At 37.1% G+C, this 57,671-nt stretch carries 38 protein-coding genes and 3 tRNA genes (2 of these 41 running past the window's edge); 27 read left to right on the forward strand and 14 right to left on the reverse strand.

Going from position 1 to position 57,671, the window contains the following annotated elements; genetic code table 11:
- The 11 genes from E4O01_RS10500 to E4O01_RS10550 form a co-directional block, all read left to right on the forward strand.
- Positions 1–1,153, forward strand: partial view of an MFS transporter gene (locus tag E4O01_RS10500; RefSeq protein ID WP_253692140.1) — the 3' portion only. Its footprint begins 32 nt before the window's first position; the window shows 1,153 of its 1,185 coding nt (coding positions 33–1,185); the start codon falls outside the window, past its left edge; it ends in the stop codon at positions 1,151–1,153.
- Between the two features lie 19 nt (positions 1,154–1,172).
- On the forward strand, positions 1,173–2,324 hold the full coding sequence (locus E4O01_RS10505) for an alpha/beta hydrolase family protein (RefSeq protein ID WP_253692141.1): 1,152 nt from the start codon (positions 1,173–1,175) through the stop codon (positions 2,322–2,324).
- Between the two features lie 23 nt (positions 2,325–2,347).
- Entirely contained in the window at positions 2,348–2,980 is a 633-nt protein-coding gene (nth, locus tag E4O01_RS10510) for an endonuclease III (RefSeq protein ID WP_253692142.1), read from the forward strand.
- 104 nt (positions 2,981–3,084) lie between these two features.
- A complete protein-coding gene (pyk, locus tag E4O01_RS10515) occupies positions 3,085–4,500 on the forward strand; it encodes a pyruvate kinase (RefSeq protein ID WP_253692143.1) in 1,416 nt (471 codons plus the stop codon).
- A gap of 12 nt (positions 4,501–4,512) precedes the next feature.
- Complete coding sequence (locus E4O01_RS10520) at positions 4,513–5,454, forward strand: NYN domain-containing protein (protein WP_253692144.1); 942 nt, start codon at positions 4,513–4,515, stop codon at positions 5,452–5,454.
- A gap of 4 nt (positions 5,455–5,458) precedes the next feature.
- A complete protein-coding gene (locus E4O01_RS10525; protein WP_253692145.1) occupies positions 5,459–5,977 on the forward strand; it encodes a YdbT family protein in 519 nt (172 codons plus the stop codon).
- Positions 5,978–5,982: 5 nt separating this feature from the next.
- The gene (locus tag E4O01_RS10530; RefSeq protein ID WP_253692146.1) at positions 5,983–6,390 is read left to right on the forward strand and encodes a DUF3887 domain-containing protein; all 408 of its coding nucleotides are present in this window, start codon (positions 5,983–5,985) and stop codon (positions 6,388–6,390) included.
- A 67-nt stretch (positions 6,391–6,457) separates the two neighbouring features.
- Positions 6,458–8,044 (forward strand): glucose-6-phosphate isomerase, encoded by a 1,587-nt coding sequence (locus E4O01_RS10535; protein WP_253692147.1) that lies wholly within the window; start codon positions 6,458–6,460, stop codon positions 8,042–8,044.
- Positions 8,041–8,679, forward strand: a complete 639-nt coding sequence (locus E4O01_RS10540) for a GTP-binding protein (protein WP_253692148.1) — start codon at positions 8,041–8,043, stop codon at positions 8,677–8,679. Before E4O01_RS10535 ends, E4O01_RS10540 begins: the two co-directional genes overlap by 4 nt.
- A gap of 3 nt (positions 8,680–8,682) precedes the next feature.
- Positions 8,683–9,285 carry a HutD family protein gene (locus tag E4O01_RS10545; RefSeq protein ID WP_253692149.1) on the forward strand — a complete coding sequence of 201 codons (603 nt, stop codon included), beginning with the start codon at positions 8,683–8,685 and terminating at the stop codon, positions 9,283–9,285.
- Between the two features lie 53 nt (positions 9,286–9,338).
- Entirely contained in the window at positions 9,339–10,076 is a 738-nt protein-coding gene (locus E4O01_RS10550) for an RluA family pseudouridine synthase (RefSeq protein WP_253692150.1), read from the forward strand.
- A gap of 160 nt (positions 10,077–10,236) precedes the next feature.
- Here the strand turns inward: E4O01_RS10550 and recG are convergent, their stop codons facing one another.
- Positions 10,237–12,294, reverse strand: a complete 2,058-nt coding sequence (recG, locus tag E4O01_RS10555; protein WP_253692151.1) for an ATP-dependent DNA helicase RecG — start codon at positions 12,292–12,294, stop codon at positions 10,237–10,239.
- A gap of 155 nt (positions 12,295–12,449) precedes the next feature.
- Here recG and E4O01_RS10560 point away from each other — a divergent pair, with 155 nt between their 5' ends.
- Both E4O01_RS10560 and E4O01_RS10565 read left to right on the forward strand, forming a co-directional pair.
- Positions 12,450–17,780 carry a diguanylate cyclase gene (locus E4O01_RS10560; RefSeq protein ID WP_253692152.1) on the forward strand — a complete coding sequence of 1,777 codons (5,331 nt, stop codon included), beginning with the start codon at positions 12,450–12,452 and terminating at the stop codon, positions 17,778–17,780.
- Between the two features lie 10 nt (positions 17,781–17,790).
- Positions 17,791–23,097 carry a diguanylate cyclase gene (locus E4O01_RS10565; RefSeq protein WP_253692153.1) on the forward strand — a complete coding sequence of 1,769 codons (5,307 nt, stop codon included), beginning with the start codon at positions 17,791–17,793 and terminating at the stop codon, positions 23,095–23,097.
- Here E4O01_RS10565 and E4O01_RS10570 read toward each other — a convergent pair.
- Positions 23,098–23,169, reverse strand: a tRNA-Pro gene (locus E4O01_RS10570).
- Positions 23,170–23,222: 53 nt separating this feature from the next.
- Positions 23,223–23,297: transfer RNA gene (locus E4O01_RS10575), tRNA-Asp, on the reverse strand.
- 126 nt (positions 23,298–23,423) lie between these two features.
- Here E4O01_RS10575 and E4O01_RS10580 point away from each other — a divergent pair.
- Positions 23,424–24,875: a C69 family dipeptidase gene (locus E4O01_RS10580; protein WP_253692154.1), complete on the forward strand. Its 1,452-nt coding sequence runs from the start codon at positions 23,424–23,426 to the stop codon at positions 24,873–24,875.
- A 51-nt stretch (positions 24,876–24,926) separates the two neighbouring features.
- Here the strand turns inward: E4O01_RS10580 and E4O01_RS10585 are convergent, their stop codons facing one another.
- Complete coding sequence (locus E4O01_RS10585; RefSeq protein ID WP_253692155.1) at positions 24,927–27,260, reverse strand: methyl-accepting chemotaxis protein; 2,334 nt, start codon at positions 27,258–27,260, stop codon at positions 24,927–24,929.
- Complete coding sequence (dnaX, locus tag E4O01_RS10590) at positions 27,208–29,049, reverse strand: DNA polymerase III subunit gamma/tau (protein WP_253692156.1); 1,842 nt, start codon at positions 29,047–29,049, stop codon at positions 27,208–27,210. Before dnaX ends, E4O01_RS10585 begins: the two co-directional genes overlap by 53 nt.
- A gap of 150 nt (positions 29,050–29,199) precedes the next feature.
- On the opposite strand from dnaX, the gene E4O01_RS10595 reads away from it, so the two are divergent.
- Positions 29,200–30,219, forward strand: a complete 1,020-nt coding sequence (locus tag E4O01_RS10595; protein WP_253692157.1) for an endonuclease/exonuclease/phosphatase family protein — start codon at positions 29,200–29,202, stop codon at positions 30,217–30,219.
- 38 nt (positions 30,220–30,257) lie between these two features.
- On the opposite strand, the gene E4O01_RS10600 is transcribed toward E4O01_RS10595, so the two are convergent.
- A tRNA-Leu gene (locus tag E4O01_RS10600) sits at positions 30,258–30,340 on the reverse strand.
- Between the two features lie 198 nt (positions 30,341–30,538).
- A complete protein-coding gene (locus tag E4O01_RS10605; protein WP_253692158.1) occupies positions 30,539–31,951 on the reverse strand; it encodes an aminopeptidase in 1,413 nt (470 codons plus the stop codon).
- A gap of 164 nt (positions 31,952–32,115) precedes the next feature.
- On the opposite strand from E4O01_RS10605, the gene E4O01_RS10610 reads away from it, so the two are divergent.
- On the forward strand, positions 32,116–32,523 hold the full coding sequence (locus E4O01_RS10610) for a rhodanese-like domain-containing protein (protein WP_253692159.1): 408 nt from the start codon (positions 32,116–32,118) through the stop codon (positions 32,521–32,523).
- A 32-nt stretch (positions 32,524–32,555) separates the two neighbouring features.
- Here the strand turns inward: E4O01_RS10610 and mutS are convergent, their stop codons facing one another.
- The 4 genes from mutS to E4O01_RS10630 are packed head-to-tail and all read right to left on the reverse strand — an operon-like array spanning position 32,556 to position 42,797.
- The gene (mutS, locus tag E4O01_RS10615) at positions 32,556–35,219 is read right to left on the reverse strand and encodes a DNA mismatch repair protein MutS (protein WP_253695213.1); all 2,664 of its coding nucleotides are present in this window, start codon (positions 35,217–35,219) and stop codon (positions 32,556–32,558) included.
- 13 nt (positions 35,220–35,232) lie between these two features.
- Complete coding sequence (locus E4O01_RS10620; RefSeq protein WP_253692160.1) at positions 35,233–35,760, reverse strand: OmpH/Skp family outer membrane protein; 528 nt, start codon at positions 35,758–35,760, stop codon at positions 35,233–35,235.
- A gap of 44 nt (positions 35,761–35,804) precedes the next feature.
- Positions 35,805–38,255, reverse strand: a complete 2,451-nt coding sequence (gene bamA, locus E4O01_RS10625; protein ID WP_253692161.1) for an outer membrane protein assembly factor BamA — start codon at positions 38,253–38,255, stop codon at positions 35,805–35,807.
- 15 nt (positions 38,256–38,270) lie between these two features.
- Positions 38,271–42,797, reverse strand: coding sequence for a translocation/assembly module TamB domain-containing protein (locus E4O01_RS10630; RefSeq protein ID WP_253692162.1), 4,527 nt, complete (start codon positions 42,795–42,797; stop codon positions 38,271–38,273).
- 32 nt (positions 42,798–42,829) lie between these two features.
- Here E4O01_RS10630 and tmk point away from each other — a divergent pair, with 32 nt between their 5' ends.
- The 6 genes from tmk to E4O01_RS10660 all read left to right on the forward strand — a co-directional run bounded on the left by tmk (position 42,830) and on the right by E4O01_RS10660 (position 47,909).
- Positions 42,830–43,471 (forward strand): dTMP kinase, encoded by a 642-nt coding sequence (gene tmk / locus E4O01_RS10635; RefSeq protein WP_371819565.1) that lies wholly within the window; start codon positions 42,830–42,832, stop codon positions 43,469–43,471.
- A gap of 3 nt (positions 43,472–43,474) precedes the next feature.
- The gene (locus tag E4O01_RS10640; RefSeq protein ID WP_253692164.1) at positions 43,475–44,089 is read left to right on the forward strand and encodes a hypothetical protein; all 615 of its coding nucleotides are present in this window, start codon (positions 43,475–43,477) and stop codon (positions 44,087–44,089) included.
- Between the two features lie 54 nt (positions 44,090–44,143).
- The gene (rpe, locus tag E4O01_RS10645) at positions 44,144–44,773 is read left to right on the forward strand and encodes a ribulose-phosphate 3-epimerase (protein ID WP_253692165.1); all 630 of its coding nucleotides are present in this window, start codon (positions 44,144–44,146) and stop codon (positions 44,771–44,773) included.
- Positions 44,770–45,726, forward strand: coding sequence for a tetratricopeptide repeat protein (locus E4O01_RS10650; protein WP_253692166.1), 957 nt, complete (start codon positions 44,770–44,772; stop codon positions 45,724–45,726). Before rpe ends, E4O01_RS10650 begins: the two co-directional genes overlap by 4 nt.
- Positions 45,727–45,797: 71 nt before the next feature.
- Positions 45,798–46,805 (forward strand): hypothetical protein, encoded by a 1,008-nt coding sequence (locus E4O01_RS10655; RefSeq protein WP_253692167.1) that lies wholly within the window; start codon positions 45,798–45,800, stop codon positions 46,803–46,805.
- Between the two features lie 3 nt (positions 46,806–46,808).
- The gene (locus E4O01_RS10660; RefSeq protein WP_253692168.1) at positions 46,809–47,909 is read left to right on the forward strand and encodes a tetratricopeptide repeat protein; all 1,101 of its coding nucleotides are present in this window, start codon (positions 46,809–46,811) and stop codon (positions 47,907–47,909) included.
- Here E4O01_RS10660 and E4O01_RS10665 read toward each other — a convergent pair.
- Together E4O01_RS10665 and E4O01_RS10670 are read right to left on the reverse strand one after the other, a co-directional pair.
- Complete coding sequence (locus tag E4O01_RS10665; RefSeq protein WP_253692169.1) at positions 47,906–49,039, reverse strand: sigma 54-interacting transcriptional regulator; 1,134 nt, start codon at positions 49,037–49,039, stop codon at positions 47,906–47,908. The two genes, E4O01_RS10660 and E4O01_RS10665, sit on opposite strands and share 4 nt — an antisense overlap.
- 98 nt (positions 49,040–49,137) lie before the next feature.
- Positions 49,138–49,776: a DbpA RNA binding domain-containing protein gene (locus E4O01_RS10670; protein WP_253692170.1), complete on the reverse strand. Its 639-nt coding sequence runs from the start codon at positions 49,774–49,776 to the stop codon at positions 49,138–49,140.
- 488 nt (positions 49,777–50,264) lie between these two features.
- Here E4O01_RS10670 and E4O01_RS10675 point away from each other — a divergent pair, with 488 nt between their 5' ends.
- The 5 genes from E4O01_RS10675 to E4O01_RS10695 all read left to right on the forward strand — a co-directional run bounded on the left by E4O01_RS10675 (position 50,265) and on the right by E4O01_RS10695 (position 55,650).
- Positions 50,265–50,939, forward strand: a complete 675-nt coding sequence (locus E4O01_RS10675; protein WP_253692171.1) for a class I SAM-dependent methyltransferase — start codon at positions 50,265–50,267, stop codon at positions 50,937–50,939.
- Between the two features lie 169 nt (positions 50,940–51,108).
- Positions 51,109–52,458, forward strand: coding sequence for a YjiH family protein (locus tag E4O01_RS10680; RefSeq protein ID WP_253692172.1), 1,350 nt, complete (start codon positions 51,109–51,111; stop codon positions 52,456–52,458).
- A gap of 124 nt (positions 52,459–52,582) precedes the next feature.
- Positions 52,583–52,894 (forward strand): YbjQ family protein, encoded by a 312-nt coding sequence (locus E4O01_RS10685; RefSeq protein ID WP_253685371.1) that lies wholly within the window; start codon positions 52,583–52,585, stop codon positions 52,892–52,894.
- Positions 52,895–52,930: 36 nt separating this feature from the next.
- Positions 52,931–54,955, forward strand: a complete 2,025-nt coding sequence (locus E4O01_RS10690; protein ID WP_253692173.1) for a urocanate hydratase — start codon at positions 52,931–52,933, stop codon at positions 54,953–54,955.
- Between the two features lie 92 nt (positions 54,956–55,047).
- Positions 55,048–55,650, forward strand: coding sequence for a class I SAM-dependent methyltransferase (locus tag E4O01_RS10695; protein WP_253692174.1), 603 nt, complete (start codon positions 55,048–55,050; stop codon positions 55,648–55,650).
- Positions 55,651–55,675: 25 nt separating this feature from the next.
- Here E4O01_RS10695 and E4O01_RS10700 read toward each other — a convergent pair whose 3' ends face one another.
- Positions 55,676–57,671 carry the 3' portion of a methyl-accepting chemotaxis protein gene (locus tag E4O01_RS10700; protein ID WP_253692175.1) on the reverse strand. Its footprint extends 167 nt past the window's final position, so only the last 1,996 of its 2,163 coding nucleotides appear in the window; its start codon lies beyond the right edge, outside the window; its stop codon occupies positions 55,676–55,678.

A 57,671-nucleotide genomic window follows, 5' to 3' on the forward strand; every position in this document is an offset into this window, starting at 1 on the left:
TTCAGGTCTTAGTTTTTTGGTTTATTCTCTTTCTTCTATTGCAATCTCGATATGCCTTGTAAATATTAAAAGAGACTTAAATTTTTCGCTGACACAAGCGGGCTTATTCGGAATGCTTTGTGCTATCGAGCAGATGATAATTCTTTTTATAAGCCCGATATTTGCCGCAAAATTCGGCAAGATAAAGGTACTAAGAGTTTCACTTTTGATATTAACCGCAGGGCTTTTTTTCTTTTCAAAAAGCATCAATTTTGTTACGGCTCTTTTAAGCGCCCTCTGTATGGGCTTGGGTGTTGCAAATATGGAAGCCCTGCTGACTCCCATAGTAAACGATTTATACCCGAACGATACGGGAGCAAAGATGAATATGATGCATGCCTTCTGGCCCTTAGGAACTTGTTCCGGGCTGATAGGTTTCGGCTACATACTTTCAATAGGAATAAACTGGAGATACATTTATATAGGCCTATCTATCTTTGCTCTCTTGATTTGCCTTTCCTATCCTTCATCAAAAAAAATAAAACTTCCGCCCTCGGACGGAAGCAAGGCAGCCTTTAAAGAAATATTTTCTCTGCTCTCCTTTTGGCTTTTCGGCCTTGCTCTCTTTTTTGCAGGAGGAGCTGAAGGAGCCTTTGCCTTTTGGTCGGCTACTTTAATTCAGCTTTATCTAAAAGCCTCTGCCTTTTATGCAGGAATTGTAACAGCGAGCTTTGCTCTCGGAATGTTTATCGGAAGATCCTTAAACAGCAAGGTCTTAAAAAAAGTTTCTATTCAAAAAGCAATTATAGTTTCTTCGATTGCTTCATTTATAGTCAGCCTCTTGTTTATTTTTGTAAACTCTCTTTTCGGTTTGGCAGCTTTTTTATTTTGCATGGGGCTTTGCCTTGCATGTCTTTGGCCGACAATTCAATCCTTTGCCGCCGCCATCCTTCCTGTAGATGCGACAGCTCTTATGATTTTTTTATCATGCTTCGGCGTGCCCGGCTACAGCACTGCAAGTTTTATAATGGGAATAGTAGGCGATAAATACGATTTATTCATTGCCTTTATTACGGTAGTGCCCGTATTTTTAATTTTGGTTCCGATTCTTTTTATCATGGGCTGTAAATTTTCAAATTCGCCTAAACTACGGCCGATGAAAAGAAAAGTATGATTGGAAATTGGAGGAGTGTATGATTAATTTTAAAAAGGGAATGTATGAGTTAAATGATGAAAAGAATTTCAACTTTCAGCTAAACCGTTTAATTAATTGGGACGGAGGGAATTTAGAAGAAGTTAAAAAGGTTTCATCATCGATTAAAACTTGTGAAGACTGGCAGAACGTTCTAATAGGCTTAGGAGACAAGGCCTTAAATGAAGGAAGAATGGAAGAGAGCATTGCTTATTACCGCATGAGTGAATTCTTTATGAGCGATGATAATCCGAACAAATTAAAATATTACAGTCTTGCAGTAGATCTTTTTTATAAGCACTATCAAAAATATTTCGATGAAGGAATTGTAGAAAAACTATCCGTTCCGTATAAAAACATAAATCTTCCTGTGCTGCATGTTCAAGCTAAGGGTGAAAAATTGGGAACCATATTACTCCATGGAGGAAATGACAGCTATATGGAAGAATTCCTTTTTCCTATTCTGTACCTTTCGGAAAACGGCTATGAGGTTTTTCTTCTTGAAGGTCCCGGACAGGGAGGCGTACTGCGTGTACAAAAAATGGGATTCACCTATAAATGGGAAGAACCTGTTTCTGCAATCTTAGATGCCTTCAACTTGGATGATGTAATAATAATAGGAGTATCTCTGGGAGGAATGTTGGCCCCGCGTGCTGCCGCCTTTGAAAAAAGAATAAAGAAAATTATAGCATGGTCGGTATTTCCGAATTTTATGTCGGTCGCCCTCTATCATCTTCCATGCGGTTTAAAAACCTTCCTCATTCTTTTATTGAAGTTTGGCTGTAAGCATATAGTCAATTTTATTGCAAGACAAAAAATGAAAAAAGATCCTATGATGGAGTGGGTTTTTAAACATGGTATGCATGCTTATTCGATGCCGAGTCCCTATCATTATTTAAAAAACTTAAATAATTTTCAGATCCTTAATATTGCCGATAAAATAACTCAGGACATTTTAATCTTGCACGGAAAGACCGATCACTTTATCGATTGGCGTTTATACAAGCCCGAAATCGATTCTCTTGTAAACGCCCATTCCGTTTCTCTTCGTCTTTTTACAAAGGAAGAAGAAGCCTCGGATCACTGCCAATGCGGAGACACAAAGCTTGCCCTTGATACCATCCTTTGCTGGCTTAAAAGTTTTAACTCATAATAAATTTTATATAATGGTAAAAAATGAATTTATTGGATAAAGACAAAATCGAAGAAGTATACCGCCGCTTAAAAAAGAATAACCCTAACCCGAAAGGCGAATTACATTCTGCAAATATTTTCACTCTTTTGGTGGCAGTGGTTCTCTCGGCTCAGGCTACTGATGTCGGTGTAAACAAGGCAACAGACCCTTTGTTTAAGGCAGCCGGCACGCCTCAAAAAATGATAGAACTGGGCGAAGAAAAAATTCGCGAGTACATAAAAACAATAAATTTATATCCGACAAAGGCAAAGCGCATTTTTGAATTAAGCCGCATAATCCAAAACGAGTATGCAGGAAAAGTACCCGATACTATGGAAGAACTTATAAAACTTCCCGGAGTCGGCCGCAAAACGGCAAACGTGGTTTTAAACATGGGCTTCGGAAAACCTGCAATCGCAGTTGATACGCACATTCTCCGAACAGCTCCGCGCATAGGTCTTTCATCGGGAAAAACCCCCATTCAAGTTGAAGAAGATTTACTTAAAGTCACTCCAAAAAAATATTTACTCAATGCTCATCACTGGATTCTCCTCCACGGCAGATATATCTGTAAGGCCAGAAAGCCCGAATGTGAAACCTGCTTTTTATCGGATATCTGCATGAAAAATCTATAAACAGCTCTCACCTTCTCCGATTTGCAGACATTTGCATTATCCTAGGCATTTGAATTTTTTTACGATTTATAGTATTATACTAAGATAATTTTTGGAGGAATCCTATGAAGAAAACAAAAATAGTATGCACAATAGGCCCCGCTTCAGAATCCGAAAGGGTTATGACCGAAATGTTTAAGGCCGGCTTAAATGTCTGCCGCCTTAACTTTTCGCACGGAAGCCATGAAGAACATAAAGTTAAAATAGATCGAATAAAAAAAATCAGGGAAGAGCTGAAAATGCCCGTTGCAATCTTATTGGATACAAAGGGCCCCGAAATCAGATTAGGTGTTTTTGAAAAACCTACTCAAATTGTACAGGGACAGGAATTTATTATCACAACAAGAGATGTTGTAGGCACAAACCAGATATGCAGCATTTCTTACAAAAATATCGCAGCCGAAGTTAAACCTAAAAGCAGAATTCTTATAAACGATGGAATGCTCGAATTACAAGTTATAGATATTTTAAATGAAACCGACATAGAATGTGTTGCCGTAAATTCGGGAACCCTAACAAGCCGGAAGGGCGTTAACATTCCGGGATTAAGAGTAAACCTTCCATACATGAGCGAAAAAGATGTTTCCGATATCGAATTCGGAATTCAAAATGATGTCGATTTTATTGCGGCTTCCTTTACCCAAAGAGCCGACGATATTCTGCAAATAAGAAAACTTTTAGAAAAGCATAAAAGTAAAATCGGCATAATCGCAAAAATAGAAAATCAAGAAGGCTTGGATAATATCGATGAAATCTTAGAGGCAGCGGACGGAATCATGGTTGCCCGTGGAGACCTCGGGGTCGAAATAGAACCGGAAAAAATTCCCCATCTTCAAAAGCGCCTGATAAAAAAAGCAAACCTTGCAGGAAAGCCCGTTATAACCGCTACGCAAATGCTCGAATCGATGACCCACAATCTGCGTCCGACACGGGCAGAAGTAACCGACGTTGCAAATGCAATATTGGACGGAACCTCGGCAGTAATGCTTTCGGGAGAAACTGCAGCAGGAGAATATCCGGTAGAAACCGTAGCCATGATGAACTCCATAGCCCGTTCTATCGAAGAAACTTTAGACTATGAAAAGCTATTTCTCGAAAACGTCTCACTCCATGAAACTACAATAACAAACGCCATCGCAAGAGCTACCTGTTCTACAGCCCTAGCCCTTGATGCAAATGTAATCATAACGGCCTCAGCTTCGGGAATAACCCCCAGGGCTCTTTCAAAATTTAAACCCAAGGTTCCGATTATCGCTATCACCGAATCTCCTCAGGTTATGCGGAAGCTTGCCCTGGACTGGGATGTATATCCCGTCTTAGCCGATCCAATCAAGTCTACCGACAACATGTTCAATGTTTGCTCGCAAATTGCAAAAAACACGGGATATGTAAAAAAAGGAGACATCGCAATTTTAACTGCCGGCATCCCGATAGGCAAAGCCGGCTCAACAAACCTTTTAAAGGTTGAAATAATAGAATAAGGTAATTACAAAATGGAAAAAAAATATGCTATTTTAATTGACGGAGACAACATAGCACCTTCCTATCTTGACTCGATAATTTCCGAAGTCTCAAAGGAAGGAGATGTTTTAATAAAAAGACTTTACGGAGACTGGACCACACCCAACATGAACGGCTGGAAACCTTGGCTTGAAAAAGTACCTATCCGTCCTGTTCAGCAATTTAGAAACGGACCTAACGCAACCGACAACACAATTATAATGGATGCAATAGAACTTGCAAATACCAATCAGGGAATAAATGCGGTCTGCATAGTTTCTACCGATTCGGATTACTACAGCCTCGCTCTAAAACTGAGGGAATACGGCCTCTATGTTTTGGGAGTCGGAAGATCCAATGCAAAGCCTCTTTGGGTAAATGCCTGCAACGAATTTAAATACCTTGAAAACTTTGATGAAACGGAAGAATATGAAGAGGACTCAAAAAGCGGCAAAAAGTTTAAGTCTCTTGAAGACCTTATTTGCCATGCCTATCGAAATTCCCGCATGACTGAAGAAGGATGGGTAAGCCTATCCGATTTGGGAAATTCCATCCGCAACTTTATGCCCGAATTCGATCCCCGTTCTTACAGCCACAACACCCTGCGGGAAATAATCGATGCATTATCGGATGATTTCGAACTCAGCTCGGATGAAAGGATACCGCCTAACTATTGGATAAAAGCGATAGGCCGAAAGGATGAAAAGCCCAAAGTAAAGGGAAAAATAAAAAGACTTATGAACCGCTACGGAATTATCGAAAACGAAAACGGAGATTTTTTCTTTTCGTTTACAAACATCGATAAAAAATGCAGGGATAAACTTATAAAAGAGGGAACCCCGGTAAAATTCAGAGTGTTCAAGATGCCCAATCCCAAAGGCGGAGACTCGGCCGACAGAAACGGCAAAGCTGCCGAAATTGAAATAATAGGTTAAGCTTATGGAAAACAAACAAGAAAAAGACAAAATAGTAAAATTTTTTACATTGAAATTATGGATACGCATATCTGCTCTCATCGTAGGCGGAGCAATTTTTTATCTTAATATATCATCGATGAAAGACGGACAATATTCTATAATTGCCCTTATTTTTGGAGCCCTGTTTTTGGCAGCAGCTCTTTTTGAAAATTCCTGGTATTTTAATATCACAAAAAAACAAGCTATTCAAAAAGCCGGCATATTCTTTTTTCCAAAAACCAAAATTATAAACTTTTCCGAAATCCACGCTATCGAAATCGAAACCTTCAAAAGGCCTGCCCGTTTCGGTACATTTACCGAGGTTAAGATGATCTTGCTTGACGGAAAAACAATCGTAATCGATAACGATAAAACAAAGTTTCTTCAAAGACAACTTGAAGAACTAGCCGAAGTGCAGGATGCAATACGGCATCAAAACGATAAAAAGGCTGAAGATTTTTTTAATGCAGTGGCAGCCGATATTTTAAATCCCAAGGAATAAGAAGCTTGAAACCGTCAAAGATATTTTTTCTTTTTCTATCTTTTCTTGTTTTATGGGGCTGTAAACGCAAAGAGCACTCGGAAACCTTCCACATTCCTTTTTTAAAAGAAAAGGCAGAAGAAATTATTTTTATGATAAACGATAAAGATTGGGAAAAAGTAAGAGACCTTGGTACCGACGAATTCAAAAAAAACTTTGATGAAGAATTTATAAATTCAAACACCAAAATATTTTTTGAACCTGCAGGAAAATACCTCTATACAAAAGATGCCTATTTTTTGGAAACAAGGGATAAAAATTCGGGCGAAGTGATAGGAGTCATTATCGTTAAAGCAGGATACCAAAATAAAACTTTGTGCTACACCTTCAATTTTGCAAAAGATACAAGACTGATAGGGTTCTTTTTAAAATAAATTTTTAAAACTTCTCACCTGTCTCTACGAGTTGTATTTTTCGGCAAAAAGAGTTAAAATAGAATTTATGGAATGGAAAAATTTAGACAAGTGTACATCGTTTACACAATTACAAAAAGTTCATAAAGAACAGGCTAAAAATTTAAACCTCGCAGATATTTTTAATAAAGAAAATTCATGCGAAAGGGTTGCTTCTTCTCAGATTAAAATGGGCGGAAGCCTTAAATACAATTATGCGGCTAAGCCCGTAAATGAAGAAATCCTTAAAGCCTTGCAGGCTCTATCCGATGAACAAAACCTAATCGAAAAATATGAGCTATTGCTCAACGGGGATTTTATAAACACAGGAGAAAACCGCATGGTGCTCCATCAGCTTACCCGCGGCCAATTAAAAAACGATGTGGTTTATAAGGGCGTAAACATGAGGGAGTTTTACCTCAACGAGCTTGCAAAAATAAAAGAATTTTCCGAAGCTGTTCATTCGGGCAAGATTAAAACTTCCACAGGTAATACCTTTACCGATGTTGTCCAAATCGGCATAGGAGGCTCCGACCTGGGGCCGAGAGCCATGTACATAGCCTTAAAAAATTGGGCAAAGGCAGCCGGCAAGCATAAAATGAAGGCTCATTTTATTTCCAACGTGGATCCCGATGATGCAGCCGAGGTTTTAAACTCCATCGACCTTGCAAGCTCCCTTTTTATCCTCGTTTCAAAAAGCGGCACAACTCAGGAAACGCTTGCAAACGAAAGGTTTGTAAAATCCGTTCTCGAAAAAAACGGCCTTGACAGCAAAAAGCAGATGCTTGCCGTTACAAGCGAAACAAGCCCGCTTGCAAATAACCCCGATTATCTTACTTCCTTTTATATGGATGATTTTATAGGCGGAAGATATTCTTCCACCTCGGTTTGCGGAGCGGCAGTACTCGCCCTCGCCTTCGGAATGGAAACTGTGGACGCCTTTTTAAAAGGGGCCGCAGCAGGAGATAAGCTTTCTTTAAATAAGAACATAAAAGAAAATGCAAGCCTCTTGGATGCCCTCCTCGGTGTTTACGAAAGAAACGTATTATCTTATTCGGCGACGGCCATCCTGCCCTATAGTCAGGCTCTTTCCCGCTTCCCTGCCCACCTCCAGCAGCTGGACATGGAATCGAACGGAAAAACCGTAAACCGCTCAGGCGAAAAAATTTCCTATAAAACGGGCCCCGTAATTTTCGGAGAGCCGGGCACAAACGGCCAACATTCTTTTTATCAGCTCCTTCATCAGGGAAGCGATATAATCCCCTTGCAGTTTATCGGCTTTAAAAAAAGCCAAATCGGCCTCGACGTCGAAAGCGAGGGTTCTACCAATATGCAAAAGCTAAATGCAAATTTGGCAGCCCAAATAATGGCCTTTGCCGCGGGTAAAACCGATGAAAACAAAAACAAGGACTTTGCAGGCAACCGTCCCGCAAGTTTAATCTACGGAGAAGAGCTAAACCCCGAAAACCTCGGTGCCCTTCTTGCCCATTACGAAAACAAGGTGATGTTCCAAGGCTTTATCTGGAACCTCAACAGCTTCGACCAAGAGGGAGTTCAGCTAGGCAAAACCCTTGCAAAGAAGGTGCTTTCAAAGGATATGCCCCCGGCCCTCAAGGCTTTTTCGGAACTTCTATGAAGATTATAAATGCGGAATTTATAAAGGGAGCCGTCAAGGCAGAGCAGTTTCCCGAAACAGGAGTTTCCGAATTTGCCTTTTTCGGCCGCTCCAATGCAGGGAAGTCGAGCTTGATAAACATGCTTGTCAACAGAAAAAACTTGGTTAAGACAGGCTCCCGCCCCGGAATGACGAGGGAGGTAAACTTCTTTTTGGTAAACCGTCCGGCTTCTTTAAATTTTAACCCCAAGACAAAAAAGTTTTCAGGGCCGCCTCCAAAAGATATGTTTGTGCTCACAGACCTTCCGGGCTACGGCTATGCAAAACTTTCAGGTGGAATGACCTTGCAAATCGACAAGATGCTCTACGAGTATTGTACAAACCGCCCCCTCTTAAAAACCATCTTTTTTTTGATGGATATGAGGCGGGAACCTACAGAAACCGAAAAAGAAAGCATCAATTTTTTCCATAAACTGGATATTGAGGTTGTAATCGTCGGAACCAAGGCCGATAAGATAGGTAAAAACGATCAGATAAAGGCGAAAAATGCTTGGACCGCCTTCTTTAACTTTGACGAAGAGCTCATCATCATAAGCTCTGCTGCAAAAAAAACGGGAAGGGACGAGATTTTGTCTTTAATCTCAAAAAGGATTTAAATTATGAAAATTACACATTACGGCGAAAAAGATTTTAAAACTTCAAACTGGAGCGGAGGCACCACGACGGAACTTTTTATTTATCCGCGTGAAGCCGATTATCAAAAAAGAAATTTTTTGTTCCGCCTAAGCTCCGCTACAGTCGATTTGGATAGGTCTGACTTCACTCCCCTTCCGGGTTTTTTCCGTTTTATTTCTCCCTTAAACGGGGACTTAAAAATAAGCCATGACGAAAAAAACTTTACCAAGCTCAAGCCATACGAGGTCTACGCCTTTGAAGGAGGCGCAAAAACGGTCAGCATGGGAAGGGTTAGAGATTTTAACCTAATGGTAAAAGAAGGCATACAAACGGAAGTAAAAAATTTTGCCTTAAACAAAAATTCGGTTTTAAAGTTTTCGATATCGAAGGGAGAAATCGGCTGGATCTTTTCGTACAATGCTAAACTTCCTCTTACTGCCGAAACAGCCGGAGGAAAAAATAAATTCAATCTCGATAAATTGGACCTGATTATTTTTGAACCGGACAGCGATATAAAAGAAGAAGTTTTGATTTCGACAGACGGAACGATAAGCCTATTTTACGGAAAGATTCCTGTAGTTTCTTAACCTTGGGCAAGATAAAAAAAAGATAAACTTAAAATCATAAACTTGGAATTATAATGAAAAAAAAGCTTTACGAAATAGTCTATGAAGATAAAGACCTCATAATAGTAAATAAGAGTGCCGGTCTCATTGTAACAGCCGATCGCTGGGATGCTGAAGCATTCCGCCTAGATAAGATACTTGAAGGCGCTCTTTTAAAAAAAGAGCCGGAAGCAAAAATTTATCCCGTTCATCGGCTCGACAAGGAGACTTCCGGCCTCATCATCTATGCCCTAAATGCAGAGGCCCATAAAATATTAAACGATGATTTTCAAAACCGCAAAATAGAAAAAATCTATCATGCAGTATCGGCAGGCTGCCCTCAAGAAGAAAATTTTAAAAGCGAAGCAAGATTAAAAATAGACGGCGATAAGATGCACCGCACCCTCATCGACGAAAAAAAGGGGAAGGAGTCCTTAACCGAATTCTCTCTTTTAAAAAAATTAGGCCGCTTTTCCCTCTTGGAAGCCCGCCCAATAACAGGCCGAACTCATCAAATAAGGGCACACCTAAAACATCTGGGACTCCCAATCCTATGCGATAGTCTTTACGGAAACGGAGACCCCATCTGCATATCAGCCTTGAAAAAGAATTGGAGGGGCGATAAATATGAGGAGCGTCCCATACTCTCGCGCCTGGCCCTCCATGCCCACTCGCTAAAATTCTTTCATCCCATAAGCAGGGAAAAAATCGAGGTAAGTGCAGATTATCCTAAGGATATGGCCGGGCTTATCAACCAGCTAGGAAAATTGTAATAGGATAATTTTTTAATTTTCTTCAAGTATATCCATTAATTCAGCAGGTGTTACTATAAAAGATTTTGCAGGAAAATGTTTTCCATTCCCTGTAACCAGAAATGTATCTTTATCCTGTGTTGTCAATGACAACGAAAAAAGTTGCCCGTGGACAATCCGTCTAACACTTATCAAAAGGTTTCTCAAATTTAGTTTGTTCAAGCAGCTCAAAGGCTGCGGAGCGGGCTTCCTGCAAAATTTTAAAGTCCCGGGCCGGGTCTGCAATCGTAAAGCCGAGGTGATAACCCGACTGCTCAATCCCGCCTATATCTCCGGGGCCGCGGAGTCTTAGGTCTTCCTCGGCTATTATAAAGCCGTCATTTGTTTCCTTCATTATAGTAAGGCGGGCCCTTCCGGCCTCGGTAATTTTTTTCCCGTAAATCAAAAAACAATAGGCTTGGATATCTCCGCGCCCGACCCTTCCGCGGAGCTGATGCAGGGCGGAAAGACCAAACCTGTCGGCGTGTTCAATCACCATGCAGGCCGCATTGGGAACATCCACACCGACCTCGACAACAGAAGTCGCAACCAAAATATTGAGCTTCCCCGACCCGAATTCCTCCATAATTCTTTTTTGTTCTTCTTCCGCAACCTTGGAGTGAATTAAGGCCAACCTATGATTGGGAAAACCTGCCCTTAATTCTTCAAACATCCTCTCTGCCGATTTTAGGGAAAGGTCTTCATTTTCTTCTATTAAAGGATATACAAAATAAGCCTGCCTGCCTTGTAAAATCTCCTGCCCGATAAAGTTGTAAACCCTCTCGGCCTTGTCTTCCGCGGCAACATAGGTGATAATCGGCTTCCTTCCGGGAGGCATGGTTTTTATGGTCGAAATATCCAAGTCGCCGAAGATAGAAAGGGCGAGGGTTCGGGGAATGGGAGTTGCACTCATCATAAGAAGATGAGGATTCCGTTTTTCTTCATTGCTTTCGGCTCCCTTTTGGATTATGGCCGAGCGCTGGAGAACTCCGAAGCGGTGCTGTTCGTCTATTACGGCTAGGCGTAAATTTTTATACTGCACCCCTGCCGAAAAAAGAGAGTGGGTACCGATTATCAAATCGATGTTTCCCTTTTGCAATTCTTGTAAAAGACGGCTCCTTCCCTTAGCCTTGGTATTCCCGGTTAAAAAGGCAAGCCGTACACCGAGGGGCTCCAAGAGGCGGGCTGCATTTTCGGCATGTTGGCGGGCTAAAAGCTCTGTGGGGGCTAAAAAGGCCGCCTGACCGCCCTGCTCTATTACCTTTAAACAGCCTAAAAAGGCGACAAGGGTCTTCCCCGAACCGACATCTCCCTGCATAAGGCGAGCCATGGGATTGGGGCCGTCCAAATCCTCGTTTATTTCGGCACAGACTGAAAGCTGATCTTGGGTAAGCTTAAAATTAAGTCTTTCCAAAAGGGCTCTTTGGAGGGGCGTTAAAATAGGTTCTTTTTGTACAGGTTTGCCGATATTTCTTTCATCTTCAAGGTTGGGAAGCCTTCCCCGCCTTTCAATCGACCGCATCCCTATGGCATATTGAAACAAAAAAAACTCTTCAAAAATAAGGGCATAGCGGCCTTTTTCTACCTCAGCCATGGATTTCGGCGCATGGAGCATAAAAAGCACTTCCTGTTTAGGCGGAAGACCGTATTTTTTTAAAACGGAATCGGGAAGCTCGGAATCAATGCCTTGTCCGTACATTTTTAGGGCGGAAGCAATTATTTTCCGAAGTTTTGCCTGTCCGAGTCCTGAAGTCAGGGGATAAACCGGAAGAATCCTTGCCTGCATATTTTCGTATCTTTCAAGTTCGAATGCAGAGGACTGAATTTCTCCGTATTTGCGGTAAAAAGAGCCGTACACAAAGGCCCTTGCTCCTATGGGAAAGCTTTTTTCTAAAAAGGGGCGGTTAAAACAGATAAGAGAGGCCGTCATTCCGTTTTTGTCGGATACAATAAGTTTTAAGGTTTTCATCTTGCCGAAGCCGAACCATTCATGGCCTGCAACGGTAACTTCTACATGAATTTTTTGAAACCTGTTCCAATCCAAAAAAACGTTTATCTTTGAGCGGTCTTCCCAATCCCGCGGAAAAAGCCTTAAAAGGTCTCCGGTATTTTCTACACCAAGCCTTTTTAACTGTGAGACCGCGGCTGCACCTACTCCGGCAATATTTGTAAGAGGGCCCTGTATTTCAGAAATAAGCATAATTTATTGTAGCATAAGTTTTTAGATTTGACAAAGGGGTTTACAAATACTTTTCACATCACATACCACAAGGACTAGACATTTTTGAGAAACCATGATACAATTGCGAATTGTGTGAGCATATTTTATCCTCCAAATTAAACATTGGATTGTCTATGGAGATTATAAACAGCCGATACAAAATTATTAATAAAATAAACAACTCGATATCTCATGTTCAAGAATATTTGGCCGCAGATTTATGGTCAGGAAATACAAAAATTAACTTGAAAGTTGTATCGTCTTTAGATCTTTCAAAAGAAGAAATCGCTTTTTTTAAAGATAACTTTATAATCATAAGCAGTATAGACAATCTCTTTTATCTTAAAAATTACGGATTTTCAAGCTTATACCTCGCTTACCCTTCTCTGCCCCCGGTTGGCCCGGATGAGATCTTGTACATTTTTACTACCGAATATATCACAAAGGCAATTCCGGTTTTAGACTTCGTAAAAAAATGTTCAATGGAAGATATTCTTAAAATAACAATTGCGGTTTGCCAAAGCCTTGTTCATGCCAGCAACAGAGGATTTGAATATGAAATATTTACCCATGATAATGTAATGATAGTCGAAGAAAAAGACGGGTTCAAAATAAGAATAAAAGATATCGTATCTACAAAACTTGAAAACAGCACATCGGTACGTTTTAAAGAAGCAGAAGATTATACCGGTACAAATGAAAATATAGATGCAGTAATTTTTTTTATAGTCACCCTTCTTACAGGCCATGAAATTAAAACGAATATATCTGCAGCAATTTCAAAACTAAAAACAGTTTACAAAAATAAAAATTTAAATAAAAACGATACCGATATTTTTAATGCATTATATGAAACTGTAAAAAAACAAACTCGGAATAACAATAAAAACAAAAAAATTAAAATACATACTGTCATTCAAGATATAAATAAAGAACTTAACCGAAACTATCCTGCAGATATTATTTTGCCTCTTAACAGCATAACCTTCCGCCCAAAATTGGTAGGCCGCCAGAAAGAAATTAATATGGTATCGCAGGCCAGAACCGAAATACATTTACAAAAGGCAAAAAAAACGGTCTTCCTCATTAAAGGAAGTCAAGGAACAGGCAAAACAAGATTTTTAAAAGAAGCCGAATACCGCTTAGCCTTAGAAGGAACAAATATATATTCCAACTATAATTTTAAGAATTCCACTTCGGATCATTTTTGGGACGATTTTTTAGGAAAAATATTTTTAAGTTCATGTTCCATTCAAGATATAGCTGAAAGAGAAAAAATAATAAAAAATGTAAAACAAATTCGCGACCATAAACTGGATGTCAATACCGAAAAAGAATACGAACACGTAAAGTTTAAAGTTTTTAATGAAGCAAAAAACTTATTCTTTAAAACAACCGGAAAACTTCCCGTATTTTTTATTATAGATGATGTAGAATTAGCTAACGATTTTATACTTGATACAATTATATATTTGGCAACAGAAATAACGGAGCTCGAAAGATTAGGAGTCATTTTGTCTTATGACGAAACTGTTCCCCCTGTTTCACATAAATTTAAATCATTTTTAAAAATATTGAATAATTATGAAAAATGCCAAACTTTTGAACTAAATGATTTTTCTAAAGAAGAAACAATAGAGATGCTAAAAAACACTCTGTTCTTAAAATATCCTCCCGTCGATTTCGGCCCGCTTCTTTATAAATATACGTCAGGATGTCCGTCTTTTATAATTGAGATCATAAAAGAATTTGTAAACACGGAAACTCTTTACAGGGATGCATCTACAGGAATGTGGCTCATTCAAGATGAAATGTACAATGAAGAACTACAAAAGAAAATTCCTAAATCGATTGAAGAAACTTTAACAAATCAATTGCATAGCCTTTCATCAGTAGAAAAAAAATTATTTTTAGAAACTTCCATATTTCAAAGTATATTCAAAATAAATTATCTATATAAACTTTCAAACCTGCCGCCAAAACAAATAGATAACATCGTAAAAAAACTTATAAGCAAAGGATTGATTACCGTTATAAAAACGGGAGATAAACAGGAATATTCCATTACAAATAGAATCATGCGTGACATTTTATATCGGTTGTTGGATCCTAAACATAGAATGCTTCAACATAAAAAGATAGCTGCGGTCTTAAAAAAAGAAGCAGACATTGATATGAATGAGCTTATTTGGCACTTGGAAGAATCCGGCAATCAAAAAGCGGTTCTGGACTGCTGTCTTGACATCGTAGAACAAAATATAAAAGCAAAAAATATAGATGCTGTTGTAGAAATATATGAAAAAATTCCTTCAGTTATATCCGGACAAAATATTATAAACCGTTTTAAAATACTCTTAAAAATATTTGAACTATATAACCAGATGGGTTTAAAAAACAAAGAAGCCGAAATAAAATTAACCCTTGAAGAAAATTTACCCAAAATAAAGGATGCGGATCTTTTATCTCATTATTATAATCTGATGGCAAGACATGAATTCGGATCTTTAAATGATGATAGGATTCTCGAATATATAACAAAACTAACCGAATTATACGCAAAATCGTCGACAGACATCATAAATCTCAGATTGCAACAAGCAAAGTGCTTATATTATCATATAAAACAACAAAACGGCAGATTTAAAGAATCCACACATAAAATACTCAAAATTACAAAAAACAATCCGGAGTATATAGCCTATCGAATTGAAGCCTATATATTTTTAGGATACCTTTACCACAGAAAATCGGACACAAAAAAAGCTTTAAAATGTTTTCAAAAAGCAAAAGAACTTGCATCTTTATCTAACAATATCAAAACGGAACTTATCGCGATGTATAATATTTCCGTTATATACTGGAGCATACATTCCGATATACAAAAGACTATCGCATATACAAAAGACGTTATAACTTTGGCAAAAAAACTCAGCTTTTTGTCGATGGAAGTTACAGCGATAATTAACTGTGCAAGAATGTTGAGTGAAATTCAAAATAACGATGAAGCATATGAATATGCAAAAGAAGCCGAAAACAAAATAATTACCCATAACATGACGATGCTAAAAATTCCATACATAACGGTAATTATGGAAATTACTCAAAACTTAAATAGATATAAAGAATTTTATGAATACAGAAAAAAATATATAAAAGCCGTTCGGGAAACAAATATAAAAGCAGTATACCAATATAACTTCATATTTTATGCTCTGATGTCAAGAATGTACCAAGAATTCGGTCAAAACAATATGGCAATTGCATGTCTTAAAAAAAGCATAAAAATAAAAAAATACCAGCCTGACAATAAAATTTTCATGGTATACTTTATACTGGAAGCATTAAGAATTATTCAAAAACAAAAATCCGATATAAATCGGTTAATAAAAATTTTTAATTCATATATAAATACAAAACATAGCCGAGCATCTAATAATAGAAAATTTACAAAAAACCTATTTGATACAATAATCACAATGATTATAAAACGCCCCGACATTGATTTCAGCCCGTTGATAATACAAGTTTTACAATTTGATGTTCCGGGATTACATGATTTTCAACAATCAGGAATGCATTATTTAAGAACTTATTTAGATAAAAGCGGCTCAGAACATATTTTACAAGAAAATCTTCTCATAATCAAACCCAAAAAGCTGTTAAATGTTACTTTATTTCTTAATACGGCATTAGGAGATTATTATTACAACAAAGGAATACAAAGCCTTGCAATAATCCACTATCTTGAAGCACAAAGTAAAATATCAACCGTAATAAAAAACACACCCGAAAAATACCGAGTTAAACTATTTAATAACTGGGCATTATCCAAACCATTTGATATAGTTTCAGATTTTATAAAAGGAAAACCTGCAACAAAAGAAAAAAAATATAATAGAAACATAACTCATTCGGAACTTAAAGAAATATTAAAACTAAAACATATAAACATAATAAAAAAAGATAAAAAATTTAAAAATGAATTGATACAGACCATTTTAAGAAAAGAAGGCTATGAGCATATTACATCAGTTGAAATTATAAATAATTTTACCGATAATTATACACAAAATATAGCAGATGTAATGAAATTTTTGGCTTTAAATGTAATAGCTTCCTCTTATGATTTTTTAGAAATATACACATCTGATGAACCGCATTTTGTCCTAAAACATGAAGATGAAAGCGGCAATTTACGCAAAGTATTTGATTTGATAACAAGATTCGGATATGAAAACACAAGCAAAATAGAAAAAACTCTGCATAAACCATGTATGGTAATCCCCGTTACCAAACACAATTTTACAGGCAGTGATTATAAACTGTTAGGTTTTATGATATTTATATCGGAAAACGTAATAAATAATTTTTCGCATGAAGGAAGAGCTTTTTGTAAAAAACATTCCAATCTTTTAACAATACTTATCGAAAGCAAAAACTTTAAACAAGCCTCTGCATTCGACACCCTAACCGGAGCTTATACAAGAAAATTCTTTGAAACTTCTTTTAAAAACATGACTAAAAATTTATATAACTCAAATTCAAAATTTTCGCTTATTTTGTATGACTTAGATAAATTTAAAAACATAAATGATTCTTATGGGCATCTCATAGGAGACATAGTCCTTAAAAGAGTAACTCAAACTATTTTGGATTCCTTGGAGCCGGGACAGGTACTAGGGCGATACGGCGGCGAAGAATTCACAATAATTTTACCCGATTCCGATTCTCAAAAAGCACTCAAAGCTGCGGAATATTTCAGAAAAAAAATTGAGAATTTAATTTTCGATGAGTTTGAAACAGGCATAACGATAAGCCTTGGAATTGCAACTTTCCCCGAACATGGAAGAACAACTTCAGAGCTGATTACACGAGCGGATCAAGCTCTATATTATTCCAAAAATACAGGCAGAAACAGAAGCACTATATGGAATCCTTCAATCATCAGTAAAAAATCGGATAAAACAAGTCAGACAGGAGTTCTTATTGCGGATGAGTCATCTTTCGGTGAACATATATCTTTTATGATAGAATTATGCGATACAATAAAAGCAAATCTCAAAAAGCAAGAATTAACAAAAGTTTTAATATCGAAGATTGTCAAATTCTTTGAAGCTGAAAGCGGAGCCGTTATCCTTAAACATATAAACAAAAAAACGGGAGATGTAACTTTTAAAGTCAGTGCAAAAATCGGTTTTGAATCTTATACGATTAACGAACACTTTGTTCATACAGTGGCAGAAGAGTGTTCAGGCATTTGTCAAATAGACTGGGATGAAATTACAAGAAGAAACAGCATCACCAATATGCCGGAATGGAATTCGGTAATGCTGGCTCCCATAATAAAAAATGAAAATATCATGGGAATAATTTATTTGGCAGCGCCCGAAAAACAAACCAAATTTACTTTAAACAAATTTAATTTTTTAAAATTTTTAACGGATGTAATATCCGCAAACATATAAGGGGGCAATGATGAAAATATTAAATAACAGGTATAGAATTATTAAAGAAATCCCCTTTGAGCTGAAAAATGAAGGCAGTTTTATTGTTGAAGATTTAGATTCCCGCCCGGGGAACAAACTTGAACTGCGTTTGATATATGCTTCCGCATTGGATGAAGACTTTATGGAATTCATCAGAGAAAAATTTATCCTAATAAAGCAATTAAAAGAAACCGTTCACATCAAAAACTATGATTTTACACGTTTAATAAGCATAGACGATAAAACGGTAGATGAACTCATATATTTATATACAACAGAACATATTGACGAAAAAGAACCTATACTGGATTTTTTGGTTAATGCTAAACCGGAAGAAATTTTTTCTCTGTTTGCAGAAATGCTGAAAGAATTGAATTATTTAATTACATACGGCATAGTGTATAATAACTTTGATCTAAATAATATGTATGTAATAAAAAATAACGGCCGAATTTTTATAAAAGCAAAAGATCTTGTAACCGAAAAAAATCAATACCCTCATCAAATAAGTCTTTTATCGAATAATGAAATTCATACTTTCAGTTATAATCATGAAATTCTAAAGACAATAATTCTATCTTTACTTTTAAAAAAGAATATAATAAAAAACCATGAAAAATATTTTCAAGAATTAACACAAACAAATATCAATCATCTAAAAAACGAAAAAGAAAAAGAACTTTATACGTGCTTTTTTAAAATATACAACGAAATAAATGCACGAAAACTTAAGCAAGAAGCCTATCCTTTTTATGAAATAATATCTGATATTAATTATAATATCAATGCGGATCACAAAATATCAACGCCCATGAATATTGTAAAAAATTACCAATTTCCTTTACACCGCGAAAAAGAAAAAAAAGAAATATTTTCCGTACTTAAACAAACAAAAGCGGCCAAACTTGAAAATAAAAACATCTTGATAACAGGCCCGCTGGGGATAGGAAAAACATTTTTCTTATCGGAATTACACTTTTTATTATTGCTTGAAAATATTGATGTTTATTATATACCGAGTTTAAATGATATGGATGATATTAAATTTATTCTATATCTTATGAAAAGTTTATTTTTAAAAAATTCTTTAATTCAAAAAAATAATGAAAAAGAATTAAACACCATTCTTAATACTTTAAAGCATGAAATGGAAATCAATGAAGACATAACACGAATAAATGCGCTCAAATATAAACTTATAAATTTAATAGCAAAACTGATAATCGAAAATACAGCATCCCAATCAATAGTTTTTATTATCGACGACATACACTTAATAAATGAATTTATAACGAAAACGATATTATACATAACAATAGAAAATTCCGATAAAAAAAACATAATACTAATCCAATCGGTAAATGAAAGTCTGATAAATAATAATCAGCATACAAAAAAATTGATTAAAACGCTGTCAAATCAATCTACCATTAAAAAAATAAACCTTCAAAATTTATCTCAAACAGAAACCGAAATATTAATAAGGAACACGGTAAATATAAGAAATGTTCCTGAAATATTATTAAAGAAAATACATTTAAACACCGCAGGCAATCCTCTTTTTATCAATGAGGCTTTAAAAGAGCTGACCGACTCAGACGAACTAAAAAAAGACAGCTTAACCGAATTGTGCATGCTTTCAACAAATTTATCTAATCCCTCTATCCCGATACCCATATCGGCAAACATACAACAAGCTGTAGGGAAACAAATAAAAGAGCTAAATAAAAACGAATTAAATTTTTTAAAAGACTTATGCATCTTCCATTCAAGTTTTAAAGCTGAAATTTTACCGGAAATTTTAAATACAACAGATGAAACCGTAAAAAAATATATACCTAAATTTTTAGATCAAAACATCATAAAAAAGACAACAAAACAATATACTGATGAATACTCGATTATAAATAAAATTTTACAAAAAACTTTGTATAATGAACTTGATTACTCCTATCGAATGGAAATACATAAAAAAATCATGCAAAGAATGAAAAAAATAAAAAGTTTTAATATTCATGAATTTGTATGGCATGCAGAAAAAGCAGAGTTATTCGAAGAAGCGGTAAATTACTGCATAAAACATAAGAACAAAATAAAAAAACAATGTACTCACATAGCCTATATAGATATATTTGAAAAAATATACACGCTTATTCCAAATGAAGATAACGATAGGAAGTTGGATATACTTCTCATTCTTGCCGATTCATACATCGAAAACGATAATCTGATAGGATGCTCTAAACAAATAGAAACAGCCGAAAAAATAATAAAGAAATGCAATTCAAACAAAACAGCAGCAGCCCAACTTCATATAATAAAGGCAATTCAAGAAATTCATCTTAAATCTAAACCTGAAAAAATTGCAAAATCTTTAGCCTTAGCCGAAGAATTTACCGCTGAAGCAAATGATATTTATACCCAATTATTTTTTGATAAAGCGCGGGTAGCATTTTTACAATACAAAAAAAATTATATCGAAGCCATCGATGAAGCAAAAAAAATTATAGTAAAATGCGGTAATTTAAAAGAATTCAAATCAATCAAGACAAAGGTTCTTTTGGATTTGGCAAATAATCTTTTTTATTCCGGGCAATATAAAGAGGCAGAAAAAACTTATCTGGAAACTCTTAAAAATGCAAAAAAAATAGGCAACACCAATATTGAAGATACGATATTTAATAATTTAGCAATCATTCAAGAGCAAGTATATAAAAACTTTAATGAGGCGATAGTATATTATACAAAAATTTTAAAAAACAGTAATGCATCCGGTAATACAATTTCAGAAATACTGGCATTAATGAATTTGAGTATCACCTATTCACATTTTTATGACTATGAAAACGCATATAATATTTGCAATCAAGCCATAAAAAAAATAATGCAAAATTTTTATACCGATAAAATGTTTTTTGCCCATTCCTTTATGTATGAAATACTTTTAGCTATGTGTATGTATGACAAGGCGGCAGAATTTGAAATACAAATAATAAAGATGCTAAAAAATAAAAACATCACAAAAGATCCGCTCCATATAAGCGCTTTTAAGCAAACAAAGAATACTTTTTACTATGCAATGGGAGACTTTAATTCTGCATGCGAGAATTTCGATAAAAATGTAGACGGACAAGCAGATGTCAAAGATATTTTAAACCTTTTTTCATCATTTTGTGTTAATTTAAACAAAATTGCACAAGGTAAAGTAAACTCACCCGAAAAACTGGAAGAAGACCTTACCAAGTTAATTTCTCATCCGATTGTAATAAATAATATATATCTATTATTTTATGAACTGATTTACTGCATAAGAAAAATTATAATATTCCGCTATGATATTGATTTTAAAAAAATGCTCAAGATACTACTTGGAGTAAAATGCAACAGCAATCATCCTTTAATAAAAGCCCACCTTTTATTTTTGGAAGCATATATAGAGCCTGAAAATGCAGAAAAAAAACTTATAGAAGCCGCATCTTTACTGGAAAACAAATATATGCTGGATTTAAGTATAGATATAAATATAAAATTAGGATTAATCTATCTTAGAAATGAAAATATTAACATGGCAATGCTTAATCTTATTGAAGCACAAAAGTTAGTAAATATTTTTATGAAAAAAATACCGCCAAAATTCAAAAAAACTTATTTTAATGCTCATCACTACGGATTACCGTCATTGATAATCGATGATTATATCAATAAAAAAATAAAACCGAATTATAAAGAATTTCTTGGAACACTATCCTATGAACAGATAAAAAAACTCTTATCAAAAAACACCGTTGAAAAACTAAAAAATAATCCTGCATTCATTTTAAATATTATAGCACAAACAAAAGCATCAAGTATATTTAAAAATAAATCGATTGATGACATAATAGAAAAATTTACGGATGATTTTTTACAAAATATAAAAGAACTTTTAAATTTTACGGCTTTAAATCTTCTTGCAAATTCGGCTGATGTTTTTATAACTACAAATGAAAATAAAATTGAATCTCTATTTAATTTCGGACAAAATAAAACCATAGAAAAAATTGCACGATTGATAGAATCATCTACATACAAAGCAGTAAACATCAAAACGGATGGAGAAGTTTCATCACATCTTGTCATTCCGATAAACTATCATACCGGCAAACAAACAGGAAATACTACTACCGGTTATTTGGTTTTTGTATCAAACAAAGAAATAAACAACTTTGGCAACTTCGGAATAGGTTTTTGTCTTAGTATCGAAAACATCTTTGCATTTTTAATAGAAAGCTATAAGGCCCAACAAGAAGCAGCGACAGATAAACTGACATCTGCATTAACCAGAAAATACACCGAATACACCCTCAAAGAACTTTTAAAAGTTTCCGATGCAAATAATAAATCTTTTGCCGTTTTAATGTACGATTTGGATAAATTTAAAAAGATAAACGATACCTTAGGCCACCAAACAGGAGATACGGTTTTAAAGGCTGCAGCAAAAACGGTATTAGGCATATTAAAAAAAGAGCAAGTTTTAGGACGTGTAGGAGGCGAAGAATTTATCGTTTTATTGCCCGATACCGAAAAAGAACAAGCATTTGCAACGGCAGAAAAAATCAGAAAACAGATAGAGGCATTGCATTTCGATACTTCTTCCCTTAGAGTAACTATCAGTATAGGAATAGCCGTCTTTCCGAAACACGGCAGCACAGAAAAAGATTTATTGGCAAAAGCAGACCAAGCATTATACGCCGCAAAAAAATGGGGCAGAAACCAAACCGTTATATGGAAAGAAGATCTGGAACCTGCTAAAAAAAAGGCTGACAGACTTGCCGGAATATTAACCGGAAATTCAATAAACGATACAAAAAATATTTTAAGCTTTATCGATACGGCATCACTAATACGCCGGCCCATGTCAAAAACAAAACGGCTTGAATTATGCCTCGAAAAGATAATAGAAAGCACGGGTGCAGATTCGGGAATTTTTGTTTGTCCGATTATGGAAAAGAAAGCCAAACACCTCTTTAACTACAAGCAAATTCCAAAAGCGGATTTTCCGATAAACAGAGATTTTATAATTGAAGTCATGTCCGAAAAAAAAGAACTATGTAAAATCGACTGGGAAAATATTTCAGGAAAAAGCGCAATAACGGGAGTCCCCAACTGGAACTCGGCCATCCTCGTACCCGTAATCCTGAGGGGAGAAATAAAAGCTATAATCTATCTTGTAGTAGGAATCAGAAAAAGAAAATTCGGAACGGAAGAATTGAACCTTACAAACCTATTTGCAGGCTTGATAGCTCCCTTCTTTTAATCGGGCAGGGGGGATTTGAACCCCCGACTTCTTGGTCCCGAACCAAGCGCGCTACCCCTGCGCTACTGCCCGTAAAAACCTGCTATAAAAAACAAAAAGCTCACCACTAAGGCGGTGAGCTTTTTCGGGAGCGACGGGGCTCGAACCCGCGATCTCCGGCGTGACAGGCCAGCGCGATAAACCAGCTTCGCTACGCCCCCATAAGATTTATGCAGTATATCAAAAATAAAAAAAAATGTCAATAGTTTTTGCAAAAAATCTTGCATAAATATCGTTTTTGGGATATAGTTTTACCTGTAAATATAATTTAACATATGAGGAAAAATATGAGTAATGTAAAATCTTTTTCGGCACATACCGACTGTACAACAGTTCTGGTAGGTAAAAAAGCCAGTATCGACGGTTCAATTCTTATAGCAAGAAATGAAGATTTTCACTTGGCGGTCAGTCCAAAAATCTTTGTTTTGGAAAAAGCCGTAAATGAGGCTAACCGTGTTTATAAATCAAAAAACACCGGTGTAGAAATTCCCCTTCCTGCAAAGGCCCTTCGGTATACTTCCGTTCCGCAAGCCTACCCGAATGATAAGGAAAATCAAGGCATTTACGGCGAAGCCGGCATTAACGAAAAAAATGTAGCCTTAAGCTCTACCGAAAGCGTCTATGGGAATGCTAAAGTTCTCGCTTATGACCCGCTTGTAAAAAACGGAATCGCAGAAGATGCAATAAACGACATTGTTCTTCCCTTTATAAATTCTGCAAGAGAAGGAGTTACCTATTTGGGAAATCTCATCGAAAAATACGGCTCCGCTGAGGGCAATGGGATTCTATTTGCCGACCTTGATGAAGTTTGGTACATGGAAATCCCTTGCGGGCATCATTGGGTTGCCGTAAGAATTCCCGATGACTGCTATGCCGTAGCACCTAATCAGGTTTCTATCGAAAAAATCGATTTTAAAAAAACCGACCAATACCTTTGGTCAAAAGGAATCAAAGAATTCGTAAATGAACATAAGTTAAATCCTGACAGAGACGGCTTTAATTTTAGACATATTTTCGGAACTTCAAGCGAAAAAGACAGAGTCTACAATACACCCAGAGCTTGGTTCGCTCAAAAATATCTTAATCCCGAAATAGAACAATCTCCGGTATCAAACGATATACCCTTTATCCAAAAAGCAAGCCGTCTTATTTCGGTCGAGGATGTTGAATACATATTAAGCTCTCACTATAATGAAACCGAATTTGATCCTATCGGAATAGGTAACAGCGAGTTCAACAAAACGCGCTTTAGAGGTATTTCGCTTTCACGGACAGCCGAGTCCCATGTTTTGCAGCTGCGGCCTAAGGCTCCGAAAGGTCTTGAAGGCATCAAATGGCTCGCCTTCGGAACTACAGCTTTTGTCCCATATGTTCCGTTCTTTACCAATATTTTGGATACACCTACAGCTTATAAAAGAATGAGCCGCATGGTTTCTACAGATAATGCTTACTGGCTTTTTAAACTAATCGGTCATTTTGTTGAATCTCATTATTCTGCATTTAAAGATGACAATAATGCCTATCTCATCGAAATGCAAAGCTACGGAAGAGCACGTGTAAAAGAGATTACAGATGCCGCCGCGAAAATTCCTGCAAAATCTTTAAGCGAATTCTTAACCGAAGAAAACCGCAAAACTGCAGAGCATATATTAAAAAGAACAAAAGAATATCTTTCCGATTTGATGTTGGAATCTTTTAAGTATTCAAAACTTTCTTTTACAATGGATAAAAATCTTTAAAGAAGAAAAATCCGTAAAACTTAAAGCCCCAAGTGCTTCTTGGGGCTTTTTTTATTTTGATTTATTTTCAGTAATTAAAACATTTAATTTTGATATTGAAGAACCCGTTTGAGATTCGACTTCTCTGGTTTTAATTATGGTAAGGTCCAATGTTTTAATGCTGCTTAACACCTCTGCAATTTCAGAATTAACCTGCTCCGTTGCAGTTAAAAGACGTTTAAAACTGCCTGAAATATTTGCACGGGTTTGACTGATATTATGCTTTTCTTTTTGAACATTGGTAAATTCTTCTAAAAGGGTATTCATAATCGAATTCATTTTTTCGGTTTGAGCATTTACATCAGAAATAAAATCGGAAATATTCGACAAGATATTTTGAAAATCAGAAACCTTTTGATTTATATCGTCGAAACTTTTTTGCAGGACACATGAAGCCTCTGCCGACTGACGGATGGTATTATTTATTTGGCTTAAAATTTTTCCGGTTGAGTCCGCCTCGGATGCAGAACCTTCAGCAAGTTTTCTTATTTCATCGGCGACGACGGCAAAGCCTTTTCCGGCATCTCCTGCATGAGCCGCCTCTATAGCGGCATTCATTGCCAATAGGTTAGTTTGTTCCGCCAAGGCAGTAATAAGCTGGTTAGCTTCAAGAAGACCTTCGGAACTTTGGTAAATGTTTGCAATAATTGCGGTAACTTTTGCCAAATTATCTTTGCCCGTTTTACTTGCATCCGAAAGCAGGGCAAAATCATCATTTATCGTGTTAAACTTATCCGACAAATCATTCGTTACCTTATTCAGTTCTTTTATCTGTAAAACCGTGTTTTCGGCAGCCTTCGATTGATTTTCAATTCCTTGAGAAATATTATCCAAAAATAAATTTAGGCTGTCCGTCGCAGTTTGAGTTCCTCTTAACTCTTCATCCTGTACGCCGATCTCTTGCCTTACAGACTCGGCATATTCGGAAAGTTTTTTCATTGCATCCTCAGCTATGTCCATATTTTCAGCCAAAATAACTTCATGCTGCTTTAATTCGCCGCTTGTGTTTTTTATCTCGTCAAACAAAAGCCCTTTTTGTTTATCCGATTCAAGGAGCATAGATCTGACTTCATCAGCTTTTTTTGTTTCAAGATAATTTCTCCACGCAAGGCAAAAGGCTTGGGCAAATAAAAATCCCGAAAAACCGAAAGGCAATAAATTTCCGACATTTGAAACCATCATGCTGTATAGAACATCGTTTACTGCCGAAACAGCCAAGAAAACTACACCTAAAAAAATGGGAAGGCTTCCCGTTCTTTTTCGCCTCAAGATACGGATTACAAAGTAAAAGGCATAAACAACTTCTACAAGTAAAACCAATTGATGGATGAAAATAAATTTTCCGTAAATATAGGCAGGCGTTACCAAAATAAACAAAACATAAGCAATAGCTTCAACTGCAATTATCCGGTAAATTAATTCTTTTATATCTTCTTTATATAAAGTTCTAAAATATGTAAATATAAAAAATCCTACGGAAGCGAATGTAAAATAATCCAGTTTTGTAATCAATTCCCACGGTGCCGAAGGAAAAATATATTTAAACACATATCCTATTATGGCAGTACGCAAGATAACCGTCAAAGCAAAAAAAATAAAATACAATAAATTTTTATTTTTAGGATGGAAAATAAAAAGAGCCAAATGATACAGGATTATTGCAATACCAAAACCAAAAACAAATATATCCACAAAGCGTTTGGCTAAAATCAAATTCTCCATAGCATCTTTGGCGCCTATACTGATCGGATGATAGATTCCGCCGCGGGAATGGGCAAAATTAGAAACTTGAATTGCAAGATAAATTTCCGTATGCCCCTGCGGAATATCATAAATAATATCATTTATACCGGTTTTTGTATTTTCTCTTGAAGAAGAAGGAATTCCTGTCCTCATAAACTCCTCACCGTTAACAAAAAATGCCCATGCCGAAACAGGTGACATAATTTTTAACATCAGCTTAGGAGTTTTTTGGGGAAGCAAAATTTTTAAGGTGTAAGTGCCGTATCCTAAATTTGAAAGCTTTGTACCGTCCGAAAGAACCGACTTACTCCACTCCATCGGGCAGGGAATAAACACTCCGGCCTTTTCGACATCCTCTTTCGAAAAAACAAACTCTTTATTGTAAAAGCCCATTTCTCCGTTTAATACCAAAATCGGTGAAGAAACAAAATCCGTATTTCTCAAATCCAAAATACCTTTTTTTATTTCTTCGGAAAAGCCCGACACACTTACAGATAAGATAAAACACACGGCCAAGAACAATTTTACCGATATTTTCCTCTTAACCTTTTCAAGAATTTTGCTCCTGCATTGCGGCAGGCTGCTGCACATTTTGAACTTCATTTTCATCTCCTTCCTCTATTTCCGATACCAGATTTTTACATTCAACTATTTTTCCCATAAATACATCAGCTATGGTGCGTATTTTTTCAGGTTCTTTAGCAGTCTCTTCGGTCTTATTTTCTGTTTGAGGCGGAATATATTCCTTTACGATTAATTTAAGTTTTTTTCCTGTAATTTCAAAAATAGACTCTGCAACAATATCTTTTTGTTTTTGAATTAAGGTCAAGTCAAAGGAGCTTCGGACAAACAGGGTCAAACTGTCTTCTTTTAAAAGCCAGTCTTTGCTTTGCCCGACAGCAGAAGATAATATTCCGCTTTTTTCGGAAAGAATCTCAATTAGAGGCTCTTTTAAATTTTCTACAGTAAAATTATTTTCTATTATGCGGGCAGTCTGAAGTTCGGTTTTTTCGTTTGCCTCTTTTTTTTCAAAAGAAGCCTGATCTAAGACCGACTGTTTCTCTTCATTTTTTTTTTCTGAAACCTCGTCCAATTTATTGTCCCGTTTTAAAACGGCTTTAAATTGTTCGGTCAAACTGCCCGCATGATTAAAAGATTGGGGATTCTCCGTGTTTTCCCGGTTTTGTAAATTCGTTTGAACTTGATTTACCGGCGGACGGCCGGGTGAAGAAAGCTGTACATTCTTATGATTAACCATAAGACTCTGCGCTGCATCAAAGGCTGCTTTTAAACCTGCAGGAGACACGTAATCGCTGAGCCAAGAAAGCCGTGAAACCGCCAACTCCAATTCATAACGCTGGTCAATAGAAAACCTCAGATCTTTAAAAAGTTGAAGCATTATGCTTAAAGCTCTTTCTATCTGTGCGGAATCCCAGCCCTGCAAGATATCCTGCGGAAAGCGGTCGGCCCTTTGCCCGATGAGAGCTTCCTTTGTAATGCCGTGCTTTACGAGTAAGAGACTTCTAAAATAATCTGCACAATCCGAAACTACCTGCTCGACCGAAATTCCGCCCTGTAAAATTCCATCCAAAATGGACAGAGCTTCCTGCCCGTTTTTTGCAACACAGGCCGATACAAGTTTATTTATTGAATCGACACCTGTAAGGCCGAGCTTTTCGTGTATCTTCTCAAAAGTTATATGCCCGTCCGAAAAAGCCGCCACCTGATCAAAAAGAGTATAAGCATCCCTTACACTTCCGGTAGCTTCACGGGCAATCCAATATAGAGCTTCATCATCGGCAGTTATCCCCAGCTCCGATGCTGCATCGCCAAGAGCCTTCTTCAGAATTTCTATTGAAACAAGTTTAAAATTAAACTGCTGGCAGCGGCTTTTAATTGTGGCCGGAACCTTATGAATTTCGGTAGTGGCAAAAATAAACACAACATAGGGAGGCGGCTCTTCGATTGTTTTTAAAAGAGCATTAAAAGCACTTGTCGAAAGCATGTGAACTTCGTCAATTATATAAATCTTGTATCTGCTGGAATTCGGAGGGAATAAAATTTCATCTTTTATCTGCCTAACATCATTTACGCTCGTATTTGAGGCGCCGTCAATTTCGATTACATCCAAACAAGACCCTGCCGTAATTTCTTCGCAGGCAGTACACTTACCGCAGGGAGTGGGTTTAGGGCCTTCAGCACAATTAAGAACTTTGGCTAAAATTCGGGCAGAACTTGTCTTTCCGCATCCGCGCGGCCCCGAAAAAAGATAGGCATGAGCTATCTTTCCTGCTTCAATTGATTTTTGCAATGTTGCAGCCACAAATTCCTGCCCCAACAAGTCTTCAAAACGCTGAGGTCTCCTTCGTGTCGCTGTTACTTGATATTCCATTCTAAGAGTATAGCACAAATTTGTTCAAAATTAAACTAGGTAAAGACTTCAATTTTCTATCAGGTCTTACTTGAAAAAAAATAAATTTTTTTTTAATATTTTTGATAATCTTTTAAATAAAAACATAAAATAATAGTAGAGGTGATAATTATGAATAAATTAAAAAACATTTTAGCTTTATCTATTTTTACGTGTTTTTGTCTTCTTTTGCTTTCCTGCACAGGATGCACAAACGTATTCCGGCTGCAAAATATCGAAAAAGATACAATTTCGATTGTGAGTTATAATGCACAGACTTTTTTTGATGCTGTGGAAGACGGCAGCGAATTCAAAGAGTTTAAGGGTTCAAAAACGAAATGGTCAAAGGAAAGGTATGCAGAAAGACTTTCCCGGCTCAAGGAAACTCTTAATCTTTCTTGTCTTGGTTTGGGTTTAAGCGAAAAAGATATGCCCGATATTCTTATTTTGCAGGAAATCGAAAGCCAAACGGTTATCGACGATTTTTGTAAAAGTCTGCCGCTGAGAAATTCATACAAATATGCGGTCTTTATTCCTCCAAAAAAAGGAGGCGCTTTCAGCACTGCCCTGCTTTCAAAATTTCCTATAATTGAAACAAAGGTTTTTAACATATATTCAGGCAAAAGCATTTTACGGCCGTTGATTGAAGCCAGAATCAGAATTTCTGAATCCGGAGGAAACAGGGAGTTGATGATATTAAACGTCCACTGGAAATCTAAGGTAGGAAACTCCGGCAGCGAAAATCTAAGACGAATGCAGGAAGAACAAGCCTATAAAAGGCTTTTAGAATTAAAAAATACCGAACCGCAAACACCGTTTATTATATGCGGAGATTTTAATCAAACTCTAAAAGAATTTTCTCTTCTATCGGAATTTGATAATTGCTGGAATATCGAAACTTATAAAAATGCGGTCAAAGAAGGAAGTCAGCCGTCGGGAAGCTATTTTTACGGGAATAGCTGGGAAGGAATAGATCATTTTTTCTACTCCGATAATTTAAGCGATGGAAAAGACTTTGACTTAAGTTTTTTTTGCGTGATCAACTCCCGTCCATTAGTGGATGAATCGGGAAAACCGGAAAGATACTCGGTATACACGGGCAAAGGTTATTCCGACCACTTACCCATCGGCATTATTCTAAAAAGACAATAAAAAACCGTTCATTTATAAAATGAACGGTTAATCAAAAATACCGGCGAAGGGACTTGAACCCTTACGGAGTCGCCCCCAATAGATTTTGAGTCTATCGTGTATACCATTTCACCACGCCGGCTCATTGAAAGCTTATTTTATCATAAAAATAAAATTTTGTAAAGCCCTTTTTTTAAAGTAAAATTTTTAAGTTTAAATAAAAAAGCCCGCTTTCGCGGGCAATTTAAGCTGCGTACGAAGGAGGATTACGCAGTCAAATTATACCTATGCAACAAATCTATATAAAATAAGTTACATATTATTTACAAAATACGGCATCCTATTTATAAAAAGCCTTATAGGCTCTATATGCCATATAAAGGTCTGCCTTGCTTATAATTTCAAACGGAGCATGCATTGAAAGAACAGGAACACCGCAGTCCACGACTTCGGCACCGTATTTTGCTATAATATAAGCAATTGTTCCGCCTCCGCCTGCATCTATTTTTCCGAGCTCTCCGGTCTGCCAAACGACATCATTATCATCGAAAATTTTGCGCACTTTTTGCAGGAACTCGGCATTGGCATCGTTTGAGCCGCCCTTTCCGCCGGATCCCGTATACTTATTGATGCAGATACCGTTGCCTACATAGGACGAATTCATTTTTTCGAAAACTGAAGGAAAGGCCGGATCGAAACCGGCAGAAACATCTGCTGAAAGCATGTAAGAATTGGCAAAAGCTCTTCTAACATCGATATCCCGATAATTTTTATTTAAAGCGGCAATTTCTGCAACCATATTTTCAAAATAGAAGGCCTGCATACCGGTATTTCCTACCGAACCTATTTCTTCCTTATCGGCAAAAAGAGCGGCAGCAGTCCTTTCAGGAGATTCAATTTCCAAGATAGCTTTTAAAGCCGTATAGGCACAAACCCTGTCGTCATGACCGTGTCCTGCAATAAGAGAATTATCAAAACCTACATTTCTGGCCTTTCCTGCAGGTACAATTTCTAACTCTGCAACTCTAAAATCTTCTTCGATAATTCCATATTTTTTATTAAGAATTTTTAGGATATTATCCTTTATGGGATTCTTCGATTCTTCTTTTTTATCGTCCTTATCTTTTTTTTCTTTTGAAGAAGGCTTTTGATTTCCGACAAGTATATTAAGCTGTTCTCCGGTTATTCCTTCAGCCATCGTTTCTTGAAGCTGTTTTTTTGATAAGTGTATCAAAAGGTCGTTAATAAAAAGAACAGGATCTTTTTCGTCTTCACCTATGCAAATGTCAACCTTTTTTCCTTCCTTTGTAAAGATAACGCCGTGAATGGCAAGAGGAATAGCTGTCCACTGATATTTTTTAACTCCTCCGTAATAGTGAGTTTTTAAAAAAGCAAGATTTGATTCTTCAAAAAGGGGCATTTGCTTTAAGTCGAGGCGCGGACTATCGATGTGGGCGCCTATAATGTTCATACCCTGAGTGATGTCATTTCCCAAAACCATCAAAACAACGGATTTTTCTTTATTGTTCAAATAAACTTTTGTTCCTTTTTTTGCCGAACCGCTTTTTATGACTTCTTCAAGAGATTTAAATCCATGCTCTTTGGCCTGCTTTATAATCTCCACAGTACATTCTCTCTCAGTCTTTCCGGTATTTAAAAAATTCAAATAACTGTCGGAAAGCTTTCCTAATTCCGAAAGCTCTTTATCGGTCAAATTTTCCCAAGCCGATTTTTGCTTATAAGATAAATCCATAACGCACCTCTTTAATTTTTACCGCCGAAAGCGGTTTATTTATCTTTGATGAGTATACTCCTTTTTTCTTTTTTAGAAAAGCAGGGAAGAATAAGTAAACAGAACTTGACTTCTATTTTAAAATTATATACATTTTAATAAAAATTTATCGTTAGGAGATAAAAATGAAAAAAATAATTTTACCCGTTTTTATGATTATTGCCTTGTTGGGAGCAGCCTCATGCTCAGAAAAATCCGCCGATCCTATAATGGTTATGAGCGGCGAAAAACTGGATTCTATCGCAGCAAATGCCAAGGAAAAAGACAATTACCTCATCATTGATGTTAGAGAAGACTATGAATACAAAGAAAGTCATCTTGAAAACTCAATAAATATAAGCGTAAACGAACTTGAAAAAAGAATAAACGAAATATCTTCTTTTAAAGAAAAAAATATTGTTGTTCTCTGCCGAAGCGGCAGAAGAAGCAGGATGGCAGCTCAAATTTTAGTCAATAACGGATTTAAAAAGGTTTTTGATGCTCCCGGTGTAACAAAATATAAATACAAGAATATTGTTAAACCAAAAAAATAACCTTTTCAATCTTAACTAGAATTTACCTTATGTCACTTCCCCGAGAGCCTTTTTTTCCATGAGGCGATGAGCTGGAGGGCTTTTATTGGGGCTGTTTCATCGGGATTGGTTGATAGGATTTCGTTTAAGATAAGCTCTTCGTCCGGGAAGAGGGATAGACCCTTTGAAACCGGGTTTGAAGAGTTTTTTTCTTCGGAGCCGACGGCTGTGCAGCCGGAAGGGTTTTCTGCTTGGACGGCTCTTTCTTTTTGGAATTGGCTTCTCATGTATAAAAGGTTTTCGGCCCGTGTTAAGACACTTTGAGGGATACCGGCAAGGCCCGCAACGTGGATACCGTATGAGTTTCCCGCAGCTCCGGGTACGACCTTTTTTAAAAAGACTATCTTTCCTTCCGCTTCAAGCACATCCAATTTTAGATTTATGATTTTTTCGTGCTCCAAGCGGGTAAGCTCGTGGTAGTGGGTTGCAAAGAGGGTCTTGGCTTTTATGGTATTAAGGAGGTGTTCGCTTACGGCCTGAGCTATGGCAAGCCCGTCCTCCATAGAAGTTCCCCGGCCGACCTCGTCCATGATAACAAGGCTGTTCCGCGTTGCCGAATTAAGAATGTAGGCCGTTTCTATCATCTCGACCAAAAAGGTCGATTCCCCTCGGGCAAGATTGTCCGTTGCTCCCACCCTGCAAAAGATCTTATCTACGGGGCTTAAAACGGCCTTTTCGGCCGGAACAAAGGAGCCAATCTGGGCTAAAAGGCAGATTAGTGCTGTCTGCCGTAAAAAAGTGCTTTTTCCCGCCATGTTGGGTCCTGTGATGACCGCAAAGGACGGAATTGTTCTATCTTCTTGATTTGAATCTTGTCCCGATAGGAGCTCAATGGAATTGGGTACAAAGTCCCCGGCCTTGAGATGGTTTTCGACTACGGGATGCCTGCCGTTTGTTATATTTAAGATGCCTGAATTATCGCAAAGTTCGGGTCTTGTCCAAGCGTGTAAAATTGCGGCCTGTGCAAAGGACTGGTGCACATCGAGCTCGGCAACTTCTTCTGCAAGTTTTTGTAAAAAGCGGTGATGAGAGCCTATTTCGGCACAGACCTCGTCAAATACTTCTTTTTCGGCATCAATCAGCCTTTCTTCCGAGTTATTTATATTGTCTTCAATTTGTTTTAAGGTTTCGGTGGTAAAACGGTCTGCATTTGAAAGAGATCGCTGCCGGATAAAATAATCGGGAACAGCCGAGATATTGCCTAAAGAAACTTCCAAAAAATAGCCCATCATCCTGTTATATTTTATTTTTAGATTATTGATACCGGTTTTTTTCCGCTCATCGTCCAAATACTTTTCAAGAATCCCGTGGGCATTTTCTTTTATGTTTTTTATCGAGTCTACCTTTTTTGAAAAACCTTTTTTTATAAGTTTTCCGTCATTTAAGGCTATTGTGCACTCATCATCTATCGAATTTTCCAAAAGGTTGCAGATTTCGGTAAGCAGCTTTTTTTCTTCATCGTTAATCTGCAAAAAATTAAGCTTTTTTTCTTCTATGAGGCTGCCCATCCTTATTACGGAATTAAGACTTTGCTTTAGGGCTAAAAGATCCTTCCCGTGGGTCTTTTTCATGGCAATGCGGCCCGAAAGACGCTCAATATCGAGTATTGAAGAAAGAGTTTCCCTTATAACCGCTGAAGCCTTTCCGTCCTTGAAAAGACTGTTTACCTTGTCGAGTCTCTTATCTATTTCCTTCTTTGAGCGGAGCGGATAGCTTATCCTCCTCCTTAAAAGGCGGGTTCCCATGGCTGTCTTTGTGCAATTTACGGATTCAAAGAGGCTGTACGCAGGGCTGTTATCTCTCAAGTTGGTCAAAAGCTCCAAATTTTTCCTTGTGGAATCGTCCAGAGAAACAAAGTCGCTTTCGGCATAAATTTTAATACCCGAAATATGGGAAATATCCCTGCCTGAAATCTCTTCCAAGTATTGAAGCAGGAGACCGGCAGGCGGAACTTCAGGCGAATCGATATCGAGTAAAAAACCCTTTAGGTTTTCGGTTCCAAAGGCTGCACAAAGTCTTTTTTCGGCCTGATCGGGGTTAAAACTCCAGTCGGGATAAAAGTTTTGCATCATCGAAGGAAATTCCGAAAGGATTTGCTTTAAGGCAGGGAATTCGCTTTGAAGCGACTGCTGAATTAAAATTTCCTTGGGGTTGATTCTTCCTATCTCTTTTAAAAACTGTTCTTTAAAGTCTGTTTTGGGGAAGGAAGTAGCAAAAAAATTGCCCGTGGTAATATCTATATAGGCTAATCCTGCATAGTAATCGGGACCTGAGTTTCCTTCAGTTTTTTTGTTTGAGCAATATACGGCCGCAAGATAGTTATTGCTTCCCTGTTCCAAAAAGTCGTCTTCGGCAACGGTGCCGGGAGTGATAACTTCAACAACTTTGCGCTCGGTCAAACCTCCTGCCACGGGTTCCGTAACTTGTTCGCATATTGCAATTTTTTTTCCTGCCCTGAGTAGGCGGGCTATGTATATTTTTGCGGCGTGATAGGGAATGCCGCACATAGGCACATCGGCTCTTTTTGTGAGGGTTAAGTTTAAGATTCGGCTTACTTCAACTGCCTCATCAAAAAACATCTCATAAAAATCGCCGAGCCTAAAAAAAAGTATTTCGTCCTTGTATTTTGCCTTAATGCTGAGGTACTGCCTCATCATGGGCGTTTGAGGCTTATTCACTTTGTTTTCTTAATTCTTGAATAACCTTGTCGGTAATATCGACTGTAGGGCTGTACCAGATTATTCCGGCATTGTGCTCATAGCTTAAAACCATTGTGTAACCTTCCGATTCGGCAACCCTGCGGACAGATTCATATAGACTGCTGTAAAAAGCATCATCATTGATAAGATTTTTTCTGAGCATGTTAAGCTCATCATTAGATGCCTTTACATATTCCATCAATAAGGTAATTTTACTTTTTATTTTTTCTTCATATTTTTGAACTTCCGATTCTTTTCCATCAGCTTCGGCATTAACTTTTTTTTGCCTAAGCTGAACAATTTCACCTTCAAGAACTTTTTTTTGCTTTTCAAATTTTTCTCTTTTTTCCTGATAGTCTCTTGCTGCCTTTGCATCCCGTCTAAAGGTATCAAAGATAAGACCAGTGTCTATTACGGCAAATCTGGTAATCTGTTGCGCATAGACTCCAATTGAAAGCATACAAATAGCAAGAATAATTATAACGTTTTTTTTATTCATATTAGAACTCCTTAAAATATTAAAATACTTATCATGCCTATCTATTATATGTTCGGAATATTGAATGAAAGAACAAACCGCCAATCAGCGCCCTTTCCATTACCCCAAACCGGTTTACCGTTTTGGGATCTGAAGGTATTTGCAAACAAAAGCCGCAAGGGAAACTGCTGAATAGAGAATCGAAGACCGGGACCGAAACTAAAATAGTAGTCATTTATGCTTAGTTTTCTTAAATCTCTTAAGTCTTTTTTGACGGCTACAGCATCAAAGAAAAAGTCAAAAGATAAGATTCCGTGAGCCAAAGGCCATCTGAATTCTATCCAGTTATTTTGCATAACCGTACCTGCTCCTTGGGGGCCCATACCGATCCAACCTCTTCCTTTAAATGCTCCGTCAATATAAAGCATTCTGTCAAGACCTATCGGCTTTTTTTCAAGAGGAACTTGGAACGAGAAACCCGAATAGAAAGCGAGAACAAATTTTAAGTTCCATACCTCACTTACTGGATAATCCAAAAGCGTTACATAAAATTCACCTTTTGTATCAGATTGGAAAAAATACTCATCCTCAATTTTTGGAATGAGGCCGAAAAAGCTGAACTCCTGACTTAAAAACCATCCCTTAGAAGGATCATGAGCAATATCTCTGTCATCCATCGATAGTTTTAGTTTTAGAGAGTTGCTTAAACTCCACTTAGCCTGCTGATTCCTTACTCTTTCTTCGGCAGGCCGATATAAACTGCTGTTATAAAAATTCTTTACGATACCGAAATTTACTCCGCCCCGCAAAGTTATGATTGCAAATTTGGGGAACCATCTATATCCCGAATTCATTCCTATACCGAATTCCAGACGGTTGTATTTCATTTTAAATGCATCAGCTAATGAAGGATTGGCTTTAAACTCGTCTTCGGTAAAAAAAGGATCCGGTACATTATTATAGTTTAAGTCCTGATAGCCATACATGGTCTTATGAGCTATTGAAAAGTCAAATCCCACTGAAAGGGGTTTTCCTAAAAACCAATTTTCGGTAAATCCAAGAGTCAAGCTCTGTGTATCACTGGCTGCATTAAGATTAACCGAAAGCTCTCTTCCCGATCCAAGCAAGTTTTTTTCTTCCCACTGTGCAAATACTGACATCGGAAAGGCATTAGTCTCGGATGCCCCGGCAAAAGTGATTCCGAATTGAATTCCTGCCGTTGATTGTTCTTCAACATTGATTATAACGTCTACCAAATCAGGTTCCGACCCGGGCAGCACATCAGGCAAAATATTCGAAAAATACCTTAAGTTAGCCAAGTTTCTAAAGCTATTTATCAGCTTTGTTTTAGAGAATACGTCACCTTCTTTTAAAAGTATTTCTCTTAAAATAACGTGATCCTTGGTTTTAGTATTTCCTTTTATTATTATGTTTTCGACATGACTTCTTTCACGTTCTACAATCAAAATTGTATAGCCTATTTCTTTGGTAGAAGTATTTCTGTTTTCTTTTTTATCTATGTAGTTTCCGGTGTAGCCGTTTTCGTAATAGAGATTTGCAACTTCGCCGAATCCGATTTCAAATTTCTTTAAGTTAAAAATCTCTCCTTTTTTTAGTTTGATTCTTTTGCTTAATTCTTCGGTAGAAAAAATATAGTTTCCCTCAAAATCCGTTCCCGAATAAGTAAATTGTTCACCTTCCATTATTACATATGTAAGAGTAATCAGATCTTTTTGAGGGTCGGATGCCGTATCTACATCTTTTTTTATGGTTTCAACATGGGCATCTATGTATCCGTGTTCTCCATAGAATAATTTGATTGCATTTTTATCGGCTTGTAGAGCATCTTCCCTAAAATAACCTTTTTGTAATAACCACGCTTCCTTGGATACAAGAGTCTTTTTTAAAGCTTTTTCGGGGAATTTTGAATTTCCTTCAAAAAGGATTTTGGTGATAACCGACATTTTACCTTCAGTTACGGTAAATTCCACATTTACGGCATTATTCTCTTTATCTTCTGTTGTTTTGCTTGTTATTTCGGCTTTTGTAAAACCCTTTTCGGTATAAAAATCTTTTAAAGCTCTTTCTGCATTTTTTACATTAATCTCGTTAAAAATATCGCCTTTTTTCACCTTTATGGCTGAAAGTAAGTCGGCTTTTCTTATGTTTGTATTACCGATAAATACAATCTCTTTTACAGCCGGTTTTTCTTTAACTATAAATTCCAAAAATACTGATTGATATTGATCATCGGCAGGGATAGCTTTAGGAACGATATCGGTAAAATAATCTAACGCATAGATTTTTTGTAAAATTTCCCAATATAACTCGTCGGAAAAGGGCTTTTTTTTGTATGGCTTAAATATCTCTTCTAATTCTGAGACCGCGATATTTTGTAAACCTTTGAATTGAATTCCCAAAACCGGTTTCCCGTTATACCAACCCTCCGGCTCTTGAGCAAAGCAATTTAAGGCAAAAAGGATCAGCATAAAACCTATAATTTTTTTCTTCAACATTTTTTATCCCCTTAATTAATAAGAAAATTTCCATGATAATGTCAATCCGGTATCGGACACAAACAGAGAATCCGGCCTGCTTGGGGCTATATGCCATCGAAGCAGAAAAAACGGAGTATTCATTTCAAATCCTATCTCAGGCTGAAACAGCAAATTTCCGTAAACCGGTTTTCTGGTAAAATCCGTTTTTGTAGAAAGCGGATCGTAATAGCTAAGATGCAGCATTGCATCAGCATATATGGCAGAACCAAAATACTTACCAATGTAAACACTTGTATTATCAAAATAGTTACCGATTGTCAATGGCTTATCCTTTGAAGTCTTAAATAAATTCTCCAAAACAACATTTTGTATGAGAAGGCTTCTGGCGGAAAATACATCGACATGGAGAAAATCTCTGGCTTCTTGTTCAATTCTTCTCATGATACCCATTTTTGCCAAAATATCTGAGGCATTTAAAAGTGTTTCTTTTAGAACGTTGCCGTTTTTTAAATCTCCAAGAGCTACCTGTCCCATTAAGTTCATTGTATCGGAATCGGACATAGCCATCGGCGGAGATGTGGTAATTACCGGTCTGAAGCGTTCAATATCAAGATATTGCTCCTTTGCCGTTAAATTTATTGTAAGAGGCTGACCATCGGGCAGTTTATCCTTTATTTCGGCTCTAACCGATATTATAGGCTCTATCTGCTGAAAAGGAGTATTTAAGATTTTAAGTTCTCCCTCTTTGATGTAAAAGTTTCTTTTTATATAGAATATTTCTCCTGTACGGATTTTTGCCGAACCGGACATTTCGAATTTACCTGCACCTGTATCCAGATTTAGATTAAAAGGTTCACTTTCCGTATAGGCAAGAGCTCTTAAAAAAGGGAACTCGGTCGACGGATATCTAAATTCCGATTTTTTACCCAAATTTAAATTTAAGTTCATATAAAAACTAATTGAACTTTTATTTTTTGAGGCATTTTCACTGTGTTTTTGCAGTTCTGCAAAAGGAACAGAAAAATAACCTTTGTTAAAATAAGCATCTCCTTCCAAAGTGATAAGTTCAGGGTTTATTTCAAGCCTTATTTTCCCCTCAGCTCTTCCGTCGGCGTGGAATGCTATATTTTTTGTTCTTATCAAGGCTTGGGAATTTTCGAGGACTCCGCAGTCTACTGTCGTATAATACGGAATCCAGCCTATGAATTCCGATTTTGCTTCACCCCAAATGCTTCCGATTTTTCCGTGTAAAACCGTATAAGGCACAGAGATGAGGGTTCCGCTAAACTCTATAGGAACTTCTGCAGGGCCGTATGTATCCGGAGAATAATTGGGCGATGTACAAAATAACTTTTCTCCTTTAAGAGTGCCGTAAAACAACGGGTCTTTTTGTGTTCCGCTTATTTGAAGATCCCCGTAAACTCTTCCGGCTGAAAATGTTATGATATCGTTGTTGGGTATAATATTTATAACCTTGGCAAGATCTATGCCTATGTTGGTTACGGCAAGATTGATATCGTTTCCCGTAAGCATACCGTCGATATTTAGATGGAAAGGAAAAGACTCATCGATGTGAAGCGATACTATTCCGTAATCAGTTTTAAAACCGTATATTTCGTCATTGCTTCCGGCATATAGAGCGATAATATTGGGTTCTTTTACCAGCGAAGCCTTTATATCCGATTCACCTCTTTTTCCGGCAAGGATCCAATCCGATATTTTCATGTCAATGTTAAAATGCGACATTAAGTTAAGAGTTTTTTCGATAATATTTTGGTTATCGATATTTTTTTTGTCTGCCGTAGATGTAAAATCAAATGAAAGAGCGGCTTTGGTTTCTATCTTTTCTTTATTGTTCGGTTTTCTCGGCTCGAATTCATATAAAAATCCGAGAGAACCCTTTTGTTCGGACGGAATTATAGAGGCTTCTATATTATCAAGTTTATGGCCTCCCCACTTAAATGATGAATCTAAAAGGCTCATCTTATTGTTATCTACAAAGGCAGCTGCTTTTCCTTCGATATTTTGACCGTTTAAGTTAAAAGAAATATTTTTTAAATCAGCTTTTAACGAAAGAGAATCTTCGTTTCCGAGAAATATAAATTCTACATCTACCGTATTTTCAGGCCTTTGCTTTTTTAAAAAGCGGTTAAGCGATATATCTTTTATTTTGCACGTTCCGTCAAAGTAAATTTTATCCGAGAGAGCCAATAATGAATTTAATATAAAACTTTCCTTTTTATTTTTATCGGAAAGGGAAAGGTTTACTCCATATTGATTTATATTTTTATCTAAAGCAGGAAGCAGATTAAAAGCAGCTGTTCCTTCAAGTTGTTTATTCTTTATGCCGGCCTTAACATTATGGAAAAAAGCCTCTTTAGGTTTGGCATAGCCTTCTGCATAAAACTCTAAGCTTTCATCCGTTTTTGTGATATCCGGTTCAAGATACTCAAGTTTTATGTAGTTGCAGTTAAGTTCCCAATTATTTTTATTTTTATATTCGACAGCCGTGTCTGCCGAAAAAATAGAATTTATAAAAGGAACCGGAAGTTCTTTTACCTGTATTGTTCCTTTTAATCCGTTTTGCATATCTTTTATAACATTTACGTTTAGGCCGTAGTCTCCATAGATGCTTATAATTTCATCATCCAAAAGACCTGAAACCTTGTAGCTTATATCGTTTAAGGTTAAAAGAGAATCGAAAATCAGTCCTTCATTTCCAAAAGAAGAATTTATGTTTCCTTTTAGGTTTATTTTATTAAAAAGAATATCTATATTGCTTACATTAAAAGAAGATTCATTTCCTTGAACCGAAAAAAGAGTGTAAAAGCCGTTTTTTGAATTTGATGCAAGAACCGTCTGAATTATGTTATACGAAAAATGTTTAAAATCACTCGAGATATAAAATTCGCTGGTCATTTGAACGGGAGAAATAAAGTCTTCCACAAAATTTTGTGCCGGTCTTTTTAATCCCGAAAAAGAAACTGCTCCGTTATAGATATTCTCAACGCTTATTGAGTCAACGGTTCCGTGAAACTCTAAATACCCCGGTCCGTTTTGTAAAGTTTTTTCTTTAGGATGATTCCATGTTCCGTCGAGACTAAAGCTGCCTTTGCCGTCTTTTCCCGAAATATATATGTCCGTTTTTCCCGTTTTTTTTTCCAGTGTGCATGAGATGTTTTCCAACTCAGCCTTTCCCATTTGTATGCGGGAAATGTTTGAAAATATTTTATTTTGTTTGGAAAAAACATTTAACTGCATTGCCATGCTTTCTCCCGATGCCAATTTAAATTTCGAAATATTTAAATTAAAGTTAGGAGAAATCTCTTTTATTTTGTAAGAGCCTTGTGCCGATAGATTTATGTCGGGGCTGTTTAAGCGAAGATTTTGAAGCTTTATAAGATTTTCATCACCTTCAGCCTTAAAACTTAAAACCGATTTTTCAATTTTGCTGCCGCCTATCTGAAATTTAGGCAGCTTTATAGAAAAGGCCGTATCCCACAAAAGTTTATCGAATGTAGAAAAACTAAGATTAAAATTTCCCGTAAAAGCTGCATCTTTTAGCTCGTTAAGGATTCCCTCTCCTTGAGAAGGCGAAACGACCAAGAGAGGTTTTAAGTCTTTGCATTCAAGATTTATACTTCCCGTGTTTTCTACCGTGTTCCAAACGCCCTTTACGTCAACCGGCTGAATATCCTGTAAAGTTGTAATCGATGCTATTTTATCCAAATATGATGCAAATACAGAAAACTTTTTGACATAAATATTACCGATTTTAATATCCGAAAAATTTATTATTGAAGATGCCGAGACCGTGTTCGGATAAAATGAGCCGTTTATGTTTATAAGAGTGCTAAATCCCTTAAAAGCCGGTCTTACAAAGTTATTGTACCGGAAGTTTGAGTTTATATCAAAATCTATCTTGCCGGAATTCAATGTAAATACGCCGTTTGAAGTATATAAGTCAGTGGTCGAAGTTTTATTGCTGTAATTCAATGCAAGATTTTTTAGTTCAATTTTTATAGGTTTAACATCCTTAACTTTTTTTAGGTTTTCTTCGATGATTCTTATTATGTCTGCTGAAGAAGTTATTTCCAAATCTGCATTATCAAAGTTATTTGGGTTTTCTTCAATCAGCGCGTTGCCCGTTTTTTTTGTATCAATTTTTTTTAAAATATTTTTATTTTCTTCAATGTCAAAATCTATAATCCCGTCATAAACCCCCAAAGAGGCTAACACCGAAGTAAAATCCTTTGTTATCAGAGAGTAAAGCCTGTAATCGACGTAAAGCAGCGAAAAATGAGCTATTTTTTTTTGAGTTAAAGCATTGTAAATGTTAACATCTCTTATTTTTATTCTGTCAAAAAAAGAAGGAGACATAGACGCATATGTAATTTTTATTTCAAATTGGTCCTCAAGCGTTTTTATAAGATTATCTCTTACATATACGAGCTGCCCCTCCAAAGCCTTCGCTGCCGGACGAAAAACTATCAGAGAGCTTGCAACTATTGCGAGAAAAACTATAATTTCTATGATGCGTCTTTTTTTTATATTTTCCACTCAACTACTATTATATCAAAAAAAAAAATGTTATGATAGGCCTCATGATATTACCCAATTTTGTTGTGTTTGAAGGTATAGACGGTTCGGGAACGACGAGCCAGATGAGACTTTTAAAAGAAAGATTTGAAACGGAGGATAAGGGCTCCCTTGTTTCTTTTACGCAAGAGCCCACATCAGGCCCCATAGGAGCTTTGATCCGCTCGGCTCTTCAAGATTCATTGAAACTTGCTCCCGAAACCATGACCCGATTATTTGCCGCTGATAGATGCGAGCATATTTACGGTTTAAACGGTATTCTTGAATTGGTTAAAGCCGGGAAAGCCGTGTTTTCCGATAGGTATGTTTTTTCAAGTCTTGCTTACCAAACGGCAGCAGGAACCTCCGAACTTGCAAAACTTCAAAATGACGGCTTTCCCCTTCCCGAATTTTTATTTTTCTTTGACTTGCCCGTTGATGTCTCTATGAGCCGGGTTATGGGCCGCAGTAACGTGCTCGAAATATATGAAGAAAAAACATTTCAGTACAAGGTTCAAGATGAATATAAAAAAATTATAGATCAATACAGAGAAAAAGAGCCTAAAATGAACATAATCATGATAAATGCGGTTGAACAGATTGAAGAAATTCACGAGAAATTATGGAGTATTGTAAAAAATCTGCCGAAAATATAATCGATGAAAAGGCGATTTTTCTTTTTTGCAATTTTATGTTTTTTTGTTTACTCTAATACGCAGGCTTTCTCTTACTTCGTAGAATATAAGGAGCAATATTACAAGCTCTACCATATTCACTACGAACAGGAACCGGATGATATAGTCGAAAATATTTACTGGCTTGAACGGGCCATAAATGCCGATTTTTGCAATCCTCTTCATGCTTTGGCGAAAATCACCACCAAAAAGGAATGGGAAAAATACCGCTATATGTTTATGATGCACCTTAACCTTAAAATGGTAGAACAACACCTGAGGCTGGGAAGCAAATTCGATAAACAAGTTGCCTATTTTTATAATTATCCGTGGAAAGAGCAAAATATCGAAAGCCTTTCTAAGGCTGAAGAATTTTATGAGACAGCCTTAGTTTACTGGCATGAGGCAAAACTGTGGGCCGAAAAGGCCAATATGAGGGAATTTCAATTTTTGTTTTTGGATGATCTGCCTTTTTGGGAAAATGAAAGAGCCCGCATTGCCTCAGGTGACTTAAACTATGAGCGGACCATAAAAAGAGAGCTTCTGCGTCTCGAAAAAGTACGGGAAGATTTTATGAATATGGACGATACTACTTATTAATTTTTTGGTATTTACCTATTTACATATATTCATTTGTTTGCTAATATGGAATGTATGGATAGGTGTTTTAAATTAAGCCCCTCGCTTTTGAGTGCAGATTTTTCAAAGTTAGGTGAAGAATTGGCATTTATAGAAAAAAATGGCGGTGCCTGGGTTCACATAGATGTTATGGATGGGCAATTTGTACCTAACTTAACCTTTGGGGCTCCGGTTGTAAAAGCTTTGCGCCCCTGCTCAAAACTTGCCTTTGATGTACATTTGATGGTCAGTAATCCCGGGCATTTTGTGCAGGCTTTTGCTGAAGCCGGGGCAGATTATTTTACCTTTCATGCTGAAGCTTCTACACATGCCGATAGGCTGATTGCCGATATACGCTCTCATGGAATGAAAGCCGGAGTGAGCATTGTACCGTCTACCCCTGTTGGGATGCTTGAAGAAATAGCTCCTTTGGTAGATCTCATATTGGTTATGAGCGTAAATCCGGGTTTTGGAGGACAAAAATTTATCCCCTATTGCCTGGAAAAAGTGAAAAAATTAAAACAATTGCGTGAAGAAAAAAAATATAATTATTTGATTTCTATCGATGGAGGTATCGACTCAAAAAATATTGAATCGGTAGCGGATGCGGGAGCCGATGTCATTGTCTCAGGCTCGGCATTTTTTTCGGGAGATTTAAGGGTATGAAAAAATTTTCGATATTACTTTTTTTGCTTTTTACTATAAATGCTTTTGCGCAGAATTATAACGACTACATCTCGTCAGGGCTTGACTCCTATGCCCGTTCCGACTGGCCGTCTGCAGTTTTTTCTTTTCAAAAAGCAATGGAAGTTTCAAAAAATTCTTTGGATGAACCTCTTTATTGGCTCATAATGGCAAACACTTCAGCCGGTAATTATTCTGTTGCTTTAAGCGATGTTGAAGTCTTTTTTAAACGCTTCCCTAACAGTTCTAAGACGGCAGAAATTATGTACCAACAAGGAAGAATATGCTGCCTGTCAGCAAAACATGATCAATCCATAAATATTTTATACGGATTTTTAAGAAAATACCCTAACCACAGACAGGCTGCATCAGCTTATTATTGGATAGGCGAGAATCTATACATGGTAGGACGCTTAAAAGATGCCAGAACCATTTTTTCGCGCGTTATAATTGACTATCCGTCATCGGCAAAGGTTGAACCGTCCCGATATAAAATAGCCCTTATAGATCAGGCATCTACACAAGATGAACTTTTAAAACTTTTAAAAATAAGCCATGAAGAACTTCTAAAACTTTCCGAAGAATTTGAAAAGAACAAAAAAATTTACGAGCAGACTATAGCCGCATATCAAAGACAATCGGCAGATGCGGGCGGCGATATCAGAATTGCCGAACTCTCGGAACAGCTCAAAATGGAAAGAAAACGCAACGAAGAGTTATACGACAAATTCGTAATGCTCGAATTAAAAAATCAGGAACTTTCGGCAGCCTTGGCAAACATGGATTCTAAATATACACCCGAAATACCGGCCGATGGAGAACCTGCCGAAGATTACTCCGATCCGGAAAAACGGCGGGCCGCTCTTGAAGCCTTACTAAAAAAAGCAAAAATTTTGCAGAGTATGTATGATCAACTTTTGGAGGAAAACAATTGATGAAAGGAAAAAGATATTTTACTATTTTTTTGTTGTTGAGTTTTTATACCTGTTTTTTATATGCTAAATCTATGCCGGATTACGAACTTACAAAAGGTAATCTGAAATTGGTAGTTTTTAGAAAAACGGGAAATTTTTGTCTTTATAATCTTTCGCTCAGAGGGAAGAACAAATACATACCGCTTTATGATGATAGATCCCTCGGAAGAACAAATAAATTCTACGTTTATAAAGACAATAGGGTCTATGAATTGAAAAAAAGAATAGGAAAGCCCGTTAAAATTGAAGCCGATGAAACTTCGATAAATATTTCATATGAATTTACCGATTCTTTCTATGTTACTCAAAAACTGTCTTTTACCGAAAAAAATTACGGTACGGGCGGTTCCCTTTTAAAAATTGAAACCGTAATCGAAAACACAAGCGGCGTCAATGCCGAATTTGCTTTAAAAGCTCTTTTCGATACCAATCTAGGCGAAACCAGACGTATTCCCTTATATACCGATTTAAGAACCGGAATTTTTAGAGAAGCCGTTTTGGAACCTAAACTCGAAAGAGATTCCGCAATAATTTCAGCTAATTCAGATTTAGCCTGTTTGTTCCTGATTAACCACTCTGAAGCAAAAATCCCCCAAAGCATTTATATTGCCAACTGGGAAAGACTTCAAAGCCGTAAATGGCTGCCTAAATCCGTTTCGGGAAGACTTTTTAGCACAAAATACTTTCATAACGATTCAGCTCTTTTATTTGTTTGGCCCAAAGAAGTGTTGGAAGCAGGCGAAAAATCGAATGTTACAATGTTGATAGGCTGTTATGATTTTTTGCGTAAGAACAATAAAGAAAACGATACACAAGAATCCGAAGTAAAAACAGCAGATGCCGAGCCTAAAGAAACTGAACCAACTCCTCCGGTGAGCTCTGAAAAAATGAGCCCTCAGGAAGAAAAAGATTACCAATACATACAAGCTTTATTGGATAAAATCCTTGAAGTTGAGTCAAATCCCGATATGGCTTCCGATGAGTATATTCAAGACTTAATAGAACAAACAGACAGCGCAATACAGAACATACAGGAATAAAAAATGGCTCTTTCCATTGTAGATCAAGGTAAAAAATTATTAGGCAAAAAAAAATATAACGATGTCATCTCACTTTTGGAACCCCATGTTCTTGAATATAGGGATTCATTTGCTTTTCACTTTTATTTAGGTCTTTCATTTTTACATATAGGCGATGTTCAAGGTGCAATGGTTTATTTTACAAGAGCCCGACAAATAAAACCCAATGATTCGGACTTGCTTTCAACCTATGCAGCTATGTCTTTAAGACGCTCAATTACTACTGAAGCCGTAGAATATTATTTGCAGGCTCTTGAGCATAACCCAAATTGTAAATTGGCAAAGAAGGGGTTGGATATTATCCGTAAAAACAACTCTCCCGAAAAGATAGGAAATTTTGTACAATCAGGAAAAATAAAAAATCTTTATCCCAAACCCGGAAGTGAAGAAAAAAAAGGAAGAATTGTCGCCATAGCCCTTGTTCTTGGAATTTCCATTATTTCTCTAACCTTTATTGTTCCGTATATCGATAAAACAAGAGAGTTTTCGAATAATGACAGGGCAAATTTGGATGAGTTTAAATTAGACAGCAATGAAAGAAAATATGCTGTAGATATGGAAGGTTCATATATCTATATTTTGACTCAAAGCCAAATACTACAATCCTATACGGATGCACAAAATTATTTTAAAGCTCATAGAGACAATGCTGCACAAGTCGAGATAAACAGACTTTTATCTTCGAATGCTTCTTTTTCGATTAAGCAAAAGTCCAGACTTTTGATGGATTATTTTGAAGAACCCGGTTTTGATAACATAAAGGATGTTTATTCTTATGCTCAAGTAAAAAACGAACCCTTGCTCTACCTTGATTGTTGGGTAGTATGGAAGGGAATGCCGACTAATATACAGACAGGCTCATATACAACAGCCTTTAATCTTTTGGTAGGCTATGATACAAAGCAAATTTTGGAAGGCGTTGTTCCCATATTTTGCGAATTTGTATCGAAAATAGATTCCGACAGGCCTGTAAGCGTATTGGGTAAAATAACGATAAAAAACGGAACAATATGCCTAAAAGGTAAAGGTCTTTATCAAAGCCAAAAACCGGCCGAAAACGATTAAAATTCTATATGATAAGCTTCTATTTTTTTATCCTCGTAATAATGACAAGCCCTGTCCAAGCAATTGTACAATTCTCTGATGTTTCCGGGCCAGTTATGTGAACGCAGTTTGCTTATGGCTTCATCGCTTATGCTTCTATTTATTTTGACCAAATGGGATTGTGCAAGATACTTTATGTCTTCTTTTTTGTTTCTCAGCGGCTGTATTTCATGGTGTAAAATATCCAGCCGATAATAAAGGTCTTGTCTGAATTGTTTTTCTTTTATCATTTTTTTTAGGTCTTCATTTGATGAAGATATCAAGCGGAAATCGACTTTCTTTTCTGTAACGGAACCGACCGGTCTTACAACGCCTGATTCGAGAACATGAAGGAGTTTTGCCTGAACGTCCATGGACAGGGTTTCCATTTCATCCAAAAATATAGTTCCTCCTGCAGCTTCAACAAAAACGCCTTCTTTTTTAACGGCTCCTGTGAAGCTGCCCTCCTCCGTTCCGAATAAAAAGGATTCAGCCAATGACTCCGGTATGCAGCTTACATTTATCGATAAAAATTTTTTATCTTTTATTGCAGATATTCGGTGTATTAAATTTGCAGCCAAACCTTTTCCCGAACCGGTTTCTCCCAATAAGAGAACGGGCAGGTTTGATTTTGCAGCCTTGTATATAAATTCTCTAAGAGAACAAGCCGCATTACTTATGCCGATTATTTCGTTTTTTATCAGCTTTGTGTTTTCATCTTCTTTTATATAGCTTATGCTTTTCTCTCGGCAAAATCCCTCAAGAAAGAAATCTTCAATTTTCTCATATACAGATTTAAAATTTGCCGGAAGTTCAAAAATTCCCGAAACATTGTGATTAAATGAGTCATAACTAAAATTTTCTTGTTTACAGTGCATAATAATAAATATATGTATGTGAGGGAATTCTTGTTTTATTATCTCGGATACATCGGGTAAAAAAATACCGCCCGATTCTGCATCTATAATTACAAAATCAAAATTGTCTTTTCGTAAGAGTTCTATTATTTTTCCTGTATCAAGGGTAAAAGATACATTCCACAAACTTCCAATTTCATTAATGAAATTTTCGGCATCTTCTTCCGAATACGCCGCATACACACAACTTTTCATATTTTATTTTATCAAATTTACTTTTTTATTACAAGTATGTTAAAAAAGCCCTCTAAAAGAGGGCTTTATATAGCTTAAAGATACAGTGCTTATGCCGGCTATACTTCACTTTCCTGCCGGATATCGGAGGTTTCCGTTTCAATACAGCTTTCGGTATTTACGGTATTAAAATTTTCCGGTTCTTCGAAATTATCCTCTTCATCCTCAGGTCTTCTTGAATGGCTGACCGTTAGATTTTTACCTCGGTAGTAGCTGTTGTTTAACTTTTCGATAATGGTTTCAGCTTCATCCTCCATAACTTGTACAAAGCAGTAGTTATCCAAAATCCTGATGTCTCCGATATGTTCACGCGAAATACCGGCACCCTGAATCAACAAGGTTATAATATCTTTTGGAAAAATACCTCTTTTGCGGCCTACTCCGATAAAAAGACTTGTTGATTCATCTTCAGCCAATATTACTTTGGGCCTTGCAGGTCTTGCTGGGGTTTGCTTAAAGGCATTTTTTCCTGTACCGTTTCGTCCGTCTTTTTTATAAATACGGTTACCCCCGATTCCCGCTTGTTTAATAAGGTAGGCGGCAACATAAGACCGCATCGTGAGCGGGACTGCTTTTTTAAAGATGCGGCGATACAAATTTAATTCTTCAGGATTTTCCTGTGTTTTTATCGCTTCGATAACATCTTTTAAGGAAGAAATTAATTGTTCTTCATTTTCGATTCTAATTTTGTTTGACACGATATATCTCCTAAAAGGCTATATTGCCATATAATTGCTTTTTAAGCAAGCCCTTTTAAGGAATTTTTGATAAAATGACAGGCCGCAGAATGGAACTTACAAAGAAGCTTGATGCAGACGGTATTATGAGATGTTTAGCAAACAGGCAGAAAATTATTTGGAATCAACAACCCCGACGCAGCGCATCGGGGTATGTTGTTCTCATAAGGTGGTTGCAGTCGGCTTTAATACCCTTTGTTACGACGCAGAGCGTCGGGGTATTAAACCCTCCGCACTAATAAATTGATAATTTTGCAAAATTACCGTGTTTTTTCGTCCTCATCGCCTATATCGGCAGCTGTACCTGTCCGAAAGGAAAGAAGTCTCATGTACTTACCGGAATATATCTTAGAAAATACTAATATTTTACCGTTGAAAAATCACTAGCCATATGTTATTATTTTTAAAGATGAAGGAGCTTGTATCAGCAACAAAATGGGGAGTAGTTTATGTGTAAAGAAAATTATTATGCAAAAAGTTTAAATTCGCAAAAGTTGTTCCAAGTTTATGAAACGGCAATTCCTCGTGTAAAGCAATATTTAGATGAGGAAATCAATTTTATCAAAAAACAGTTGACAGGCAATGAATCCGTCCTTGAAATCGGCTGCGGATATGGGCGTATCTTAAAAGAACTCTATCCCTATGCAAAGGCTGTAACGGGAATAGATATTTCGGAAGATTCAATTAAATTTGCAAAAGAATTCTTAAAAGACGGTTCGAATATTTATCTTGAAACAATGGATGCCTATAAAATGAATTTTAAAGAAGAATTTGATATGCTTCTTTGTTTACAAAACGGGCTTTCGGCAATCAAGGGAGAACCTGAAGAGCTTATACAAAAATGTATAAAAGCCTTAAAAAAGAATGGGAGAGCTTATTTTAGTACTTATAGCTCCAAATTTTGGGATATCCGTTTAGACTGGTTTAGAGAGCAAGCCGATAAAAAACTATTGGGAGAAATCGATGAAGAAAAAACAAAGGACGGTATCATTATCTGCAAAGACGGATTTAAGGCCCGAACCTTTACCGAAAAAGATTTTGACGATTTAGGTAAAAAATCCGACCTTGAATATGAGATTAAAGAAATAGATGAGTCAAGTCTATTTTTAATCATAAAAACTTGAGGAGACACGATAAACAGTTCGGCAGCAATACAGCCTCACTGTTTATCTGTCGAGTTTTGTGCAAAGCACAAAACATCGCATTATTGTATGCAGTTTGTAAACAAACTGCGTGAAAAAACTTTTTTCGGAAGCTAATGCTTCCTGCAAAAGTTTTTATGGGAGAAGTTCTATGAGTGAAGAAAAAATGAACGAGAACATGGCTGTTCCCGAAGGAAAGACGGATCCGAAGACTATAATCCGCTTTGTAGTTTATAGTTTGATCGGAATTTTTATGTTTTTTATTCCGATTGCAATCGGAGAAAAAAAGACTATTCCCTTGGATCACATTGTGGGATTGATTCAAAAGATTCCCTATTATGCAGCATACTGGGGTCTATTGCTTTGTTGTGTGGGCGTAGTTTTTCCCTTTGTAACAGGTTCATGGAAAAAGACCAAGGTAAAAACGATATTTTCCATTATCAACATTCTTGCAATTCCCTTTGCAATTATGACCGTATTCAATGTAGGCCCCGAAGCTCTTTTAGCCAAAGGAATGCTTCCATTTATCTACGGTAAAATAGTTGTTCCGGTTACAACTATCGTTCCAATCGGATCTGTATTTTTGGCCTTTATTGTAGGCTACGGCCTCATGGAATTTGTAGGCGTATTTATGCGTCCTGTAATGAAGCCCGTCTGGAAAACTCCGGGACGAAGCGCAATAGATGCAGTAGCCTCCTTTGTAGGAAGTTATTCGATAGCCCTCCTTATCACAAACCGCGTTTACAAGGAAGGAAAGTACACCAATAAGGAAGCTGCAATAATTGCAACAGGCTTTTCTACCGTTTCGGCAACCTTTATGATAATAGTGGCAAAGACCCTCGGCTTTATGGAATATTGGAACTTCTATTTTTGGACAACGGTTATAGTTACCTTTATAGTAACGGCAATTACGGCAAGAATATATCCTCTATCCAAAAAAGCCGATTCCTATTATGAAGACAGAAAAGGCGACATTGAAACCGATGTAAAGGGAAATAAATTTAAGATCGCCTTAGGAGAGGCTGTAAAGGTTTGCAACTCCGCACCTTCCCTTCTTCAAAATGTAAAAATAAATTTGCTTGACGGTATAAAACTTGCAATAGGTTTAGCCCCTTCCCTTATGGCAATCGGAAGTTTAGGCCTGATTATTGCAAAGTATACCCCTGTCTTTGACATAATCGGATATATCTTTGTGCCCTTCACATGGCTCATCCAACTGCCTGAGCCCGTTCTTGCAGCAAAGGCTCTTGCCACAAGCATTGCAGAAATGTTCTTGCCGGCTCCCTTAGTTGCAAGCGCCTCGGCAGGTACAAGGCTTGTAGTAGCCGTCGCCTGCGTTTCTGAAATCTTATTTTTCTCGGCATCTATCCCCTGTATGATGAGTACTGAAATTCCATTGAAGATGAAAGACTATCTTATAATCTGGGTTGAAAGGGTTATCCTTTCGATTCTGCTGACGGCCCCCTTTGTGTATTTGTTTATGTATATAATAGCAAAGTAAGCGGCTCCCCTTGTTCTTTAAGCTTAAAACCAATATAATTTTTATAAGTTCTAAGCTCTTTAAAATTTAAACTTATTATGATATAATTCTTCTTAACATAACATTTATTAAAAGGAGAAAAGTTATGATAGTTGTAAACACAGATTTTATTTCGGGAAAAAATATAGAAACCATTGCTTTGGTTTTCGGCAGTACCGTACAATCCAAAAATATGTTTAAAGACTTCGGAGCAGGCTTAAAAAACCTTGTTGGCGGTGAACTGGGCTCCTATACTAAGATGATGGATGAAGCAAGAGGAATCGCTATTGAACACATGATAAAAAAGGCCGAACAAATGAATGCAGATGCGGTTATCAACCTACGCTTTTCAACATCTGCCGTAATGCAGGGTGCTGCAGAAGTTACAGCCTACGGAACTGCAGTAAAATTCGTATAATATAACACAATATTTATTTTTAAGGAGATAAGAATTATGGTTACAAACAAAGAAATCGCATCTGCGATGACCATTAAACTTGACGCAACACTTCCTCCCGAGCCTGTTTTTGAAAAGGGAATAAGAAGGGCACCGAGCAGGGGCTTTAATTTGACAAAGGCTCAAACGGAAGTCGCTCTAAAAAATGCCCTCCGCTATGTACCGGAAGAACTTCACGAAAAGCTCGCTCCCGAGTTTTTGGATGAGCTTTTTACCTACGGCCGAATTTATGCCTACCGCTATAGGCCTCACGGAAACATTTACGGAAAACCCATCGATGAATACAAGGGTAAGTGCCTCGCAGCAAAGGCCATGCAGGTTATGATAGACAACAACTTGGACTTTGATGTTGCCCTCTATCCTTACGAACTCGTTACCTACGGTGAAACAGGTTCGGTCTGCCATGACTGGCTCCAGTACCGCCTCATCAAAAAATACTTGGAAGAATTAACCGAAGATCAAACCCTTGTTATGGAATCGGGGCACCCCTTAGGCCTCTTCCCTTCAAAACCTGAAGCTCCGCGGGTTATAATTACAAACGGCCTTATGATAGGTATGTTTGACAATTATAAAGACTGGGAAGTCGCGGAAGAAATGGGTGTTGCCAACTACGGCCAGATGACGGCCGGCGGCTGGATGTACATAGGCCCTCAGGGTATAGTTCACGGAACATTCAATACAATCCTCACAGCAGGCCGCAAGGAACTGGGAGTAGCAAGCGACGGCGACTTAAAGGGAAAGCTCTTTATTTCTTCCGGCTTGGGCGGAATGTCGGGGGCCCAACCCAAGGCCTGCGAAATTGCAAATGCCGTCGGTGTTTTTGCCGAAGTAGATAAATCGAGAATCAATACCCGTCTTGAACAAGGCTGGGTTCACGAAATGTCCGATAACTTGGATGAAATCTTTAAAAAGGTAGATGAGTACCTAAAAAAGAAGGAGCCAATCTCAATCGCTTATCACGGCAACATTGTAGACCTTCTTCAATATTGTGTAGACAAAAACGTTCACATCGACCTACTTTCGGATCAAACCTCCTGCCATGCACCATACGAGGGCGGTTATTGTCCCGAAAAGATGACCTTTGAAGAAAGAACTAAGCTCCTCTATGAAAACCGCGATGAATTCTGCAAGAGGGTAGATTCTACATTAAAGCACCACTTTGAGCTTATCAAGATTCTTTCTTCAAGAGGAACCTACTTCTTCGACTACGGAAACTCCTTCCTAAAAGCCGTATTTGATGCAGGAGCAAAGGATGTTTCCAAAAACGGAATTGACGAAAAAGACGGATTTATCTTCCCCTCATATGTAGAAGACCTTATGGGACCCGAACTCTTCGATTACGGTTACGGCCCCTTCCGCTGGGTATGTTTATCCGGAAAACCTGAAGACTTGGATAAGACCGACGCTGCCGCAATGAGCTGCATCAATCCCGACCGCCGAGGTCAGGACAGAGACAACTACTACTGGGTACGCGATGCCAAAAAAAACAAGCTCGTTGTAGGAACTCAAGCCCGAATTCTTTATCAGGATGCCGAGGGAAGAAGAGACATAGCCTTAAAGTTTAACGAGATGGTTCGAAAGGGCGAAATAGGACCGGTTATGATGGGACGCGACCACCACGACGTAAGCGGTACGGATTCCCCCTTTAGGGAAACTTCCAATATCAAGGACGGAAGTAACGTAATGGCAGACATGGCCGTACAGTGCTATGCCGGAAACGCAGCCCGAGGAATGAGCCTTGTAGCTCTCCACAACGGCGGCGGTGTAGGTATCGGAAAATCCATCAACGGAGGATTCGGCCTCGTGCTTGACGGAAGCGAAAGAGTTGACGAGATTATCAAGTCCGCAATTATGTGGGACGTAATGGGAGGCGTTGCCCGCCGAAACTGGGCCCGCAACGAAAACTCCATCACCACCAGTATCGAATACAACAAAAACTATTCGAAAGGCCACATCACGATTCCTTATGTTGCTAAGAATGAGTTCGTAAAAAAACTGGTCGAGCAAAAATATAAAAAATAAAAACGGCTGATATAAAAACGCAGGACTTTTTAATAAGCCCTGCGTTTTTTTTACCGAAACTTATATCGTATACTTAAATCTTAGGAGGGCTTATGATTTGGGACAATGTTGCGGGCATTTATGATATTTTTGCAAATCTTTATAACGGCAAAGTTCATGAGGTTCTTTGTAAAAAGATAAACTCTATGATTACAAACCAAGATATTATTTTGGAATGCGCTTGCGGAACAGGCATGCTTAGCCTTGGTGTCGCTCAGCGATGTAAAAAACTCATAGCAACCGACATATCAAAGAACATGCTAAAAAAGGCAAGAAAAAAGTGTAAGGCCTATAAAAATGCCGAATTTTGTGAAGGCGATATTCTCCGGCTTAATTATCCCGATAAAAGTTTTACCAAGGTTATAGCAGCAAATGTTATTCACCTCTTGGATGATCCGTACAAAGCCTTAAAAGAGCTGGAAAGGGTCTGTTCTGTAAAGGGGAAAATAATCATACCTACATATATGAACGGCAAAGCCTCAGATAAGAAAAGAGGCCTTGCAAATCTTCTTGGAAAAAAAGGAAGTATATTTAAAATAGAATTTACATACGATTCATACCGGCAGTTTTTTTTCGATGCCGGATATAAAAATACAGAATACAGTTTGATTGAAGGCAGGGTTCCTTGTGCAGTTGCCGTCATCACAAGGGAATAAAGGCAAGCTGCACCGGCAAAAGTTTCTAAACCTTAAACTGCTTCATTTCTTTTGCAAGATTGTTTATGCTGTCTTGGTGGGTTTGACTCATAGAATCTATTTCGGTAATAGCCTTATTTATCTCTTCAGCATCCACAGACATGTCATTCATTCCGGTTGTAATTACTTCGCTTATTGCCGATATATTCACCATTTGCTTTGAGACGTTATTGCTGCTCATAAGCATTTCGGTTGAACTTTCTTTTACCATGGAAGTGGTATCAATAAAGTTTGAAATAGATTTTAAAACTTCTTCACCTCTGTTAATTTCTTGCTGCATAGCCTGCATTATAATATTTTCTTGATTTTTTACAGCCTCAGTCAGCCTAAAATTTTCCATAAACATCTCTTCAGATTTTACGGCATCTGATGCAATCTTATCTATCTTCAATTTAAGGTTCTGCAAAACGGTTGTTATGGTTTTTCCTTGAGTACTGGACTCTTCGGAAAGTTTTCTGATCTCATCTGCAACAACGGCAAAACCTTTTCCTGTTTCTCCTGCATGGGCAGCTTCAATTGCGGCATTCATTGCAAGGAGATTTGTCTGGCTCGCTATGTGCTGAATAATTTTACCTGCATTTAATAAGCCCTCTGACTCCTCACTCATTGCAGCCGTAAGTTTGGCAGATTCCACCGATGAGTCTTTTACATATGTTGAAGCTTCTTCAAGTTTAGATATCAACTCTTTATTTTTTTCTAAAATATCGCCTACACTCTTGATATCCATTATCAGCTGCTCCATGGCTGAGGATGAAACAGCCATACTCGCAGATTGAGCTTCAATATGTTCATCCAATTTGGATATATTTTGAAGAAGAACCTTTATCGATGCAGCCGTTTGATCTATACTCGAAAATTGGCTTGATACTTTCTCTTTTACACCTTCAATGTTTGAAGTTATTTGATTTATCGATCCGGCAGTCTGAGTAATGTTTCCGGCCAAGTTTTGACCTAATCGGCGCATGGTTTCAGTATTATGTGATGCTATTTTTATTGACGAACCTATTTTACTTATGGTCTTATTAAAATATTCGGAAAGTTTTGCGGTTTCATCCCTGCCCTTAACAGGAAGCCTGACTGTAAGGTCTCCTTCACCATCTGAAATATCTTTTAAAACATGTAACAGTTTTTTTATGGGATTGGTAATGTTAAGAATTATAATCGTCGAAATCAGTATAAAAATCAATAAAACGATTAAGTTTAAAGTGATTATGGAAGTTATAAGAGAATAATATTCGGCAAAAACTTCGCCTTCTTCCATAAAACCTACAATGGTCCATCCCAATCCTTGGATTACATGAGATTTTGTAAGCCAATATTTTCCGTCCATAAAAATTCTTTCAGTTTTTTCGGATCTCAAATTAGAAAAATCGGCAGAATTTATATCATTAATATTTTTAAAATTAAAATCTGCATGACGGGGATCAGCTAAAATGGTTCCATCCCCCTGTATAAGCATAAAATATCCGGTCATGCCTATCTTGGATTTTGCAAGCATATCCGTCAACGTTTTTAAAGTGACTTCAATACTTACATTTCCTAAAAATTCGTTGTTTTCTGAAAACACGCTCTTAGACAAACCAACTACAGTATCGCCAACCGTAGATAAAAAGGCATCGGTTATTATGGTTTCACCCTTTGCAGCGAGGGCTTTTTCATACCACATGCGTTTACGAGGATCATAGCCTGCAGGCATCGCTCCGTCAAAACTGGTTGCATAACCGCCCCACTTTGTTCCGAGATAAACCTCGACATATTCCGGAAAACTGGAAAAAACATTTTTAAAGTGTTTAACAAGCCTTTTTTCCGTGCCGCTTTTAACCGTTTCTGCGGCTTTAATTTTTTCGTTTGAAAGAACATAGGAATGGATGGTATCATCGGCTTTTCGTACATCCCCGTCTTGTGAAAGAGAGTTCAATACAGCCTTCGTATTTTCAAAAAAAAGTTGGAAAGAATTCGATATATGAACCAAATCCCTTGGA

It is taken from the genome of Treponema sp. OMZ 790 (assembly GCF_024181285.1).
Lineage (GTDB): Bacteria > Spirochaetota > Spirochaetia > Treponematales > Treponemataceae > Treponema_B.

Excerpts from the sequence above, each read along its gene's own strand:
- E4O01_RS10505 (WP_253692141.1), top strand. The coding sequence starts at position 1,173 with ATGATTAATTTTAAAAAGGGAATGTATGAGTTAAATGATGAAAAGAAT.
- nth (WP_253692142.1), top strand. The coding sequence starts at position 2,348 with ATGAATTTATTGGATAAAGACAAAATCGAAGAAGTATACCGCCGCTTA.
- pyk (WP_253692143.1), top strand. The coding sequence starts at position 3,085 with ATGAAGAAAACAAAAATAGTATGCACAATAGGCCCCGCTTCAGAATCC.
- E4O01_RS10520 (WP_253692144.1), top strand. The coding sequence starts at position 4,513 with ATGGAAAAAAAATATGCTATTTTAATTGACGGAGACAACATAGCACCT.
- E4O01_RS10525 (WP_253692145.1), top strand. The coding sequence starts at position 5,459 with ATGGAAAACAAACAAGAAAAAGACAAAATAGTAAAATTTTTTACATTG.
- E4O01_RS10535 (WP_253692147.1), top strand. The coding sequence starts at position 6,458 with ATGGAATGGAAAAATTTAGACAAGTGTACATCGTTTACACAATTACAA.
- E4O01_RS10540 (WP_253692148.1), top strand. The coding sequence starts at position 8,041 with ATGAAGATTATAAATGCGGAATTTATAAAGGGAGCCGTCAAGGCAGAG.
- E4O01_RS10545 (WP_253692149.1), top strand. The coding sequence starts at position 8,683 with ATGAAAATTACACATTACGGCGAAAAAGATTTTAAAACTTCAAACTGG.
- E4O01_RS10550 (WP_253692150.1), top strand. The coding sequence starts at position 9,339 with ATGAAAAAAAAGCTTTACGAAATAGTCTATGAAGATAAAGACCTCATA.
- recG (WP_253692151.1), bottom strand. The coding sequence starts at position 12,294 with ATGCTTATTTCTGAAATACAGGGCCCTCTTACAAATATTGCCGGAGTA.
- E4O01_RS10560 (WP_253692152.1), top strand. The coding sequence starts at position 12,450 with ATGGAGATTATAAACAGCCGATACAAAATTATTAATAAAATAAACAAC.
- E4O01_RS10565 (WP_253692153.1), top strand. The coding sequence starts at position 17,791 with ATGAAAATATTAAATAACAGGTATAGAATTATTAAAGAAATCCCCTTT.
- E4O01_RS10580 (WP_253692154.1), top strand. The coding sequence starts at position 23,424 with ATGAGTAATGTAAAATCTTTTTCGGCACATACCGACTGTACAACAGTT.
- E4O01_RS10585 (WP_253692155.1), bottom strand. The coding sequence starts at position 27,260 with ATGAAGTTCAAAATGTGCAGCAGCCTGCCGCAATGCAGGAGCAAAATT.
- dnaX (WP_253692156.1), bottom strand. The coding sequence starts at position 29,049 with ATGGAATATCAAGTAACAGCGACACGAAGGAGACCTCAGCGTTTTGAA.
- E4O01_RS10595 (WP_253692157.1), top strand. The coding sequence starts at position 29,200 with ATGAATAAATTAAAAAACATTTTAGCTTTATCTATTTTTACGTGTTTT.
- E4O01_RS10605 (WP_253692158.1), bottom strand. The coding sequence starts at position 31,951 with ATGGATTTATCTTATAAGCAAAAATCGGCTTGGGAAAATTTGACCGAT.
- E4O01_RS10610 (WP_253692159.1), top strand. The coding sequence starts at position 32,116 with ATGAAAAAAATAATTTTACCCGTTTTTATGATTATTGCCTTGTTGGGA.
- mutS (WP_253695213.1), bottom strand. The coding sequence starts at position 35,219 with ATGATGAGGCAGTACCTCAGCATTAAGGCAAAATACAAGGACGAAATA.
- E4O01_RS10620 (WP_253692160.1), bottom strand. The coding sequence starts at position 35,760 with ATGAATAAAAAAAACGTTATAATTATTCTTGCTATTTGTATGCTTTCA.
- bamA (WP_253692161.1), bottom strand. The coding sequence starts at position 38,255 with ATGTTGAAGAAAAAAATTATAGGTTTTATGCTGATCCTTTTTGCCTTA.
- tmk (WP_371819565.1), top strand. The coding sequence starts at position 42,830 with ATGATAGGCCTCATGATATTACCCAATTTTGTTGTGTTTGAAGGTATA.
- E4O01_RS10640 (WP_253692164.1), top strand. The coding sequence starts at position 43,475 with ATGAAAAGGCGATTTTTCTTTTTTGCAATTTTATGTTTTTTTGTTTAC.
- rpe (WP_253692165.1), top strand. The coding sequence starts at position 44,144 with ATGGATAGGTGTTTTAAATTAAGCCCCTCGCTTTTGAGTGCAGATTTT.
- E4O01_RS10650 (WP_253692166.1), top strand. The coding sequence starts at position 44,770 with ATGAAAAAATTTTCGATATTACTTTTTTTGCTTTTTACTATAAATGCT.
- E4O01_RS10655 (WP_253692167.1), top strand. The coding sequence starts at position 45,798 with ATGCCGGATTACGAACTTACAAAAGGTAATCTGAAATTGGTAGTTTTT.
- E4O01_RS10660 (WP_253692168.1), top strand. The coding sequence starts at position 46,809 with ATGGCTCTTTCCATTGTAGATCAAGGTAAAAAATTATTAGGCAAAAAA.
- E4O01_RS10665 (WP_253692169.1), bottom strand. The coding sequence starts at position 49,039 with ATGAAAAGTTGTGTGTATGCGGCGTATTCGGAAGAAGATGCCGAAAAT.
- E4O01_RS10675 (WP_253692171.1), top strand. The coding sequence starts at position 50,265 with ATGTGTAAAGAAAATTATTATGCAAAAAGTTTAAATTCGCAAAAGTTG.
- E4O01_RS10680 (WP_253692172.1), top strand. The coding sequence starts at position 51,109 with ATGAGTGAAGAAAAAATGAACGAGAACATGGCTGTTCCCGAAGGAAAG.
- E4O01_RS10685 (WP_253685371.1), top strand. The coding sequence starts at position 52,583 with ATGATAGTTGTAAACACAGATTTTATTTCGGGAAAAAATATAGAAACC.
- E4O01_RS10690 (WP_253692173.1), top strand. The coding sequence starts at position 52,931 with ATGGTTACAAACAAAGAAATCGCATCTGCGATGACCATTAAACTTGAC.
- E4O01_RS10695 (WP_253692174.1), top strand. The coding sequence starts at position 55,048 with ATGATTTGGGACAATGTTGCGGGCATTTATGATATTTTTGCAAATCTT.